Source organism: Capnocytophaga cynodegmi DSM 19736 (genome assembly GCF_000379185.1).
GTDB classification, from domain to species: Bacteria; Bacteroidota; Bacteroidia; order Flavobacteriales; family Flavobacteriaceae; genus Capnocytophaga; species Capnocytophaga cynodegmi.
The window spans coordinates 41,169-98,839 of sequence record NZ_KB900734.1; the positions used below are offsets into that span (position 1 = coordinate 41,169).

General features: G+C 34.5%; 47 protein-coding genes and 1 tRNA gene (1 of these 48 only partly in view). 27 read left to right on the forward strand and 21 right to left on the reverse strand.

The features are described from left to right. Window positions 1–159 precede the first annotated feature (159 nt). Together YW9_RS0108830 and YW9_RS0108835 are read right to left on the reverse strand one after the other, a co-directional pair. Entirely contained in the window at window positions 160–2,352 is a 2,193-nt protein-coding gene (locus YW9_RS0108830; RefSeq protein WP_018279807.1) for a PepSY domain-containing protein, read from the reverse strand. Window positions 2,353–2,481: 129 nt separating this feature from the next. Next, window positions 2,482–3,738, reverse strand: a complete 1,257-nt coding sequence (locus YW9_RS0108835) for a sigma-54 interaction domain-containing protein (RefSeq protein ID WP_018279808.1) — start codon at window positions 3,736–3,738, stop codon at window positions 2,482–2,484. Window positions 3,739–4,002: 264 nt separating this feature from the next. Here YW9_RS0108835 and YW9_RS13795 point away from each other — a divergent pair, with 264 nt between their 5' ends. Beyond that, window positions 4,003–4,134, forward strand: coding sequence for a hypothetical protein (locus tag YW9_RS13795; RefSeq protein WP_255317897.1), 132 nt, complete (start codon window positions 4,003–4,005; stop codon window positions 4,132–4,134). 40 nt (window positions 4,135–4,174) lie between these two features. Here the strand turns inward: YW9_RS13795 and radA are convergent, their stop codons facing one another. From radA to YW9_RS0108850, 3 genes are read right to left on the reverse strand one after another with little or no spacing between them, the layout of a single operon-like run. Beyond that, window positions 4,175–5,536, reverse strand: a complete 1,362-nt coding sequence (radA, locus tag YW9_RS0108840) for a DNA repair protein RadA (protein WP_026193928.1) — start codon at window positions 5,534–5,536, stop codon at window positions 4,175–4,177. A 26-nt stretch (window positions 5,537–5,562) separates the two neighbouring features. Then, window positions 5,563–6,687, reverse strand: a complete 1,125-nt coding sequence (locus YW9_RS12760; protein WP_040354059.1) for an alpha/beta hydrolase — start codon at window positions 6,685–6,687, stop codon at window positions 5,563–5,565. Between the two features lie 36 nt (window positions 6,688–6,723). Continuing rightward, window positions 6,724–8,031 (reverse strand): hydroxymethylglutaryl-CoA reductase, degradative, encoded by a 1,308-nt coding sequence (locus YW9_RS0108850; protein ID WP_018279811.1) that lies wholly within the window; start codon window positions 8,029–8,031, stop codon window positions 6,724–6,726. 192 nt (window positions 8,032–8,223) lie between these two features. Here YW9_RS0108850 and gldB point away from each other — a divergent pair, with 192 nt between their 5' ends. Together gldB and gldC are read left to right on the forward strand one after the other, a co-directional pair. Next, complete coding sequence (gene gldB, locus YW9_RS0108855; protein WP_018279812.1) at window positions 8,224–9,177, forward strand: gliding motility lipoprotein GldB; 954 nt, start codon at window positions 8,224–8,226, stop codon at window positions 9,175–9,177. After that, window positions 9,177–9,503 (forward strand): gliding motility protein GldC, encoded by a 327-nt coding sequence (gene gldC, locus YW9_RS0108860; RefSeq protein WP_018279813.1) that lies wholly within the window; start codon window positions 9,177–9,179, stop codon window positions 9,501–9,503. The genes gldB and gldC overlap by 1 nt, the downstream gene beginning before the upstream one ends. An 81-nt stretch (window positions 9,504–9,584) precedes the next feature. Here gldC and YW9_RS0108865 read toward each other — a convergent pair whose 3' ends face one another. Together YW9_RS0108865 and YW9_RS0108870 are read right to left on the reverse strand one after the other, a co-directional pair. Beyond that, window positions 9,585–11,027, reverse strand: a complete 1,443-nt coding sequence (locus tag YW9_RS0108865; protein ID WP_018279814.1) for a RagB/SusD family nutrient uptake outer membrane protein — start codon at window positions 11,025–11,027, stop codon at window positions 9,585–9,587. Window positions 11,028–11,055: 28 nt separating this feature from the next. Next, window positions 11,056–14,268, reverse strand: a complete 3,213-nt coding sequence (locus YW9_RS0108870) for a SusC/RagA family TonB-linked outer membrane protein (RefSeq protein ID WP_018279815.1) — start codon at window positions 14,266–14,268, stop codon at window positions 11,056–11,058. Window positions 14,269–15,018: 750 nt separating this feature from the next. Here YW9_RS0108870 and YW9_RS0108880 point away from each other — a divergent pair. Both YW9_RS0108880 and dinB read left to right on the forward strand, forming a co-directional pair. Further along, window positions 15,019–15,092, forward strand: a tRNA-Asp gene (locus YW9_RS0108880). A 331-nt stretch (window positions 15,093–15,423) separates the two neighbouring features. Further along, window positions 15,424–16,551 carry a DNA polymerase IV gene (dinB, locus tag YW9_RS0108885; RefSeq protein ID WP_018279817.1) on the forward strand — a complete coding sequence of 376 codons (1,128 nt, stop codon included), beginning with the start codon at window positions 15,424–15,426 and terminating at the stop codon, window positions 16,549–16,551. 81 nt (window positions 16,552–16,632) lie between these two features. Here dinB and hemL read toward each other — a convergent pair whose 3' ends face one another. Further along, window positions 16,633–17,928, reverse strand: coding sequence for a glutamate-1-semialdehyde 2,1-aminomutase (gene hemL / locus YW9_RS0108890; protein ID WP_018279818.1), 1,296 nt, complete (start codon window positions 17,926–17,928; stop codon window positions 16,633–16,635). A 464-nt stretch (window positions 17,929–18,392) separates the two neighbouring features. On the opposite strand from hemL, the gene hflX reads away from it, so the two are divergent. The 5 genes from hflX to YW9_RS0108920 all read left to right on the forward strand — a co-directional run bounded on the left by hflX (window position 18,393) and on the right by YW9_RS0108920 (window position 23,620). Further along, entirely contained in the window at window positions 18,393–19,616 is a 1,224-nt protein-coding gene (hflX, locus tag YW9_RS0108900) for a GTPase HflX (RefSeq protein ID WP_018279820.1), read from the forward strand. Between the two features lie 166 nt (window positions 19,617–19,782). Next, window positions 19,783–20,019 (forward strand): acyl carrier protein, encoded by a 237-nt coding sequence (locus tag YW9_RS0108905; protein ID WP_018279821.1) that lies wholly within the window; start codon window positions 19,783–19,785, stop codon window positions 20,017–20,019. A gap of 121 nt (window positions 20,020–20,140) precedes the next feature. Next, window positions 20,141–21,388 carry a beta-ketoacyl-ACP synthase II gene (gene fabF, locus YW9_RS0108910; RefSeq protein ID WP_018279822.1) on the forward strand — a complete coding sequence of 416 codons (1,248 nt, stop codon included), beginning with the start codon at window positions 20,141–20,143 and terminating at the stop codon, window positions 21,386–21,388. Window positions 21,389–21,400: 12 nt separating this feature from the next. Further along, complete coding sequence (gene rnc, locus YW9_RS0108915; RefSeq protein WP_018279823.1) at window positions 21,401–22,150, forward strand: ribonuclease III; 750 nt, start codon at window positions 21,401–21,403, stop codon at window positions 22,148–22,150. Between the two features lie 138 nt (window positions 22,151–22,288). After that, on the forward strand, window positions 22,289–23,620 hold the full coding sequence (locus tag YW9_RS0108920; RefSeq protein WP_018279824.1) for a sugar MFS transporter: 1,332 nt from the start codon (window positions 22,289–22,291) through the stop codon (window positions 23,618–23,620). Between the two features lie 218 nt (window positions 23,621–23,838). On the opposite strand, the gene YW9_RS0108930 is transcribed toward YW9_RS0108920, so the two are convergent. Continuing rightward, window positions 23,839–26,088: a GH92 family glycosyl hydrolase gene (locus YW9_RS0108930; RefSeq protein WP_018279825.1), complete on the reverse strand. Its 2,250-nt coding sequence runs from the start codon at window positions 26,086–26,088 to the stop codon at window positions 23,839–23,841. A gap of 450 nt (window positions 26,089–26,538) precedes the next feature. On the opposite strand from YW9_RS0108930, the gene YW9_RS12765 reads away from it, so the two are divergent. The 12 genes from YW9_RS12765 (at window position 26,539) to YW9_RS0108990 (ending at window position 37,809) form a co-directional block, all read left to right on the forward strand. Further along, a complete protein-coding gene (locus YW9_RS12765) occupies window positions 26,539–27,237 on the forward strand; it encodes a NigD1/NigD2 family lipoprotein (protein WP_018279826.1) in 699 nt (232 codons plus the stop codon). Window positions 27,238–27,528: 291 nt separating this feature from the next. Beyond that, entirely contained in the window at window positions 27,529–28,098 is a 570-nt protein-coding gene (locus YW9_RS0108940) for an RNA polymerase sigma factor (protein WP_018279827.1), read from the forward strand. Further along, window positions 28,095–29,363: an outer membrane beta-barrel protein gene (locus YW9_RS0108945; protein ID WP_018279828.1), complete on the forward strand. Its 1,269-nt coding sequence runs from the start codon at window positions 28,095–28,097 to the stop codon at window positions 29,361–29,363. The genes YW9_RS0108940 and YW9_RS0108945 overlap by 4 nt, the downstream gene beginning before the upstream one ends. Window positions 29,364–29,514: 151 nt before the next feature. Next, window positions 29,515–31,080 carry a thiol-activated cytolysin family protein gene (locus YW9_RS0108950; RefSeq protein ID WP_018279829.1) on the forward strand — a complete coding sequence of 522 codons (1,566 nt, stop codon included), beginning with the start codon at window positions 29,515–29,517 and terminating at the stop codon, window positions 31,078–31,080. 250 nt (window positions 31,081–31,330) lie between these two features. Further along, on the forward strand, window positions 31,331–31,909 hold the full coding sequence (locus YW9_RS0108955; RefSeq protein WP_018279830.1) for a Crp/Fnr family transcriptional regulator: 579 nt from the start codon (window positions 31,331–31,333) through the stop codon (window positions 31,907–31,909). 73 nt (window positions 31,910–31,982) lie between these two features. Next, complete coding sequence (locus tag YW9_RS0108960) at window positions 31,983–32,309, forward strand: nuclear transport factor 2 family protein (protein ID WP_018279831.1); 327 nt, start codon at window positions 31,983–31,985, stop codon at window positions 32,307–32,309. 36 nt (window positions 32,310–32,345) lie between these two features. After that, window positions 32,346–32,681, forward strand: coding sequence for a TfoX/Sxy family protein (locus tag YW9_RS0108965; protein ID WP_018279832.1), 336 nt, complete (start codon window positions 32,346–32,348; stop codon window positions 32,679–32,681). Between the two features lie 228 nt (window positions 32,682–32,909). After that, a complete protein-coding gene (locus tag YW9_RS0108970; RefSeq protein ID WP_018279833.1) occupies window positions 32,910–33,467 on the forward strand; it encodes a Crp/Fnr family transcriptional regulator in 558 nt (185 codons plus the stop codon). 72 nt (window positions 33,468–33,539) lie between these two features. Next, window positions 33,540–34,040 (forward strand): hypothetical protein, encoded by a 501-nt coding sequence (locus YW9_RS0108975; RefSeq protein WP_018279834.1) that lies wholly within the window; start codon window positions 33,540–33,542, stop codon window positions 34,038–34,040. Next, complete coding sequence (locus YW9_RS0108980; RefSeq protein WP_018279835.1) at window positions 34,041–34,469, forward strand: hypothetical protein; 429 nt, start codon at window positions 34,041–34,043, stop codon at window positions 34,467–34,469. 22 nt (window positions 34,470–34,491) lie between these two features. Further along, window positions 34,492–35,052 carry a hypothetical protein gene (locus YW9_RS0108985; protein ID WP_026193930.1) on the forward strand — a complete coding sequence of 187 codons (561 nt, stop codon included), beginning with the start codon at window positions 34,492–34,494 and terminating at the stop codon, window positions 35,050–35,052. A 300-nt stretch (window positions 35,053–35,352) separates the two neighbouring features. Beyond that, a complete protein-coding gene (locus YW9_RS0108990; protein WP_018279837.1) occupies window positions 35,353–37,809 on the forward strand; it encodes a M1 family metallopeptidase in 2,457 nt (818 codons plus the stop codon). On the opposite strand, the gene YW9_RS0108995 is transcribed toward YW9_RS0108990, so the two are convergent. From YW9_RS0108995 to YW9_RS0109005, 3 genes are all read right to left on the reverse strand, one after another. Next, window positions 37,783–38,052 carry a hypothetical protein gene (locus YW9_RS0108995; protein WP_018279838.1) on the reverse strand — a complete coding sequence of 90 codons (270 nt, stop codon included), beginning with the start codon at window positions 38,050–38,052 and terminating at the stop codon, window positions 37,783–37,785. The genes YW9_RS0108990 and YW9_RS0108995 overlap by 27 nt on opposite strands. Before the next feature lie 100 nt (window positions 38,053–38,152). Beyond that, the gene (locus YW9_RS0109000) at window positions 38,153–38,920 is read right to left on the reverse strand and encodes a HincII family type II restriction endonuclease (protein WP_018279839.1); all 768 of its coding nucleotides are present in this window, start codon (window positions 38,918–38,920) and stop codon (window positions 38,153–38,155) included. Continuing rightward, window positions 38,920–40,518 carry an Eco57I restriction-modification methylase domain-containing protein gene (locus tag YW9_RS0109005; RefSeq protein ID WP_026193931.1) on the reverse strand — a complete coding sequence of 533 codons (1,599 nt, stop codon included), beginning with the start codon at window positions 40,516–40,518 and terminating at the stop codon, window positions 38,920–38,922. The genes YW9_RS0109000 and YW9_RS0109005 overlap by 1 nt, the downstream gene beginning before the upstream one ends. 356 nt (window positions 40,519–40,874) lie before the next feature. Here YW9_RS0109005 and YW9_RS0109010 point away from each other — a divergent pair, with 356 nt between their 5' ends. Beyond that, window positions 40,875–42,938, forward strand: a complete 2,064-nt coding sequence (locus tag YW9_RS0109010) for a family 20 glycosylhydrolase (protein ID WP_018279841.1) — start codon at window positions 40,875–40,877, stop codon at window positions 42,936–42,938. A 1-nt stretch (window position 42,939) separates the two neighbouring features. Here YW9_RS0109010 and YW9_RS0109015 read toward each other — a convergent pair whose 3' ends face one another. The 9 genes from YW9_RS0109015 to YW9_RS0109055 form a co-directional block, all read right to left on the reverse strand. Further along, window positions 42,940–43,401: a hypothetical protein gene (locus tag YW9_RS0109015; protein ID WP_018279842.1), complete on the reverse strand. Its 462-nt coding sequence runs from the start codon at window positions 43,399–43,401 to the stop codon at window positions 42,940–42,942. A gap of 8 nt (window positions 43,402–43,409) precedes the next feature. Then, on the reverse strand, window positions 43,410–43,976 hold the full coding sequence (gene pth, locus YW9_RS0109020) for an aminoacyl-tRNA hydrolase (RefSeq protein WP_018279843.1): 567 nt from the start codon (window positions 43,974–43,976) through the stop codon (window positions 43,410–43,412). 61 nt (window positions 43,977–44,037) lie between these two features. Next, window positions 44,038–45,051 (reverse strand): LacI family DNA-binding transcriptional regulator, encoded by a 1,014-nt coding sequence (locus YW9_RS0109025; protein WP_018279844.1) that lies wholly within the window; start codon window positions 45,049–45,051, stop codon window positions 44,038–44,040. 110 nt (window positions 45,052–45,161) lie between these two features. Further along, the gene (locus tag YW9_RS0109030) at window positions 45,162–46,463 is read right to left on the reverse strand and encodes a hypothetical protein (protein WP_018279845.1); all 1,302 of its coding nucleotides are present in this window, start codon (window positions 46,461–46,463) and stop codon (window positions 45,162–45,164) included. A 21-nt stretch (window positions 46,464–46,484) separates the two neighbouring features. Then, window positions 46,485–46,955, reverse strand: coding sequence for a hypothetical protein (locus tag YW9_RS0109035; RefSeq protein ID WP_018279846.1), 471 nt, complete (start codon window positions 46,953–46,955; stop codon window positions 46,485–46,487). A 345-nt stretch (window positions 46,956–47,300) separates the two neighbouring features. Beyond that, window positions 47,301–47,807 (reverse strand): hypothetical protein, encoded by a 507-nt coding sequence (locus tag YW9_RS0109040; RefSeq protein WP_018279847.1) that lies wholly within the window; start codon window positions 47,805–47,807, stop codon window positions 47,301–47,303. A 44-nt stretch (window positions 47,808–47,851) separates the two neighbouring features. Beyond that, window positions 47,852–48,553: a DUF4198 domain-containing protein gene (locus tag YW9_RS0109045; RefSeq protein ID WP_018279848.1), complete on the reverse strand. Its 702-nt coding sequence runs from the start codon at window positions 48,551–48,553 to the stop codon at window positions 47,852–47,854. A gap of 30 nt (window positions 48,554–48,583) precedes the next feature. Further along, on the reverse strand, window positions 48,584–51,031 hold the full coding sequence (locus tag YW9_RS0109050; protein ID WP_155848761.1) for a TonB-dependent receptor: 2,448 nt from the start codon (window positions 51,029–51,031) through the stop codon (window positions 48,584–48,586). Between the two features lie 16 nt (window positions 51,032–51,047). Next, entirely contained in the window at window positions 51,048–51,953 is a 906-nt protein-coding gene (locus tag YW9_RS0109055) for a DUF6607 family protein (protein WP_026193933.1), read from the reverse strand. 288 nt (window positions 51,954–52,241) lie between these two features. On the opposite strand from YW9_RS0109055, the gene YW9_RS0109060 reads away from it, so the two are divergent. The 4 genes from YW9_RS0109060 to YW9_RS0109075 form a co-directional block, all read left to right on the forward strand. Further along, the gene (locus YW9_RS0109060) at window positions 52,242–52,916 is read left to right on the forward strand and encodes a YceI family protein (protein ID WP_018279851.1); all 675 of its coding nucleotides are present in this window, start codon (window positions 52,242–52,244) and stop codon (window positions 52,914–52,916) included. A gap of 118 nt (window positions 52,917–53,034) precedes the next feature. Continuing rightward, complete coding sequence (locus YW9_RS0109065; protein ID WP_018279852.1) at window positions 53,035–54,285, forward strand: hemolysin family protein; 1,251 nt, start codon at window positions 53,035–53,037, stop codon at window positions 54,283–54,285. A gap of 156 nt (window positions 54,286–54,441) precedes the next feature. Then, window positions 54,442–56,139 (forward strand): lysine--tRNA ligase, encoded by a 1,698-nt coding sequence (gene lysS, locus YW9_RS0109070; RefSeq protein ID WP_018279853.1) that lies wholly within the window; start codon window positions 54,442–54,444, stop codon window positions 56,137–56,139. Between the two features lie 44 nt (window positions 56,140–56,183). Further along, window positions 56,184–57,671, forward strand: partial view of an AAA family ATPase gene (locus YW9_RS0109075; RefSeq protein ID WP_018279854.1) — the 5' portion only. Its footprint extends 729 nt past the window's final position; only the first 1,488 of its 2,217 coding nucleotides appear in the window; it begins with the start codon at window positions 56,184–56,186; its stop codon lies beyond the right edge, outside the window.

Sequence of the window (57,671 nt, forward strand, 5' to 3'; positions counted from 1 at the left end):
ATAAGAAAAAATTTCTTTGTGTAATTTTTAAACATTATAATCTAAAGATATTGTTAATTATGAAATTTTTAAGATTTTGGAAACAAATTTTCGCAAAGTTTTCAACATTTATTGTTGATAACTTCAGCCAAAAATAAACACTTCTTTTAAGTGTTCTGTTTAGTAGCAATCCATTCGGATTTGTCCTCTATTTTGAAAGTAACTGAATGTCTTCCCTAAATATTCCTTACAGATTTTTTCAAGAATAGTAATTACTCCTCTTTGCATTGCCACAGAACCACAAATCATCACAACACCATTGTTATCAAGTAAATTAACAAAGAATAAAGCCTTTTCCCGTACAATATCTTGCACATAGTATTTATTTTCGGAACGAGAGAGAGCCAAATGCAAATCTGATATTTTTCCATCAAGCATATTTTTCGTAACAACCTCATTATAAATAGCAAACGAATCTCTGCTTTTTCCTCCCCAAATAAGCGTTGTAGCAACTTGTTTTTTATTGTTTTCAATCATTCCTAAAAAAGGAGCAATTCCCGTTCCTGTAGCAATGCAAACCACCTGATTTACGTTTTTAGGAAAATGAAATTTTTTATTTATCTCCAATCCTGCTTTGAATAAATCTCCTGATTTTAAATTATTTAATAGATTTGATACAATTCCTTTTTCGTGACGTTTTATACTTAATAGTATTTCATTTTTGATTGTTTTACCAATGGAATATAGCCGTTCACGACCATCAATATCGGACATTATGGCAAGTAAATCCCCCGATTCAAACTTTAGTTTCACAACAGGCTTTAAAACTATCAAAAACGTTTCATCATACTGAATATCTGTTTTTTGAATTACTTCAAAACTATATTGTTTTCGCTTCTTACTAACAATCACATTAGCAGATAATTGAAGCTCAATCGCTTGTTTTTCAGACCATATATTTGCCCAATGAGAAAATGACTCAAACGACTGATTATTAATTGTATGAATGTCAGTCAGAGGATTTCCCTTTGAGGATTTTCGTAACAATTCATCAACTTCATAAGCATATTTACAAAAATCTGGATAAGCTAACGACCCAAACCCTACAACAGAGTACCAGAAAGGCTTCTGAACTTCATTTTCCTGCCATAATTTTTTGAACTTTGTAGCATTAAAAGGCTCATTTCCTTGTCCATAGGTTGAAGTCATCACAATCAAATATTCCATTTTCTCATAAAAAGAAAAAGCATTCATCTCTGCCAGAAAACTTTTCTTCCCTAATCTAATCAATTCATTATGAAGCATATTGGCAAAATGAAAAGTACTTCCACCCTCTGAGCCTACAAGAATTATATGAGTACATTCTTCCTTCTTGAATGGATTTTTAACAATTGATTTTCTGCGTTTTAGCGTAATTTTAAATCCTGAATAAATAAAAAATAATATACCAACACAAGACAAAAACAGCACCAAAGCCCAAACTAAAGTACCACGCCCAGTATGTAAAATTAAGCTATAATGGGAAATAATTTTTGTTGGAAGAGAATCCGATTGAAAAAGCACTTCTCCCGTAAATTGATTGATTATCAAATTTCTGTCTACCATTTCTATTCGATAAAATTCCTCAACATCTCCAAAAAGAGGAAATTCTACTTTCCGTACTTTCGATAACGGAACTTCGAAAGCGACAAAATTTGAAAGTTCTTTTTTGGGACTTTCAGAGAGTGTATTGGCGTCTAATTCTCCTGAAAATTCTTTTGTAGGCAAAAGCGAAAATCCTTCCAGAAAGAGATATAATCCTGTGAAAGTTATAATAAAAATAGGGACTAAAACCCATCTACCAAAAATTGTATGATAATAAGGAAAAAAGTTCTCTTTCACAATATTATGAAAAAAATGTTTCCAATTCTTTTGCTTTCTGATAATCAAAAATATACCAGAAATGGCAATCAGCATAAGCAAAAAAGAAGCAACAGCCATAATAATACGTCCTGCTTTTCCCATAAAAAGTGAGCGATGTAGCGTCTGTGAAAAAGTAAAAATATCTGCTCTTTTAAACGTTTCTCCAACTTTTTCAGCCGTTTTGGGATTAATATAGAATACTGAGTTATTCCCATCATTATCAATCACTTCTGCCTGTACAAAATCATTTTCATCTATTTTTAAAGTGAGTATTTCAGGATATTTTTCTTTTAAAGAAATGATGGTTTCCTTTAAGGTAATCCCATCAAAATCAACACTTTTTAGAGACTTTGAGTAGTTTACAATAGGCTCAAAAGCTAAAATCATTCCTGTTACAGAAGCAATTAGGATAAAAACAGACCCCAATAAAGCTAAAGTTAAATGAGTATAACGCCAAACAGACAAGGTCATTTTTTCGATACTTTAAAAAATTATTTTTATTTGATTTAATTAGAAATTGTAAGTGAAGACATATAAAAATCAATATTCTCAACGATTTAATCATCAAAAATATTGATTATTAATCCTTAATTTTTATATTTACAAGTCCAAATTATATTGTTTAATCTTTCGATAGAGTGTTCTTTCTGAAATTCCCAACTCCTTTGCTGCTTCTTTTCGTTTCCCACCATTTCTCTCTAAAGCCTTGATTATCAACTCCAATTCTTTATCCTGTAAAGAAAGAGGTTCTTCAGCTATATCTTCTTCATAATCATACAGTTCCTCTTTATCCGAAGTATCCCTCAACGGTTGGACTCGTTCTACTGGAATGATTGAAACCACAGGCGTATCTTCTGCTGAATGCGAACCTTCTCCATATATTCTGTGTATCAATCCTTTATTATCCTCTTTAACTTTTTGTGAACTATCGTGTTGTAGTAACTCTAAAGTCAATTTTTTCAAATCATTTAGGTCATTTTTCATATCAAACAACACCTTGTATAGTATTTCACGTTCGTTGCTAAACTCACTTTCACTTCGGGGTGCATTTACTATGGTTGGCAGATTTGTACTCTCATTAGGCAAATATTCTCTCAAAATAGCAGCTGAAATTTCCCTTTTCCTTTCCAAAACTGAAACTCTCTCTACAATATTTAGTAATTCACGTATATTTCCGCTCCATCGATAGCTTAAAAGCAGGTTTACCGCATCATCAGTCAGCTTAATTGGAGGCATTTTATACTTTTCGGCAGCATCAGAAGCAAATTTTCGAAACAACAGATGAATATCCTCTTTTCGTTCACGAAGCGGAGGCAAATAAATCTCAACCGTACTCAAACGATAGTATAAATCTTCACGAAATTTTCCTTTTTTGATAGCTTCAAACAAATTCACATTGGTTGCTGCCACAATACGTACATTGGTTTTTTGCACAACCGATGAACCTACTTTGATAAATTCACCATTTTCGAGCACACGAAGCAACCTAACTTGCGTAGTTAGAGGAAGTTCTCCAACTTCATCTAAAAAAATAGTTCCTCCGTCGGCTTCTTCAAAATACCCACTACGAGTGGAAGTAGCTCCTGTAAAGGCTCCTTTTTCGTGACCAAACAACTCAGAATCAATCGTTCCCTCAGGTATAGCTCCACAATTCACAGCAATATATTTTCCGTGTTTTCGCAAAGACAGAGAATGTATTATCTTCGGGATAGCCTCCTTTCCTACACCGCTTTCTCCTGTAACCAATACCGAAATATCCGTCGGAGCAACCTGTATAGCTTTTTCAATAGCACGATTGAGTTTAGGAGTATTCCCAATAATGCTAAATCGTTGTTTTATAGTCTGTATATTTTCCATTATCGCTTTTTCAATGTTGCAAATGTAAGACTTATTTCTTAAAAATTTAAATGATTGTGCTTACAAGAAAATCCGATTTTTAGAAAGAAATCAACTCATTTTTTCAGAAATATTTTTTAAAACAATTCAATATAACAAAATAAAAATTTGATAAACAGATGATTAAACTACAAGAAATTATTTAACCATACAAATTATGATAAATATCATATTTCTGAGAGCTAAAAAACTATAAATTAGCCACTTCAAATTCACTATTTTAATATGATAACTCAGAACATTGCACTTTACGACCACACAGCAGGAAGTATCATCATCGGGTTTTTTGGACTTGTTTGTATTGGATTTATTGTGATGACCGTACTATTCTTCCGAAGTGGAAAGAAGAAAAAATAGATTGCCAAAAGCTCAAAATAACAAAATTTGAGCTTTTATTCTACCCAAATAACTCCTGAATAGCATCTTCTATTTTAGCAACTTTTACAATTTTGATTGCCGTATTTTTCAAGGCTATTTTGTTATATTTGGACACAAAAATAGTTTCAAATCCTAATTTTTCAGCCTCTGTGATGCGTTGTTCCACTCGTTGCACGGGTCGGATTTCTCCTCCTAATCCCACTTCACCTGCAAAACAAACATTTTTCTCAATCGCAATATCTTCATTAGAAGAAAGAATCGCCATTGCAACTCCCAAATCGGTTGCAGGGTCATCAATGGTAATTCCGCCAGTAATGTTCAAAAATACGTCCTTTGCCCCCAGTCGGAAACCAGCTCTTTTTTCCAATACTGCAAGTAACATATTGAGTCTCTTAGCATTAAAACCTGTTGCACTTCGCTGTGGCGTTCCATAAACAGCTGTACTTACAAGTGACTGAATTTCAATCATCAATGGACGCATTCCTTCCAAAGTAGCAGCGATGGCAGTTCCGCTAATATTTTCATCTGTTTTTGAAATTAGAATTTCAGAAGGATTATTAACTTCACGCAAACCACTACTCATCATTTCATAAATCCCTAATTCCGAGGTAGAACCAAATCTGTTTTTCAATGAACGTAAAATACGATATACGTGATTTCGGTCGCCCTCAAACTGAAGAACAGTGTCCACCATATGTTCCAAAATCTTCGGACCTGCAATCTGTCCATCTTTCGTAATATGCCCAATAAGAATAACTGGTGTGTTAGTGGTTTTTGCAAATTTTATGAGCTCAGATGTGCATTCTCTGATTTGCGAAATGCTCCCTGCAGAGGCTTCAATATAATCCGTTTGCAAAGTTTGAATAGAATCTATAATTACAACTTCGGGCTGTAATTCCTTGATTTGATGAAAGATATTTTGTGTTTTTGTTTCTGTAAGTATAAAGCAATTATCCAACTTATGCGGAATTCTGTCAGCTCTCATTTTTATTTGCTTTTCACTTTCTTCGCCCGACACATAAAGCGTTTTGTAAGGCAAATTAAGTGCAATTTGTAACAAAAGTGTACTTTTCCCAATACCTGGTTCCCCACCAAGTAATGTCACGGAACCTGAAACAATTCCTCCTCCCAGAACATTATTCAACTCGTGATTATTACTATTCAATCGAGTTTCTTGCTGTGTACTTATCTGAGAAACAGATATGTATTTAGTTGCTTTTTTTGTTTTAGAAGTTTCAACTTGCCAAACTTTTTTCTCTTCTTTCTGAACTACTTCTTCAACAATAGTATTCCATTCCTTACACGCATAGCACTGCCCTTGCCATTTGCTATATTGTATTCCACAATTTTGACAAAAGTATGTTGTTTTAACCTTCATAATATATTGTTAATCAGGATAAAATTCAATTATTTTCCTCTTAAGTTTGTTATCCGTTCGTTGATAAGGTCTGATTTGATAAAGTCGATACTAGGTTCTCCATAAGCTCTTTGATATGCTCTGGTTGCCTTTTTGTAATCCTCAATTTTTTCATAATATTCTCCTAAGAAGAAATTTGGCATCGCTGTATCACTATACCCGTTAGCTTTCACAAAATCAGATAAATCGGACAATGACAACCAATCTTCCCTCTTATGAATAGCGTCGTAAATGGCGAAAATATCATTAAGTGATGGCTTTTTTCTCACTCCCAATTCGTTATAAATTCTTGTGTATTTTTCTCCTAAATACTGAAAAATATTTTCTTGCAGAGGCTGTATTTTTTCCTTGAATTCTTTTGCTGTGATTGGCTTGTAAATATCAAAAAGCAAATCGAAACCTCTTGCAATTCCCATCAAATCAGCAGATTCTGGTGAAGTAGCAACAAACTTTTCGTAATTGTAATTTATATTTTTGTTGAAAGCTTTTTTGAGCCGAATATCCAAATCTTCAATCTCCTTCAGCGTTTCATCACTTTCCATATCAGTAGTTGCTATATAACAGAATTTGTGATGCCTTGCTTTAGTAAATTGCTCAGGAAGAGATTCTTTTATATATGATTGAACTTTAGGATTTAGGGCTATCAAAGCGTTGAACAAAGGCTTATCACTTAAAAGATAATGACTTGCAAAATAGGCCGCTTCTTCTGAGGCTATGATTCCCCTCAAGGTATTGATTGGATACTTTCCTTTTATGTAAGGTACTAATTCTGTTCCGATGAACTCAAAAAACTGAGCTGTTTCATTCATTGGATGACCAACCTCACTAGCAATAGAAATATCTGTATTTGTATTGAATACGCCGACAATTATGCTTTTGGGCATAGATTGGAGATACTCATAGTAACGTGCAGCGGCAATTGTAGGTTCCATTAGTGCAACTGCATCAAGTACAACAAAAAGCGGGTAAGCTTCCTTATCTGAATATCCTTCAGGAAGATAAATGGCTATCTTTCGTTTGTCATTGAGCCTACTTGAGCTAAATTCTTCTGAAATAATTTGTCCGAATGCACTTTGCAAACATACAAATGCGATGAGTAAAAATAGTCTTTTCATAGAACATTATTTTTAAGTTAATAATTATTTGGTTTATCAATTTAAGTGACGAATACTTTCAAAAACGTCTGACACTTCCCTGTGTGTTAATGTTTTATCTTTAAAATAGTTTGTAATGTATTCTTTTTGAGCTTCATTAGCTCCTAATTGGTTCAAAATATTCATCAGATGCATCTTCATATGTCCTTTTTGAATTCCAAGTGTAATTAGTGAACTTACTGCAGCAAAATTCTGAGCCAATCCCACCGTAGCAGCAATTTGCATCAATTCCTTAGCCGAAGGTTTTTCCAAAATTTGTAAAGCTGTTTTTACAAGTGGATGCAAGTTCGTCAGACCACCAACAGTTCCGAGAGCCAAAGGCACCTCTATTTCAAAATGAAAAATATCGTCTTTAACATAAGCCTTAGTCAAACTTTGATATTTTCCACTTCGCGAAGCATAGGCGTGGATACCTGCTTCCACTGCACGAAAATCATTTCCTGTGGCTAAAATTACAGAATCTATGCCATTCATAATGCCTTTATTATGAGTTGTTGCCCGACGCACCTCAGCATTTGCAATTGCAATAGCCCTGACAAATTTTTCTGCGAATTCCCTTCCTCCCAAATTTGCAATAGCCAAATGTTCTGTTGGACAAGAAACTGCAACCCGAACCAAACATTCTGGAACATAATTTGACAAAATTGACATTACAATTTCATATTTTTTATCAATTTCGGGGAAATTTACAGCTTCTGTACGAAAAGTCTGTGAAAAAGATTCCAAACACGAATTGATAAAATTCGCTCCCATTGCATCTAACGTCTCAAAAGTAACAAAAAGCTGATAGTAATTAGCAAGTTCAGAGGTTTTATCCACCAAACGTATGTCCGTTATGCCTCCACCTCGCTTTTGCATATTGGCTGTAATAACTTGTGCATCAGACAACATTTTAGGCTTAACTTTCGCGAAAAAGCTTTCTAAATCTGCTTTCTCTCCATAAAACATAAAATGTACTTGTCCGTTTTTTTCAGTAGAAATTACCTCTGCTTTAAATCCCCCGCGAGATTCCCAAAATTTAGCAGCTCGACTGGCAGCAGCCACTACAGAACTTTCTTCGATAACCATCGGGATAGTGTAGGTCTTTCCATTTATAACGAAATTAGGTGCTATTGCAAAGGGCAAATAGTAATTAGAAATCGCGTTTTCTATGAATTCATCGTGCAATTTCTGTAGATTTTCATCTGCATTCTGGTATTTTTGAAAGTATGAATGTGCCTGTTCATCACCAGAAAAATAGGTTTCACATAGCCAATCAATCTTTTGTTGTTTCGTTAATTTTGAAAATCCTTCTATTTTTTTCATTTCTGCAATATTCGCTGTTTTCTACATTTAAAAAAGTTAAAACTTTATCCCAAAATATCTTGCAAATATACAATAGAAAAACAAATAAATGTTTAATTATCACGAAAAAGATACCTCAAACTGAGTTTTTACACATTTCCTACTTTTTATTTTTTTCATATATTTGCCACCATAGTTTAGATTGAATTACCGATGAAAAAATCACTTCTGTTAATTGGTTTACTTATTCTTACAGCTTGTGGAGATAAAAAAGAAAAGGAAATTGCTCAAATACCTATGCAGGTTGAAATAGTGCGTTTTGATTCTCTTTTCTTTACAACGCCTTCAGAAAAAATTTCAGAACTAAGAAAAACGTATCCTTTCTTTTTTACTTCAAACATAAGTGATGTCGAATGGATTGAAATTCAAAAAGATAGCTTGAGACAAGCACTTTACAAGGAGGCCCAAAAAAATGTAGGTGATTTGTCAAAAGAAAAAAAAGAAATTAAAGGCTTATTTCAGCACTTAAAATATTATTTTCCTAATTTTCAAGCACCTAAAGTTATCACACTTACTTCCGAAGTGGACTATCAGTCTCGAGTAATTTATGCAGATAGTTTATTACTTATCGGGATTGACAATTATTTGGGTGAAAATCATCATTTTTACGAAAATATTCAGAAATATATCCGTTTTGAGCTTCAAAAAGAAAACATTGTTATTGATATAGCCGAATCGTTTGCGGATAAGTTAGTTCCTCGTCGTCAATACCTTACATTTTTAGATAACATAATTTATGAAGGAAAGAAATTATATCTCACAGAAATTCTTCTTCCTAAAAAATCGGAAGCAGAAATTTTAAAATACGACAAAACAAAATGGAAATGGACTGTAGAAAATGAATCACAAATATGGAGATATTTTATTGATAATGAACTTCTTTATCAAACAGATAAAAAGTTACTGAACAGATTCATATATCCTGCTCCTTTCTCAAAATTTTATTTGGAATTGGATAGCGAATCACCTGGAGGTGTAGGACGTTTTATCGGATTACAAATTGTGAAATCGTTTATGGAGAAGAATGAGCAAATATCTATTATTGAGATGCTTACAATGAAACCCGAAGAATTATTCAAACAATCTTTTTATAAACCTAAAAAATAATGCAAAAGACATCAAACATTCAATTAACTGTTGCGTTGGACGAAAATAAAGTTCCCGAAAAATTGTTTTGGAACGCTGAAGATGGAGGAATTAATAATGAAGAAACCAAAGCTATTTTTCTATCTGTTTGGGATTCAAAAAACAAAGAAGCCTTACGTATTGACCTGTGGACCAAAGAAATGCCTGTTGATGAAATGAAAATGTTTTTCTACCAAACGCTTTCGGCAATGGCTGATACCTTCCACAGAGCTACTAACGATGAAAAAATGCGTGACACAATGCGTGACTTCTGTGAGTATTTTGCTGAAAAAATGGAACTGAAATAACACATTTATAACTAAAAATGTATATATAAAAAACAGCCATAAAACTACAATTATGGCTGTTTTTTTGTTATCTCTATGATTTTATTCTGGATTATTTGGAGCCATTGTGGGCGTCGCATCCATTTCTGCTTCAGGTATTTGAATTATAAACTTAGGATCGCCAACAGGTATATTAAACTTACCAAATTGTCCATGATTTGAATTCGGATAATCCCTTTCAATAGCTCTGCCCAAACGTTTTAAGTCGAAGAAAGCATAACCCTCACCCCACATTTCAATCCGCTTTTGCAAAATAATCTCATTTATTAAATCAGCTCCTGTTTTAGTAGATTTTGAGTACCCAGCATCTCTTTCCGAAGTAATTTCAAATAAAACATCTCTTGCACCTGCTTCATTTCCACTTCTAGCTAGTCCTTCCGCTTCTATGTAGTACATTAAAGCCGAACGTAAGTAAATATAGTCTCCTTCTGTCCTGTTACCTGTCAAATCTCTAAACTTAAAACTCGTGTAAGCGGGATATTCTTTACCTTGAAAAGCTCCATCAGTTCCTGACATAAACATCGCTTTTCTGTAATCTGTATCAGGAATAGCCTCATAAAGTCTTTTATCAATAGCAATACTTCCTCCTTCTGCATATCCTGTATTGGTATTATCGAAGTGAGAGAAAAAACTTGCCACAAAGGTTGTTAACTCAGAATTAATATCTGCTCCCCACATCGTTTCTTTTTGATTTATATCATAGAAACCATTTTTCCATTCGTTCTCTGAAAGTAAAGAATAACCTTGTCTGGCTTTGTTTGCCATTTCAGCAGCCTTCACATATTCCCCTGTCTCTAAATAGACCTCTGCCAAAAAAGCTTGTGCTACACTTTGGTCAATAAGCTCTTTATTATCTCTCTTGTACCCCTGTAAATCTTCAATAGCTTCTTTTAGGTCAGAAATAATTTGGTCATAAACCTCTTTATTTGTATTTCTAACTTTTGACACCTCACCTGTATTGATTGGAATACAATGAGCTGTTTCATTTCCTACATATGTTGGAGCATAAAAACGAGCTAACATTAAGTGAAAATATCCACGTAAAGCTAAAGCTTGAGCCCTAATTTGCTTACTTTCTTCACTTGCCGTATTCTTATCCACATTATTGATAATGATATTTGTATTTTTAATTTGGATATAATACGTAAACCAAGGCATATGTGATCTTGTAGAAGTGGTTTTTCTTCCAGTAAAATTATAGTAAAAACCATTCCAGTTTAAGCTATTCATTACTACATCATTTCCCATAAGGTCAGCTATTGAGAGCATTGATTTATGTCCATAATCTTCATGTCCTCCATAGCCACTGATACCGTGAGAGCGTAATCCTGCCAAAACCCCACGTAACGAACCCATTGAGGCCACTGCGGAAGAGCCATGTTGTTTTTGAGAGATATATGATTCTGGCTCCTTATCCATAAAATCCTTAGAACAAGCTCCCAACAATAAAGTCGCTCCCAAACCTATATATATTATTCTTTTCATTGTAAGTGTTTTTAAAAATTAAGTGTTTTTAGAATTTAGCAGAAATTCCAAAAGAAATTGTTCTGTATAAGCTATAAACGTTTTGTGTTCCTCCATTGCTTAGTGAAGTCATCCGAGGATCCAAACCTTGTCGTTTAGACCAAACCCACAAATTACTACCTATCAACGACATTGTAACACTTTCTAATCCTATTTTTTGAAGCTGCTCGTTTTTCAAATCGTATGACAAGCTAACATCTTCCCAGCTAATATAATCAGCCTTAGTTAAAAATAAATCAGATCCTCCATATTGATTTGAATCAGCTGTTGTCATCCTTGGTAAAGATGCTTTTCTATTATTAAAATTCCAGGTTTTGTAAACATCTTTATGAAAATTATGTCCGCTACTGCCAAACCCTTCTTGTTCAACAAAAAGTCCTGCGTAAACACCATCATACACGTACCCTCCAAACTGATAGGCAAACCCTGTTGAGAAAGACCAGTTTTTATAATCAAATCTAAGTCCAAACCCTCCATAAACGTCAGGGTGAGCAGTCTTATCAGAAAGGAATTTTGTTGCTTCGCTGTATTTACCTATTAAAGTTGTTTTTTCTCCTTCAGCCTCACCATTACTATTAGTTTCTCCTTTGTACCACATACCTTGACCTGTAGCCTCATCTACACCCACAAACTCTCTGATATAAAATGTATAAGCACTTTTACCTTCTGCAAAACGATAATTACCATTGGTGAATGGTTCTGGTAATCTTGTAATTTTATTTTTATAATGTGTTGCATTTGCCCAAAGATTCAGATTTACATCATTTTTCTTGATTACGTCAACATCAAGGGTAACCTCAAAACCTTTGTTTTCCATATCACCAATATTTTTGGAAATAGTTGGATTTCCTGACGAAGGTTGTTGCGGAAAGTTGTACAACATATCAGAAACAGCTCTCTCAAAGTACTCAAATTCAAGATTCACTCTATTGAAAAATCTTGCTTCAAAACCTGCATTAAAATTCTTGGACACTTCCCATTTCAAATCTTTACTTCCTAAATACGCTTCACGAAGTGATGGATTTCCGTTGGCATCAGGTGTAATATCATATTGGGTTAAATATGGCTTATAATTTCTGCTAAACGAGAAATGATGCCTGTGATCAAAAGAAACATATCCTGGATAAAGAATATTGTCATTTCCTTGTTCTCCATAACTTGCTTTCAGTTTCAAATTATTAACAGCATTTATTTTTGGGAAGAATCCTTCATTGGTTACTATCCAAGCTCCTCCTATCCCATAAAAGTTACCCCAACGATGATCAGGATGAAAAACACTTGAGGCATCCCTTCTAAAACTTCCGTTTATATGATATTTATTATCGTAACTATATGTGAGTTTTGATAAGTAGCCTTCTGTTTGATAATCATCATTATATCCGTATAACGCTCCAAATTTAGTAGCATTTGATATAAAAACTTTTTCACTAACAACCACTTTCGTTTTATTCCCTGATAACATTTTCGACAACATTTGTGTACTTTCGTGCCCTACCATTAACTCGATATTATGGTTTCCTATAGTTTTTTTCCAAGAAAGCAACTGATTGTTTATCAAAGATGTTCTAAAACGAGTGGCATTTGTTATTGACCCACCATAAGGAGCTGAATCTCCACCAACTTCCCAACCATATCTCAAACGATTATCTGCTTGTAAATCATATCCCAGATTGTAAGTAAAATTAAAATCTTTTAAGAAATTAATTGATGCATAAGCTCTTGCTCCTAATGTATGACTTTCATTAGTTTGAGTGTTCTTCAGTGTTGTCGCATAAGGATTCATATTTTCGATATATGCTCTTTTTGTTTTAGAACCATCAAAGTTTTCTGTTTCTCCTCTACCAAAATCATAGATAATATCCCCTTTAGCATCGTACTTCAAATTCCCATAACGATCTCTGGCGTAGATAGGGAAAATAGGAGCTGCATTCCTCGTCCAAGAAAACAAATTTGAAAAGTTAGTAGAAACTTTTCCTGCTTGTGGCGATTTTTGGAATGTATATGCATAGTTTAAGTTTGTTCCTAATTTAATATTGTTGTTAAGTTTAAAGTCAAGATTCGTTCTTGCAGTTACTCTATCGAAACCTGAGTTTAACACATAACCATCTTCTTTCAAATACCCAAGTGAGAGGTAGCTATTAACTTTTTCTCCTCCTTGCATCAAACTTATGTAGTGTTCACGTTTTACTCCTGTTCTGAATAGTGCTTTATGCCAATCATCTTGATAAACAATATCTGCATTTGGGTTTACTAAACCTGTTGTCGGGTCTATCACTTGGTCATTAGGGACATCAAATATGTTATAACCAATACTTCCTACAAGTGAATTTGCAGCACTCAAAGATGCTTCAGCTTCTGTTAAAGTATTTTTTGCAACCCAAGCACCCAATTTTCTTCTTTGAAACTCTAACTGATAGTATTCACGTGGGTCAGTAATCACATCATAATCAGGAACTGCTCTTGTGTTTATCCCTAACTTTGTTTCATACGTTACTCTTAACTTACCTCCAGTTCCTTTTTTTGTAGTAACTACAACAACTCCATTGGCACCTCTACTTCCGTAAAGAGCATTTGCTGAGGCATCTTTTAAAAAGGTAATAGACTCTATATCTTGTGATGATATAGATGATATATCCCCATCAAAGGGAACTCCATCAACAACATAGAGAGGATTATTAGAAGCCGAAATAGAACCGACACCTCTAAAACGGACTTCAGAGCCTTCTCCTGGTTGCCCTGACGTATTTCTAACCTGAACACCTGCAGCCTTACCTGATAATGACTGTATAACATTCGCCGATTGAGCTTTCGCAATTTGGTCTGATTTAATCGTTTGAATAGAACCCGCTACAGATGCCTTATTCTGAGTTCCGTAGGCTGTTACCACTACTTCTTCAAGCTCTTCAGTTTCCAAGTGCATAACGACATCAAATTTGCTCGTTGAAGCAGAAACTAATCTATCCACTGATTTTAAACCTATTCCTATAAAATGAAGTATATCCCCCACCTTAGCCTTAATTTTATAGTTCCCGTCAAAATCTGTAGCAACACCTTTTGTAGTACCCTTAATTGTAACCGTGATACCTGGTAAAGGCTCTCCTTGTTCATCTTTCACTACCCCAGTTATCGTTTTTTCTTGTGCGAGGGCAATTTGTAGTGCCAAGAAAAAGAACGATACTGTCCAAATTAATTTTTCTTTCATCTTTTATCCCTTTTTGAATTAGTCTGGCAAATATTAGGATTATTTTTAGAAATTACAAACTTTACATCATATTATCTCATAAAAAAAACCAATATTTAAAAAAATCCATATTTTAACATTTTAATAAAACAAAAATTGTTTTTTTAATTAATTTATCGCCATAAAAATAATTTTGAGTTGCATCAAAAACAGAATTCACATTTAAAAACAATCTTTTTGATAAATAGAAATAAACACTTAAAATTTTATTTAATATCATAAACACATAAAAATCAACAATTAAAGCAAAGGGAAGACTAAAAACAGAAAAAAAATAAAAAAATCAACTTTTAACACCATTTAACTATTTAAATTTTGTTTTATGGACTAAAGACACACTTACAATAAGAACAGAACCACTCTCCCGAGTGGTTCAAATTTAGGGTATTCAGATAGTACACAACTAAAGTATTGGTGTTAAAAAACCTTAAATAGTTGTCTTATGAAATAAAGACAATAATTTCTTTCACCCAGACATAAAAATATTTATTATCTTCATTAAACACTTTCCATAGAAAAAAGAAAATGCATATAAAAGTAAATAATTATTTCAATCAAAATATTTTTTAAAACAAATAGCATTGATTTTCAAATCATTAATTTCAAACAAAGAAAAAAAAACATTTTTTTTCTCAAAAAATTTGCAGATTTACAAAAATGTATTACCTTTGCAACCGCAATGATGAAACGAAATGTTCTTAAGCAAATATTGGTCTGGTAGTTCAGTTGGTTAGAATACATGCCTGTCACGCATGGGGTCGCGGGTTCGAGTCCCGTCCAGACCGCAATAAGATTTAGTTGTGTTGTTTTGTGTAAATACTTTTACACGGGTTTATAGTAAACCAATGGAAGGCTTTCCTTTTAAGGAAGGCTTTTTTTTATATTTTCCCTTTTGTAAACTGATTATTTATTAAGAAACTTTCGAATACCCACCCCACATAATCTAAAAATCAACAGATTTAAAAGTTATCTTTTTCAACTGACACTATTATATATGTACATTTGTTGTACGAATTTTAATTGCCAATCATCTGAAATATAGCATATATCTCACTAATTAGATTGCATAGCATTTCCAAAAACTTTGTGTGATTTATAAAAAGGAAACTCGGTTGTATGAAATCCCCTGAAAAAATTGAATTGCGAAAAATTATCCATATAGATATGGACGCTTTTTATGCTTCAGTAGAACAACTGGATTTCCCAGAACTTCGAGGTAAACCGATTGCTGTGGGGGGCGAACGAGAACGAGGAGTTGTGGCAGCGGCGAGTTATGAGGCTCGGAAATTTGGGGTAAGAAGTGCTATCAGTGGTACACAGGCAAAGCAGTTATGCCCCGATTTGATTTTTGTTCACCCACGATTTGAACGATACAGAGAGATTTCAATGCAAATTCGCTCCATTTTCTATGAATATACTGATTTGGTGGAACCTTTGTCATTAGACGAGGCTTATCTGGACGTGACTCAAAATAAGAAAAATAATCCGTCTGCAACCTTAATTGCTCAAGGAATTCGTCAGCGTATTTTTGAAGTTACAGGACTTACCTCTTCTGCTGGAATTTCTATCAATAAATTTATTGCAAAAATAGCCAGTGATTTTAACAAACCCAACGGACAAAAAACAGTCACTTACAATGAGATACAAAACTTTCTTGATGCGCTTGATATCAAAAAATTTTACGGGATAGGAAAAGTTACTGCAGAAAAAATGTATCTCAAAGGTATTTTTACAGGCAAAGACTTGAGAGAGAAATCACTTGAATTCTTAGAAATGCATTTTGGGAACAACGGGCATTATTTCTATGAATTAGCTCGTGGTATCCATCGAAGTGAAGTAAAACCTTACCGAGTTCCAAAATCGTTAGGAACGGAACACACATATTCAAAAAACATCACCAGTGAAGTTTATGTAGAAGAAAAGTTAGTAGCGATTGCTGAAGAACTTAGCCAACGTATGCAACGAAAAAAATTGACAGGAAAAACAATCACTCTAAAGATAAAATATAGTGACTTTTCAGTGAATACTCGTAGCAAAACGCTTAATCAATATATTGACAACAAAGAAGATATATTAATCTGTGTAAAAGAACTACTCTACCAACAACCATTAGAAAATTCAATACGTTTGTTAGGTATTTCATTATCTAATTTTGATAATAAGAAGAAAAAAGAAATTAATAAAGATAAGCCTAAATTCATTCAACTGGAATTGCAATTCCCTGACAATTATCCTCTTGTTTAACTTTTTAAAGAAAACAGAATGAAATAAAATACATTAGACGCTTCTATCTCATTCTGTTTAGTTTTATTGCTCTTGTGAAAACTAATTCAGACGCCCATCAGCAATGATTTTTTCGAGAGCTTGAATTGTTGTGTCCAAATCCTCATACGTTAGAGCATCATTTAGGAAGTAACTTTCAAACGCACTTGGAGGCAAGTAAATACCTTCTGCCAACATTCCGTGAAAGTATTTTTTGAATCGATCCAAATTTCCTTTGGCAGAAGATTCAAAATCAACCACAGGATTTTCATTAAAATGCAATGAAATCATTGAACCAAAGCGATTTATCTGATAAGGAATATCTGTTTTGGAAAGCACTTTGTCAAATCCTTCGTGCAGATAAGCCGTTTTTTTAGCAAGACTTTCAAATACTTGTGGGTTGTTATTAAGTTCCGTAAGCATCGCTAACCCAGCACTCATTGCAAGAGGATTTCCACTCAACGTTCCTGCTTGATATACAGGACCTTCAGGAGCAAGAAAACGCATAATTTCATTACGAGCTGCAAAAGCCCCCACAGGAAGTCCGCCTCCTATTACTTTTCCAAAGGTCACAATATCTGCTTGGATATTAAGAACTTCTTGAGCTCCTCCTTTTGCTAATCTAAAACCAGTCATCACCTCGTCAAAAATCAGTAAAGTTCCGTTTTCTGTACAAAGTTTTCTTAAGGCTTCCAAAAATCCTTTCTTAGGAGGAACACACCCCATATTTCCTGCAATAGGCTCGATGATAACTCCTGCAATTTGGTTTTTATTGGCTTCAAAAAGAGCTTTAACTGAATCAATATCATTGTATTTTGCTAAAAGTGTATCCTTTGCAGTTCCTTGCGTTACACCTGGGCTATTTGGGCTTCCGAAAGTAATTGCACCACTTCCTGCTTCAATAAGGAATGAGTCGGAATGTCCGTGATAACAACCCGCAAATTTGATAATTTTATCTCGATTTGTATATCCTCTTGCTAAGCGAATGGCACTCATACAAGCTTCTGTTCCGCTGTTTACGAAACGTATTTTATCAATATTAGGTACCATTGCCACAGCCAGTTCCGCAATTTTGATTTCTATTTCAGTAGGAATTCCAAAAGAAGTTCCTTTTTTTGCACGTTCTGTAACCGCATCAATAACAGGTGGATATGCGTGACCTAAAATAAGTGGACCCCACGATGCAATGTAATCAATGAGCTTACGTCCGTCTTCATCAATTAGGTAAGCCCCTTGAGCTTCTCTGATGAAAATAGGTTCGCCTCCCACAGCGTTAAACGCCCGAACAGGCGAATTAACTCCTCCTGGTAATACTTTTTTAGCTTGAGCAAAAAGCTCACTACTTCTTCTGTATAACATAATTTTGTATCGTTTTTTCAACGTCACAAAGGTAATGTTTTTAACATCGATATAAAATTATTTTTGACATAAAATTTTTACTTGATGAAAACGAACACGGAAATCACAACAAGCATTCAAGCAACCAAATTCGTTGATACAACAGAGGTTTTCACTGATTTTACTAAAATCCTTAATAGATATAAACAAAGAATAGCATATTTCAGGCTATAAACTTAATCATCTTTTTTAATATATAAAATTTCTCTTTTAGTACCAACTTCTATTTCAAGAATGATTTTTTCTTCATCATTGCTAAGAATATTCACTTTTGAGAAATGGACTATACCTGTTTTCGAGTACGGATTGAAAAATATATCTGATTCTTTAACCAATATTTGTTGGCGATATATCCAATTTACCTATCACAACTCATAATAAAAAATTATTTTGTTATTTTTGCACACGAAACAATTAAGCATACTATGCTCGAACAGATAAATCTAAATTACGAAAAAGTGGTGTTGGTGGGAATCATCAACCAAATGCAAGACGAAGAAAAATCAAAAGAATACTTAGATGAATTAGAATTTCTTACCTATACAGCGGGTGGAGAAGTTTTACAACGATTTACTCAAAAGTTAGATGTTCCAAATCCGAAAACCTTTATAGGAACGGGAAAAATGGAAGAGGTTCAGCAATTCGTGGAAGAGAATGGAGTTGGGACTGTTATTTTTGATGACGAACTTTCCCCTGCACAGCAAAAAAATATTGAACGTATCTTGAAAGCCAAAATTTTAGACCGAACAGGGCTTATTTTGGATATATTCGCACAACGGGCTCAAACCAGCTATTCCCGAACCCAAGTGGAATTAGCTCAATATCAATATCTTTTACCCCGGTTAACGGGACTTTGGACACACCTTGAACGCCAACGCGGGGGGATTGGTATGCGTGGACCTGGGGAAACGGAAATTGAAACTGACCGTCGTATCGTACGTGACCGTATCGCACTTTTGAAGAAAAAATTAGCAACCATTGACCGCCAAATGGCTGTGCAACGAAGCAATCGTGGGGCGATGGTACGTGTGGCGCTTATCGGATACACCAACGTAGGAAAATCTACCATAATGAACGTAATTAGCAAAAGCGAAGTCTTTGCCGAAAATAAACTTTTCGCTACGCTTGACACCACAGTACGAAAGGTAGTTATCGGAAATCTTCCTTTTTTATTGTCTGATACTGTCGGTTTTATCCGAAAACTACCCACTCAGCTTATTGAATCATTTAAAAGTACGTTAGATGAAGTTCGTGAAGCGGATTTACTACTTCATATTGTAGATATTTCGCATCCAAATTTTGAGGAACACATTCACTCAGTAAATCAAATTCTTTCAGAAATAAAAAGTGCTGATAAACCTACAATTATGGTTTTCAACAAAATAGACACTTACAAACATCAAACTATCGCAGAAGATGACCTCATCACCGAACCTACCTCCAAACATTTCACATTGGAGCAGTGGAAACAAACGTGGATGAATAAAGTGGGCAATGATGTACTTTTCATTTCGGCATTAAATAAGGATAATCTGGAGGAATTTCGCGAAAAAGTGTATGCTAAAGTGCGGGAAATACACATCACACGTTTTCCGTACAACAACTTCTTGTATCCAGAATTTATCGAAGAGGACACAGAAACAAATTAGTGTATCTATATACTATTTTTTTATTTCATAAATTTTAAAGAATTATTTTTCAATAGGTTAAATAGTTTAACATTGAAAAAAAAGGTATATTTTTTAATAAAAGTGGTATTTTAGGAAAAAGTTTATTACTTTTGTCCCCAGTATTTATAATTAAAAAAAGAAAATTATGTCAGACATTGCATCAAGAGTTAAAGCTATTATTGTTGATAAGTTAGGTGTTGATGAAAATGAAGTAGTTGCAGACGCAAGCTTCACAAACGACTTAGGAGCTGATTCATTAGACACAGTGGAATTGATTATGGAGTTCGAAAAAGAATTTGATATTCAAATCCCTGATGACCAAGCAGAAAATATTTCAACTGTTGGTCAAGCAATTAAATATATTGAGGAGGCTAAACAATAATTTTTAAAATTGTAAGCTATGAACAGTGAGCTGTAAGCCTTGGACTGTAATTTTATTTAGAGTTATAGCTTATAGCTCACTATTTTTTTACTAAATTAATCTGATAAATTTGTTTAATTCTATGAAAACTAGACGTGTTGTAGTAACAGGCTTAGGTGCTTTAACCCCAATTGGGAACAATGTTGAGCAATATTGGGAAAATTTAATTGCAGGTATAAGTGGAGCAGCTGCCATAACACATTTTGATGCTTCAAAATTCAAAACAAAATTCGCTTGTGAGGTAAAAAACTTCAAAGTAGAAGATTTTTTGGATAGAAAAGAAGCCAGAAAATTAGACAAATTTGCACAATACGCTCTTGTCGCTTCTGATGAAGCCATTAAAGATGCTAAAATAAACCCCGAAACGATTGATAAAGACCGCGTTGGCGTTATTTGGGGTTCAGGAATTGGAGGACTAGAAACATTTCAAGAAGAAGTTATAAACTTCACAAAAGGAGATGGAACACCGCGTTTCAATCCTTTCTTCATTCCTAAGATGATTGCGGATATTGCATCGGGAATGATTTCTATTCGTTATGGGTATAGAGGTCCCAATTTCACTACAGTTTCTGCTTGTGCATCAGCAGCTAATGCAATGATTGATGCACTAAATTACATTCGTTTAGGACACGCAGACGTTATTATTTCAGGAGGATCAGAAGCAGCAGTTACTGTTGCAGGAATGGGAGGTTTTAACGCCCTTCACGCACTTTCTACACGCAATGATGATCCTGCAAAAGCTTCTCGCCCGTTCGATGCCAACAGAGATGGCTTTGTTTTGGGAGAAGGAGCTGCAGCGATAGTTCTGGAAGAATATGAACACGCAATTGCCCGTGGAGCTACTATCTATTGTGAATTTGCAGGGGGAGGACTTTCGGCAGATGCCCACCATATGACGGCTCCACACCCAGAAGGATTAGGAGCTAAAAATGTGATGCTCAATTGCTTACGAGATGCGGGTGTACAGGCAGAAGAAGTTGACACTATCAACCTACACGGAACGTCTACTCCTTTGGGTGACATTGCTGAATCAAAGGCTGTATTGGAAGTTTTTGGTCAACACGCATACAACATTAACTTAAACTCCACAAAATCAATGACAGGACATCTGTTAGGTGCTGCAGGAGCTGTTGAAGCAGTAGCTTCAATTCTTTCTGTGAAACACGGAATAATTCCTCCGACAATTAACTTTGAAACGCCTGACGAGCAAATTGACCCAAAACTGAATTTCACTTTTAATAAAGCTCAAAAACGAGATGTAAAAGTAGCTATGAGTAATACTTTTGGTTTTGGAGGACACAACGCTTGTTTACTATTCAAAAAAATATAAACCTTGATTTGTGTGTTTCGCTTAAAAGAAATATTCAATTTAACCCGTTTTAATAAGAAAAAAGACGGGATTTTTTATTCCAAAATGAAAGCTCTTTTAGGATACTCACCAAAGAACTTATCCATTTATAGTGAGGCTTTTACACACCCTTCTTTCCAATACAAGAAAAGTACACGCAAAAGTTATGAGCGTTTGGAATTTTTGGGAGATGCTATTTTAGGAGCTGTCATTGCAGATTATATTTTTAGAAGTGCTCCAGATGAAGATGAAGGATACCTTACAAAAATGCGTTCCAAAATTGTCGAAAGGCGTCACTTAAATCGGTTGGGAGAAGAGTTGGGTTTGTTGGATTTTCTTCGCACAAAATTAAGTCACAAGCAGTTAGGTAATAATATTACTGGAAATTTGTTTGAAACTTTGATAGGTGCAATCTATTTAGATAAAGGATACGGAGAATGTTCTAAATTCATTGAGAAAAAGTTAATAAATCCTTATATTAACCTAAAAAATTTAGAAGAAAAGGTCATCAGTCATAAGAGTCTTCTTATTGAATGGTGCCAAAAACACAAACGAAGCTTTTCATTTGAAACTGAAGAAGATACGGAAGACAGGTCAAACATTCGTTATTTCGTAGCAAAAGTTTACATTGAGGGATTTCCCGTCACAAAGGCTCGAGCAACCTCCAAAAAGAAAGCTGAAGAAAATGCTTCAAAACGTGCGTGTTACAAAATTCAAGGTAAAAATTATTCGCTAAAATCATAGTTGTATTATTTTAGTTTGTACTGATTTTTAACGCTTTATTATTCAGTTATAATTATAACAAAATAAAATGTTAAAAATTAACTAATGTATAGGATAATATTGCTAACTTTGCTTTTGCAATTTTAACACCTATACACGATGAATAGTACACAAAAAAGTTACAAAAAAGCATTCATATTTGTTACTGCTTTGTTTTTTCTTTGGGGATTTGTTACCGTATTGATAGATTCTCTTATTCCGCGTCTTAGAGATGTTTTTACGCTGAATTATTTTCAAGCAGGAATGATTCAGTTTGCTTTCTTCACTGCTTATTTTTTATTTTCTATCCCAGCAGGATTTATTCTAGCAAAGATTGGCTATCAAAGGGGGATTATCTTAGGATTGTTAACGATGGCAGCAGGTTGTTTTTTGTTTTACCCAGCAGCCTCTCAACGTATGATGGTGGTGTTTATGTTAGCAGTATTCGTATTAGCTAGTGGAATTACGTTCTTGCAAGTAGCTGCTAATCCGTATGTATCTGTATTGGGAGATGAATCAGGAGCTTCAAGTAGGTTGAATTTATCACAAGCATTCAATTCTTTAGGAACCACGATTGCCCCCATCGTTGGTGCAATTTTTATCCTAAGTGACAGAGTTAAGGGAAGTGACGAAATAAATGCGTTAAGTCAGGCAGAACAAGAGGCTTACTTTGCAACAGAAGCAGCGGCTGTACAAACCCCTTTCTTGAGTATTGCTGTATTTATAATCATAATGGCGGTAATTTTTGCCTTTGTAAAATTACCCAAAATTACTGGTGAAAATAGCACCACAGATTCTACAAAAGGGTATTTTTCTTTATTTAAAAGGCAAGGGCTGATGTTAGGAGCTGTTGCTATATTTCTGTATGTAGGGGCTGAAGTTGCCATTGGAAGTTATTTGGTTAACTATTTCGTGGAAATCAATATAGCTAAGGAAGTTCTTGAGAATCAAACAATGCGTTCCATCGTTGTTAGCTTAGGAAAAGTTTTTGGTGAACAAGACCTAACAAGCAATGACCCTAAAGCTGTGGTCGGTATCTTTGTTACATTCTATTGGGCAGGAGCAATGTTAGGACGTTTTGTTGGGGCATTTCTAACGAAAATTATCGCTCCCTCTAAGGTGCTTATTTTCTTTTCATTAATTGCGATATCTTTAATATTGGTATCAATAAACACAGATGGTTTACTATCAATGTGGAGCATCTTAGCAGTCGGATTGTTTAACTCCATTATGTTCCCGACTATTTTCACATTAGCTTCGGAAGGACTTGGAGAGTTGAGACCTCAAGCATCAGGTATTTTATGTACAATGATTGTAGGAGGGGCTATCATTCCACCAGTATTTGGATTTTTAGCAGACAACATAGGCTTTAAAATGGCTTTCTTGGCTCTTGTGGTTTGTTATAGTTTTATACTTTTCTTTGGATATTATAAAAGATTTATCAAAGTTTAAACACTTAAAATCGTTATAAAAATTAAAAATAATCCGTTGCATTAAATTGTAACGGATTATTTTTTGGACGCAAAATCTAATCTTGTTTTTATTTCTTGAGTTAAATAACTCTTTTAGAATTCTATCTTTTACAGCCTTATTTTGGCTATTTCAGAAAAAACAAAAACCTTCTCAAGAAATTTTTGAGAAGGTTTTTGTAAATTTTGCTCTCTATTATTTTATTTTTGACTTTTCAGCTCAAAACGTATTTTTTTAGCCTTTTTCAGCTGATCGTGTGTGATGAAATATGAGTCATAAGGCTTTTCATCAATATAAATTTGCTTGATGTAAATATTTTCAGGAGAAGCATTTGATTCGATAATTAGTTCGCCATTTGGATAGTATTTTTTATCTAAAGCAAGTGTTATTTTATTGAATTTGGGCGAAGTGAACGTATAAATAGGTTCCCCTGGGCTTACCGGATAGAATCCCATCATTCCGTAAATAAGCCAAGCCGACATAACGCCTGTATCTTCATTTCCGGGTAGTCCCGCAGGTTTATTTTGAAAATATTGTTCAATTAAATCGTGTACACGTTTTTGTGTTTTCCATTCGCTTCCTTTAATATAATTGTAAAGGTAAGGATAAGCAATATCAGGTTCGTTTGCCATATCATATTGACCTTTATCAAAGATGTAATCCAATTGTTTTTCAAATGATTTCGCCCCTCCCATCATTTGCATCATTCCTTTTACGTCGTGAGTGACCATATACACATACTGCCACGCATTTCCTTCGATATATCCCACATTTTTCTCAAAGTTAGCACCACTTTCAGGATTAAACGGAGCATACCACTTTCCGTTAGCGTGACGCGGACGTAACAACTTGGTTTGCTTATCAAACAACTTACGATATGAAAGAGATTGTTTATTAAATCGCTCAAAATCTTTCTTTTTACCAAGTTTTTTTGCTAATTGAGCTATTGCAAAATCGGCAATATTATACTCCTGTGTAGTGGATACAGGACCAGCAACTCCGCCATCTACACTCAAATAACCCAAATTCCAATATTCTTCCACACCCAAACGTATAGGATTATTTTTCAATGTATTAGCTCCTTTAAGCATCGCCTGATAAGCTTTCTCTACATCAAAATCGGTGAGTCCACGTAAATATGTGTCTGCCAAAACAATACTTGCAGGGTCACCTACCATCGTAAAAGTTTCAGTAGAATTGAGTTCCCACTTGGGCAGCCAACCACTTTCGTCATAAATATCCAACATCGTTCTGACCATACCAAGTTGTTGCTCAGGATAAAGTAGTGTCATTAACTGATGATAATTCCGATAAGTATCCCAAAGTGAAAAAACTGTATAACGCTCGTTCGATTTTCCAATTTTATTGGTGGAACTCTCTGGATATTCGCCATTTATATCGTTAAAAATGTGCGGGTGAATGAGAGTGTGATATAAACCTGTATAAAAAATTGTTTTTTGGTCGTCATTACCTCCCTCCAAAGCCACATTAAATTGCTTATTCCATTCGTTTTTAGTTTGTTGATATACTTCTGTAAATGATTTGTTACCAATTTCTTTCTCTAAGTTTTCTCGAGCGTTTTCGATACTCACATACGAAACACCTACTTTCATTTCCACAACCTCTTCTTTATCAAACTTATATCGGAAATAAGCCCCAATGCTATCGCCTACTACTTCTCTTGTGAAACCTTCTTTCAAGCGTACTTTTCCGTTATAAAGCATCCATTCGGCTTCTACTCCATCATATTTTTCTGGCTTATGCCAAATACCGTACGAATCTGCTGGTTTCGACAATTTCGCCACAAAGTACACAGGATAAGCCAATTCGGGACTATTATAACAAAATGAACCGACCATTCGTACGCCTTGTACTTCTGTTGGTGAAACAATTTTCAACATCGCTCCTTGTTCATTAGTAAGCCCTAAGCCCAAATTTATCAACACATTAGCATCTCCTTTTGGAAAATAATAACGACTTACTCCTGCCCTCATTGAGGCTGTCATTTCAGCTTTAACATTGTACTTGTCAATATGTGTACTGTAGTATCCTGCCGAAGCCTTTTCCTCTTTATAAGTTGAGCCATACTTCAGATGATTCGTTTCAAGTTCACCAGTTGTAGGCATAGCGATAATTACTCCCAACTCAGGACAACCTACCCCACTCATATTCACGTGTGTAAATCCTGTCAGAAATTTATTTTCATTAACGTATGGATTTGATAGCCAACGACTATCTTTTTCGAGCGGATTTTCAATTCCTTTTGTGTCAAAAGCGACATTAAAAGGGGAAACACTGAGCATTCCGCGTGGAGCAATTGCCCCAGGGTGTGTGGCTCCGAAATTTGACGTCCCGATGAATGGATTTACGTAATCTGCAGGTGTTTTTTGTGAAAAAGACAGCTGAAAAGCTAAAAGAAAAGCAAAAAAGCTAAATTTAGATAATTGCATAGTATATATATTTTTTTCTTATCAATTCAATAAAATATCCGCAAATATATAAAATTATTTTAAGAACTTGGAAGCTTTGAAGTATGTTGTTCCGTTCAGTTTTTGACTTTCAGCCGCCGCAACCATTTCATTTGTTAAATTTAGAATTATCTTTGCAAAAATGCATTCCTATTGGGGTTTTACAATATAGTTCCAAAATACTTTGATTGAAGAAATAAGCATTTATTTAAAAAGAGAGAAAACTATAACTCTAAAAATTAAAAATAATTTTCAAGAGTCGAATTCAAAGCATAAAAAACTATATTTCAAATAGTTAAAACACCATTTCAACTCATAAAACACAAAAATTCCACTCTCAGAAATGTAAAATTTAGTTAAAATTTAATTTTCGATGCAAGATTTCCGAATTATGGGGTTTACTATGGTGAATTAACATCAAAACAAATTACAATGAACACGTTTAGATTTTCAAAGTATGCCTTGGGGCTTTTGATAACTGCGTTTTCTTTGCAGTCTTGCCTCAAAGATGATAAGATTACTGACTTGCGACCTACCGCAGTAGTAACCGTGCGACCACAAGCTGATGACACCTTCTTTCTTCAGTTAGATGACGTCACTCGATTGAATCCTACCAATATGAAAAAATCTCCTTTCGGAAAAAAAGAAGTAAGAGCATTGGTAAAATACACAAAAGAAAGTAACGACACAAAAAGCAAAGCTCAGAATGTACGCATTCACTGGATAGATAGTATCCGAACCAAACAACCAGTACCTAATTTGGGAGCAGATAACAATACTAAGTACGGAAATGACCCAATAGAAATTGTGAGAGATTGGTTAACTGTAGCAGAAGATGGTTATTTAACACTTCGAGTTCGTACACAATGGAGCCGAGCCAACGTAAAACATAATATTAATTTGGTAACTGGCATCAATCCTCAAAATCCATACGAATTAGAGTTACGTCACGATGCCAAGGGTGATATTGGAGGACCAATGGGAGAAGCTATCATAGCCTTTAACTTAAACGACTTACCTCCGGGTACAGACCCATCGAAAAAAGTGAAACTAAAACTGAAGTGGAAGTCATTTAATGGTGAAAAATCTGCTGATTTCGACTTGCAACTGCGTCCTAAAGTTAAACCTTAGCGATTTCATATCCTTAAGAGAGAATTGGCTTTAAGTAAAACGATTAATCACTAATAAAAAGACAAAAAATCACCGCGTAGAATGGGTTTTTACCGAATTCAAACTAATTCTTACTGATAATAAATGATTTTTCATCACACCAAAATGGACTTTTAATGGTAAAAATCCATTTCTATGCGGTAACACTAAAGAAAAATATCTGAATATTCCCTTTTAAAGTAAATGGAGTGGACTTATATGGGTAGTTAAAGTCCACTTCATTATCTACCAGAAAAGGAATAATTGTAAAAAATGGCGTCGAACGATAACGATAATGAACAAAAGCTCCTGCTGGAATTACAAAAAGGTAGTGAGCAAGCAATGAGAGAGATATACCACCATTACGTAAGGTATCTTACTGCTGTTTGTTTTCGTTATTTGCAAGATGAAGAAGACGTGAAAGATGTGCTTCAAGAGGCTTTCTTGAAAATATTTGCATCTGTACATTCGTTTGAATATCGTGGCGTAGGCTCACTAAAAGGCTGGATGACAAAAATTGTAGTTAATGAAACACTAAAATTTATGAAACGAAACAGCCAAACGATGTTTGTTGAGCTTAAACAAGAAAAAATGGATAGCATCGACGAAGAGCCTGATACTTCAGGAATTCCATCGAATGTTATTCATCAAATGATACGAGAGTTACCCGATGGCTATCGCACCATCTTCAACCTTTATGTGATTGAAGAAAAAAGCCATAAGGAAATTGCAGCGTTGTTGAATATTAAAGAAAGCTCCTCTGCTTCTCAGTTTCACAGAGCCAAACTTTTGTTGGCTGACAAAATTAAACAGTACAGAACTCTTAATTCTGCTTCGTTATGAAAGAAAAATGGTTAAAAGACATACAGCAGCGAATGGCTGACTATCAAACCGATGAGCCCGAAGGTTTGTGGGAAAGCATACAAGCGAAAATGTCGCAAAAAAATAAAAAACGCTCACGAGCTGTTTTGTTCTTGTGGACAAAACGTTTTGCTGCCGCAGCTGCTATAATCGCTTTTGTGCTGACTTTAAATCATTATTTCAACAATGAAAAGGAATTATCCAACGTTACTGTAGCAGAAATTTCTGATGAAGAAATAAAAATTATTGACCATAAATCGCCAATTTTTCCAATCGAAGAGGAAAGTGAGATTTTAACCATTGAGAAAATCAAAAAATCAAACGGATTACAAAATATCACTTTTGTTAAGAATAGAAAAGTTTCAACTGAAGAGGTTGCTGATGAATTTTTCATCGCAATAAATGAGGATAAGACTGTCAATCAACCTGAAACAAAAACAAAAGAGAATGCTTGGGCTGTAGCACCTCAGCCTAAAAAAAATCAAGAGAAAATCGTATCCACTGAGGAACTTCCTTTGGAAGCAATTGCAGAAGTTGATAATAAATCTCGACGTAATCGTCTGTCTTTTGGGATTTTTACCTCTGGCGGAATGGGGTCTTCTCTAAGTAATAAAACTGAATCAACAAGTGATTTTGTGATTTTAGACACTGAAGATGAAGAAGCAACAATGTGGAAAGATAGCCCACTGCTCGGCACACTTGTTTTTAGCAGTGAAGAGCAAGTGGAAAACGAAGCCAAACATCGATTACCTATCCGAACAGGAATTTTATTCGCTTATCATTTTAGTAATCGTTTTGCTTTGGAAAGTGGGATAACTTACACTCGTTTGATTTCTGATTTACGAGAGGGAAGCAAAGCCAATTATTTCACCAGTGAGCAGAAATTGCACTATGTAGGGTTGCCTATCAACTTAAAGTATCAGCTATTTTCTTGGAGAGGTTTTGAATTGTACTCTTCTGCGGGTATACTTGTCGAGAAAAATGTGTCTGGAACATTACATAAAACACATTATTTTGATGGAAATATGATGAAAGGAGAACGAGAAAACATCAAAATCAATCCTTTACAATGGTCAGCTAATGCATCTTTTGGATTTCAGTATAACTTTTCATCATTGATTGGTATTTACGCTGAACCTAGTATAAGTTATTACTTTAGCAACAGCACACCTATAAAAACAATTTATCAAGACAGACCATTTAATTTTCATTTGAATTTCGGATTACGATTTTCTGTAGGAAAATAAACTCATTATTACTTTTACTAAATTACGCTGTGGTTTCGCATATAAACCTAAAAACGTTCACAACTTATATATACTAACATTCTAATAACTCACTTTACAACGATTACAAGTTGTAAAAAAACAAAGAAAATTAATAATTAAATTATATTATATGCAAACACAAATTTCAGTAAAAGCAGCTTTACTTGCTTTGTCATCAACAGTACTTTTCTCTTGTCAAAAGGAATCAGACAACGTAAACGATTCAAGCTCAAACCTTAATGCATTTGTTTCTGCATTACCTTCTGTAAAACAAATTGAGCCTTTTTCCGAGAGATTAGTTTCTTCAGAACAAGGTAAAAATTTATTTGGTAGATTGGCTTCATCAGACCCAATTTTAGTGAGTGGTAAGAAAAAAGAGTACGAACAGGCTCTACAAGTAGAAGAGCAACTACTTTTCTCTGAGGATCAGGAAATTTTTTACCCTGGTGCTTTACTAAAAGCTAAAACTGTGGTAGAAGGGTCTTACGCTCCGATTGTAACACCTCGTAAGCCTTTAACAATTTCTACTTCATTAATTGGCGATAAAACTTCTTTCACTGTAGAAAACCCAAAACTTTCAACCGTTCGTGATGGAGTTAGCTCTCTACTTACTCGAAACTTTGATACTCCTGCTGCTAACATCACTTATTCGTATGAAGAGGTTCATAGTGAATCGCATCTAAAAATAGCTTTAGGAGCCGGATATAATGGTACTTCTACAAGTGTTAAAGGAAACTTTTCTTTCAACAAAGAAGATAAATTAAACCGATTTGTGGTAAAAATTCAACAAGTTTTCTATACTCTAGATATTGATTTGCCTCAACAAGCTTCAGATTTTTTCCCTGAAAACTTCGATTATTCGCAATATCTTGCTAACGAAAAAGAGAAACCTTTGTTCATTTCATCTATCAAAATGGGTAGAGTTTTCCTTTTGGGAATTGAAACTAGCCTTTCTAAAACAGAAGCAGAGGCTAAAATTCAAGCTTCTTTCTTAGGAGGTAAAATAACTGCAGATGCAGAAGCTGCATTCAAATCATTAAGCCAAAACTCAACCATCAGAGGTCGTGTATTAGGAGGTAATTCAAAACTAGCTGGACAAGCAATTCGCGACATTGCTGAAGTAAAAAATTTCTTAGAAGAGGGTGCTACTTTCAGCAGACAAAATCCTGGTATTCCGATTTCTTACAAATTGAGAGAATTAGGTACAAACCTTCCTTTCAAAACAGTTATTTACTCTAAATACTTGAAAACTGATAGCTCTCCAAATGCGAATAAAAAACTTGATTTCAAAATATATTTAGGCAGAAAAGATTTGAAAACAAGTACAGGGAATGTAGTTGAGCGTTTAGGAAAAGGATTCATCGAACGTAAAAGTATGAAGAATTCAGCTTCTGCGGTAAGAGAAGAAATTAAGTTTTACGAAAAGGATGTACACATTATCAAGGCTATTCAAGCACTTGAAAAAGATGAAAAAATAACTTTCATTTTCAATCGTAATGATGCTGATGATGAATTTAAGGGAGAGTTTACGTTCGAATTACCTTCTTTCGATGACTTGGTTCTTGAAGCTGAGAAAGGCATAAGTGAAAACAGAAATATGTACGATAAAGACAACGGAGGAAAACCCCTTGTAATAAAAGACAAAACAGGTAAACTTATATTAACATTAGAATTAGAAGAGCAAAAAGTATATTAATTGTTTGCAGAAATGATTTAGGCTTTTTTATTACAAAAAAGCTTAAGTCATTTTGTCAAAATTATTTTTGCAATAAGTACCATAACTATATTTTAAGTTCTGAATTAGAAAAAATCACCTTTTGGGTGGTTTTTTCTTTATATAAAATTAATTATCAAAAATAACAGAAATGCTCCAATTATGGAGCGTTTTGTGAATAATTTTAATTGTATTTTGAAAAATATTGTACTTTTGTGGAAAAATACTGACAATGTCAAACACTCTTGATTTTTCTAAAATATATGCACATCCATTGATTTTTGGAAATGACCTTAAAAAGATTACACAGGCTCATTATAGGATTGAAATCAAAAAAGGAGAATATATCTTACGAGAAGGACAAACGGCTCGAGATTATATGATTTTGGAAAGTGGTATTGTTCAAAGTTTTGTATATGATTACAAAGGAAATAAAATTACGACAGATTTCTTTTGCAAAAATGAAATTATAGTGCAAGAACTATCGTTATTCAACCATCTACCAAGTGCTGAAAGTATTGTCGCTTTAACCGATTGTATAGCTTGGAAGATTGATTTTAAGGAGTTTCAGAAATTGTATCATTCTCTTCCGGGCTATGCTGAGTGGGGGCGACTCTTTATGACCCAAAAGTTATTTCAAATAAAAAAACGCTCGCTTGAAATGATTACACTTCCTGCAAAAGAGCGTTATCTACAATTTCTAAAAGATAAACCGCAAGTGATTCAGAATGTACCTTTAAGGCAAATTGCTAGTTACTTAGGAATTACACATACTTCCTTAAGTCGGATTAGAAAGGAAGTTTCACTATAAGTTGAAAATGTTGCCTTATGGCAACATTTTTTTATTTTAAAGACACTACTTTTGCCCCAAAAATCAGAATAAAATGAAAGAACTTTTAGCAACTTATTACAAGGGGTTTGCACAGAAAGCAAACTGGGAACAAACTTTAGACGAAGATTTTGTTTTTATAATGAACGACGGAGAGCCTCTTTTGGGAAAACAGGCTTATATAGAAATGTACAGAAATTTTTGTAAAAGCTACCAAACAATGCGAGTAATCCAAACGATAATAGAAGGAGATAATGCCTTTGTGTTGGCAAATTACGATTGGATTTTGCCCAACGGAACTATACAAAATGGTAATGTTGCCGAGATATGGAAAGCAGAAAACGGACTTTTGAAAGAGCTGAAAATCTATTTTCATAAGTAGAAAACAGGCTTTAATGATAATCGATATAGTATAAAAATGGCTTACAATGAAGCTTTAGCCAATCGGGTGCGTGAATTTTTAGCAAAAATTCCTGAAATTGAGGTTGAAGAGAAGAAAATGTTTGGGGGGTTAGCATTTTTGGTAAACGAAAAGATGTGTATTAATGTTAGTGATGACCGTTTGATGTGTCGTTTCGACCCCCAATATACCGAAGGGCTTACCGAAAGGCAGGGTTATTTACCTTGCATAATGAAAAATAAGGATTTGAAAGGCTACTGCTATGTGGAAGAAATAGGCTACAAATCAGCAAAAGATTTTGCTTTTTGGCTTAATCTCTGCTTGGATTTCAACAAAAAAACCAAGAAAAAGTAATTATTTGAAATCATAAAAAAATGGCACAATCAAAGAACAACATCGTAACCCACGGATTGGGTGGGAAGATTGGCAAAATCATCTTATCCAAAGTCTTCATATTTTGATATCTTTTTACCCCACCATATTATAGTGTTGCGAATATTACGTTTCTTTTTATACCCTATATTTTGCTGTAAAATGAGCTTTGCAAATTATTTTATACCTTTGTAAAAAAAACAGGACAAAGTGGAAGCACTTCTCAACGCCATACAGAATTACGTTCCTCTTTCTTTCAAAGAGAGAGAATTGATAAAAGGATTGTTTTCGGAAATTTCGGTTTCCAAAAACACTCATCTTTTAGAAGCTGGTAATATATGTAAATATCTCTATTTCATAAAAGAAGGATTGTTTCGTCATTTTATCGACGACCAAACAGTACACTTTAGTAGCGAAAATTCATTTATGTGTGACCTGACAAGTTTTTCCACACAAACTCCTTCTATAAAATCGTTTGAAGCCTTGGAAAACAGCATTTTATTTAGGATTTCTTATAATGATTTACACGAATTCTGTAATAAAGTGCAACACGGCGAACGATTTAATCGCTTGGTCGTAGAAGAAGCTTTCAATAAAACTGTTTTGTATATCTATGCTCTTCAAAAACAAACTCCCACAAAACGATACGAGACTTTTCTACAGCAATTTAAAGGATTAAGCCAACGAATACCACAATACTACATTGCTTCCTACATCGGTGTAACTCCACAATCGCTAAGTCGTATCCGCAGAAAAATGGTTTCCTGAAAAGCATTTATTACCCAAAGGTAATTGCCGTCGTTTTTAGTTATCATAATTTTGCCTCTAAAAAGGAAAAATATGGAAACTAAAGACAAAATTTTTATTACCATTGCTCTATTTATGACAATCATAGGTTTTTCATTAAGCTTAGGAAGCATATTCTCTTTTATAGCAATGAATGTAGTAGCCCCTCAACCACTTTTGCCCGATGATTTTGTTATTTGGCAGCGATACTTTATTACTTCCATTATGAATTATGTAACAGTTCCGGCTATGGTTTTGTTCTTATTAGGAAACGGATTATTCGTTTTTCTGAAAGGCACCAAAAAGAAGACAATTACATTATTCCTTTTATCGGTAATAATATGTATCAATGGACTATTTTTTATTGTCCCTACTGCCTATAAAGCAAATACTTATACTATCCATAAAAATTATTTGGAACAACATTGGAATGCCTATTTGATAGAGAAAAGTCTGGAGGATACTTTGGGAGGAATCAATATGTTACTTCTGCTTGTTTATCTTTTCATTGTTATATATTTCGCAATTAATAACAATTTAAAAAATATGAAATAAATGGTACGAAATTACTTTTATCTAATCGTTGGTTTTATATGTTTGCTATCAGCTTTTACACATACAATAGGTGGTTTAAGTTCTGTATTTCCCAATTTAACAACATCAATAATCGAACCTAATACAAAGGTTATTTTTACTTACATTTGGCACATCATTGCTGGTGAAAATATTGTATTTGGGATTGTCTTACTTATTTTAGCTCTAAACAAAAATGTAGTAAATGATAAATTAACAGTTTGGCTCATAATGGCTGTGTTAATAGTACGCTGGGTAATTATAATTATTACTTATTTTATACTCTCAAACAATATCAGTGATATAACAATACTAATTCCTGAAAGTATTGTAATGTGGGGATTAATTATCTTATTATGGTTTGGACTAAAAAAGAAAAGCAAAATTATAAGCAATAAAAATGTTTTATAACCAATATAAAAACCACATCATTATGGCACAATCAAACAACAACATCGTAACCCACGGATTAAGTGGAAAAGTGGGAGATATTTTAGTCTTCTCGCAACGAAACGGGAAAACCATTGTTTCCAAAGCTCCCAAACGCAAAGCAGAATTTTCAGACAAACAAAAAGAGCATCATCAAAAATTCCAAAAAGCGGTCATTTACGCCAAAGGAGCATTGCAAAACCCTACCACCAAACAAATGTATGATGAGGCAGCCGCCAAAAAAGAAGGCTTAAATAGCTACAACATCGCCGTTGCCGACCTGATGAACGCCCCAAAAATTGAACAAATTGACCTTTCAGCATATACAGGGCAGGTGGGCGACCTTATCAAAATCAAGGCTTATGATGATTTTGCAGTAAAAGCAGTAACCGTTGAAATTCAAAATTCCGAAGGAACATTAGTAGAAAAAGGAAACGCTATTGACAATGGTTTGGAATGGATTTACACCACAACAGTCAACAATCCCAATCTTTCAGGCGATAAAATTATCGTCCGTGCTACTGATAACCCTGACAACCTAACTGAAAAAGAAGTCCAGCTATAAATTTTTCAAACTACAAAAGAGATAGAGAAACGATAGAGACAGGATAGAGCCATAACCAAAAGATACACCAAAAAACGCCCTTACCAAGGAGCGTTTTTCTTTTTTAAACAATTCACACAAAATCAAATATTTTTAGGATTTAGTATAATTATAATAGGTACAAACACTTCTTCCCTGCTCAACAAGAAAAATTTCGTGTCAGTCTCAGCGAAGTTGAAGACTTTTATCTCAGTAATTTTAAATCCAAAAATCGTATCTCACTTCAAAAAACCTTGTATTTTTGCACCAAAAAAGGATAATATGAAATACATACTTCTTGCCATTGCTTTATGGGGTGGAACTTGCCTCTACGCCCAAACCGATACTTCGGGGAGAACCCTTCACCGAGCGACTCCCGAAATGAAAACCAAACTCCAACATACCAAACTCAAAGTAGGCTTTAACTTTGAGAATCAAACCCTAAATGGTGAGGAATGGCTCACGGCTTCGCCTTATTTTTATGCCACCGATAGCCTGATTTTAGATGCCAAGTCGATGCTCATCCACGAGGTAAAACTCAATGACCAACCGCTGAAATATGCCTATGAAAACGATTTTCTGAAAATAAAATTGGATAAAATCTATCAGAAAAACGAAAACTACACCGTGTACATTCGCTATACGGCACAGCCTGAAAAAGTCATTGAAAAAGAGGGGGCAAGAAGTGATGCAAAAGGCTTGTATTTCATCAATCCGAAAGGAGAAATTCCTGATGTGCCTACCCAAATTTGGACGCAGGGCGAAACCGAATCTTCATCGTGCTGGTTTCCTACCATCGACAAGCCCAACCAAAAAACCACACAGGAAATTTATATGACCGTTCCCGATAAATTCGTGACCCTATCCAACGGGATTTTAAAATCTTCCGTAAAAGAAGCCAATGACCTACGCACAGACCATTGGGTGATGGATAAACCTCACGCTCCGTACCTCTTCTTTATGGGCGTGGGCGATTTCGCCGTAGTAAAAGACACCCCGTGGCGAGGCACTATTCCCGTGGATTATTATGTGGAAAAAGAATACGAATCGGTGGCAAAAAAAATCTTTGGTCACACGGCGGAAATGATGGAGTTTTACTCTAAAAAATTCGGATATGATTTCCCTTGGCAAAAATACGCACAAATGGTAGTTCGCGATTTTGTGGCAGGAGCAATGGAAAATACCACAGCGGTAAGTCACGCCGAGTCTGCTCATCAGCCGAGCGAAGTTTTGGCAGACGAAAACTATTGGGAAGCCATTATCGCTCACGAAATGGGGCATCATTGGTTTGGCGATTTGGTAACCACCGAAAGTTGGGCAAACCTCACCATCAATGAATCTTTTGCCAATTATTCCGAATATCTTTGGTACGAATACAAATACGGAAAAGATGCCGCCGACTATCACCTCAACAATAAAGTGGGACAATACCGCCACCGCTCAACAGATTTTCTGAAAAATTTGGTGCGTTTTGGCTACAACGACAAGGAAGATATGTTTGATTTGGTTTCGTACAACAAAGGCGGTGCGGTTCTGCATATGCTTCGCGATTATTTGGGCGATGAGGCTTTTTTTCAAGGGATTACAGACTTCCTAAAAACTTATGAATTCGGCACAGGAGAAGCCCATCAGCTAAGACTTTCCTTTGAAAAAGTTAGTGGAAAAGACCTCAATTGGTTTTTCAATCAGTGGTTTTTCTCTCACGGGCATCCTTTCGTGGCTGTCGAAAAAAATTACGATGCAAAAACGCAAAAAGTTCATTTGAAAATCATTCAAAATCAGGAAGAAGACATCTTTTTTGAGTTTCCTTTGGAAGTGGATATCTATGAAAACGGGAATTACCACCGACACCAAGTTTGGGTAAAAGCTCAAAAGGAAAACGAATTTTATTTCTCGACGAAGAAAAATCCTAATTTGGTGAATGTCAATCCGAGAGGTGTTCTTATTTGGGTGGAAGCATCGTACAAAACCCCTGCTGAATACGCCTTTCAGTACCAACACGCCAAAGATTTCAAAAGCAGATGGCAAGCAGTAGAATTTGCGGAAGAAAATCAAGATAATCCATTGCTAATGAAGGTGATAAAAGACCCTTTCTATCAAGTTCGAATTAAAGCCTTGAATGCTTTGGCAGGTCAGAAATTGAGCAAAAAAGAATTTGCAGAGATAGAAAAAATTGCCAAAACCGACCCTAAAAATTTGGTAAAATCGGCAGCAATGTGGACTTTGGCAGCGACCCAAAACCGAAAATATTTACCCGTTTTCGAAAACGCTTTGGGCGTACATTCGGCAGCCATACAAAATGCAGCACTCAACGGCATCGGCAAAATAGACCCTACACGAGCTAAAAACTTCCTACTAAAATCCGCTCCCGAAAATTTCACTTCAGACCAATTGGTTTGGGTATTTTCCGTAATCGTGGACAACAAAATGGAGAAATATTTACCGAAAGTGCTTCCGTACATCATTTATTATCCGTTCATAGAAAAGGACAACCCGAAACAAGCTGAAATTTTCCGCAAGGGCTACCTATGGGCAATGAGTTTAGACGATAAGGCTTTGGTAGAAATCATCGCCAAATCTTTCAGAGCAGCGGCTCCGTATTCCGACAAAGGTTCAGAAGCCAACAAAGCCACCATCAGAGTTCTAGACGAGGGCATCGCCGCCAAACGAAAACTCCCCCCAACCGCCTCCCTGCAACAACAAATACAGTTATTAGAAGAAGTAAAAGCCTTGTTTTAATCGGGGAAATTCTTTGTATTGAGGGGATTTATTTCGTTTGTCTAAATCGTTGTTTATAAAAGGTTTCACCTGTTTGTAATTATCCGAAAATTGTTTTTCAAAAATATTTGTACACCTCTCAAAATCTGATTTTTCAAGCCAATTTTTTGCGTTGATATGCTCCAAAGCTCCGTGTTTTATCCACTCAAAAACTACCAAAAGCGAAAAATCATACCCCTGATAATAGGTGCTTTTATTTTCCATAAATTCATTTTAAAATTATGGAGCAAAAGTAAAAGGTCTTGGAAACAAAAAAGTTGCGGAATGGCAATTAATTAGTTAAAGATCAGTTTTTTGGTTAAATTTACACTGTATACTTTTCAAATGGCTTCGCATATTTCTCAATCATATACTTTGAACGTTTATAAACTTGATTTACAAAATGTTTAAGATATTTTTTAGTCCATTCTTCAAGTGTTCCTTCAAAACTTTGGTCTAAATTACATATATAAAACTGAATTTGCATAGCAGCCGCCCAGTTAATGTATAAATTTTCTGGAACAGACTTAAATAAATTGATAAAATGGGCATCCTTGCATACCAATTTGTCTCCTTCTAAAAGCCAATCTACCTCAAAATAATTAATAGATAATTTATCAAATTCTTTATTATCAATCATTATAGCACAAAGCTGTGCCAATTTGAAAGCTGAAATAATATTAGGAGGTTGAGCAGTTTTTGATAGATTTCTTGTCTTTATATCAATTATTTCATAAAAATCGTCTTTTACTACAAGTATATCAGCTGTGTCATCTTGCTTTTCATCAAAAGGATTTTCCAACGACCACCTTTTTGTTGCTTCTTTCCCTCTACTCAATAAAAATAAAATACTCGGTGAATTAAATAATGCCATTCTTGCCTCAACCCCAATAGTTTCTGCATTTTTACTGTATAAGTCATTCAAATATTCATATTGCCTAAAAGTGTTATTAGGCAATTGTTTCTTTATTTCGTTGTAAACGTGTTTATCGAAAGGCTCTCCTGCTGAATGTCCTGACAATGTACCTGAAAGAGGTTTAGGAACATATGTTCCCTTAATATTTTTTATCAATTCTAAATAACTAACATTCATTATTTTACAAACAATAGATTATTAAATGATTCATTGATTAAATTAAGTAACAACTCATTTGGTTTTTTTAGGTAGTTTCTAACATTTTCCGAAATAAAATTATGTATTTCAACCTCTTTTTCATTTGACCAATCAATTGCCTTAAACGGAATACTTGATATTGGTTTTTCAGAAAACTCTACAATATTACCTTTAATTATTCCGTTAGATTTCAACCAATCGAAAACAATTGGAGTATTTAAGTATGCCAAAATATATTCAATACTCTCATTTATATTTGGTTTCCTAAAAATAGCTGTTACATCTTGTGTGGGAAAAATATCTTTGTCCACCAAAGCAAATCGAAAATAATTCTTATTGGAAATACGTTCTTTGCAAGGAACAAAAATTCGTTCTTCTTGTTTTTTAAATAGGTTGAAGTTTCGTAAAAACACCCATTCCCAATAATTTATTTTTCTATTGTATTGGTATCTTTTTTCTAATTGGGATTTATATTTTTGAAAGTGAAGATAGAAGTTAGGGTATTTTTTTATAAATTCTGATTCCTCTAATTCCTCCTCTATGTATATATATATTGTAATATCATTTGCAACATAAGGATTTATGTTTTTAGCTTTTACTACATTGATTGTAGCTTGGGTTTCTTCTTTCGTTAAAGGACAACCACTAACCTGAAAGGCTTTGTCTAAACCACTAACCAGACCATTGCCAATATCACAAAAATCTCCAATGGTGTGAAACTCTTGCTTATTCTCATCAAACAAACTCAGAAGTGTACTTTGATTCTTTTTTAAACAATTATTTTCTAAAAGTTCTAATTTTCTTTTGAGTTTTTCGGGTTGTAAAATCCATCTTTCATTAAATTTGAATTGATGAACATCAAAGTAATATACATCTTCGAATTTTTTTTTATTTTTTAAATTTTCTAATATCTCGCTACTTAACTTCTTGTTGGAATGATATTTAGATACTTGTATTTTTTCTTTTTTAATACAGCTTTTTACATACTTAAATATTACAGTAGACACAGTGGCTTTGTCAAAAATTGGAGTTTCATTAAAATGATAAATTTCCTCAAAATACCCATTTTGAACCATATAATTTCGTAATGAAACTGAATGAGTCGTATTCATCCAATATTCGGGACAAATAAAAATTAGTTGCCCTTTTTCATTCAATAACTCTATGGATTTAAGAATAAAAATATAAAGATAATCACAAAGTGAATTAAAATACTTATTCCAAGTTTCATTTTTTAGAAGCTCTTGTTTTAATTCTTCTTCAAGGTTTTTCCAACGAATGTAAGGAGGATTACCAATTATTAAATCAAATTTTTCATCTATTTTTGCAGAAATAAAACTTTCATATCTTACAAAATCAAAATCTTTTGACAGTTCTTTATCTATTTCAAATGCTGATAGATTATGATATCCTTTTTCTTTTAGTAAGTTTAGAAAAACACCTTCTCCACAAGAAGGTTCTAAAATTTTTGATTCTTTAGGAATATTCGCTAAATCAATCATAAAATTAGCTACCACTTCTGGTGTGAAGTACTGCCCAAATTTATTTTTTGTACTCTGTTTAGCGGGAATATTCATTTTTAGATCATTCAATGATTTTAGTGTCTTATAGTTTCTTCTTGCAAAACTACGAAAAAATTCATTCACTTATCACTTCGCCATTTATTTCTCACCCTACTCATCGAGTATTTACTCATACCAAGCATCGAGGCAGTTCGCAACTAAGGCTTGTATATAATCGATAAATTTTTCCATTTTTATAATCTATGAAATTGAGGTTTCAGCAAAAGTAAAGTGTTTTTGTTACATACTGAAATATTTAATTTCTTGATTCCTAAAAGAAAACACTTGAACAACAAATCTAATTGATTCTTGCTTCTGTAGTAACAATTTATTAACTTTGTGGCTCATCAACCGAAACCGAAAAATGTCTTATGAAACTACAAAAAATATTATTGATTTTTAGCTTGTTAGTAGCCATAAGTTTAAAGGCTCAAACCAATTCGGCTCCGCAAGTAATCCCTTCAATTCAGCAATGGGAAGGAAAAACAGGGTATTTTACTTTTTCTGAAAATACACCACTTGTAGTAGATAAAAATTTCCCACAATTAGAAAGTTATATTTCTGTATTTTCCAACGACTTACAAAGCCTCTACAATTTTAAAGCAGCAGTAACACTTGCCCAAGCAAAATCCCAATCCGTTTTCTTTACGTTGAGTAGCGAAACAGCAATCCCTGAAGAAGGTTACCGCATCAATATCGATGAAAATATTATTATAACTGCTTCAAGCACAAAAGGTATCTTCTGGGCAACTCGAACACTTTTGCAGATGCTCGAAAATGGCGGAAATCGCATTCCAAAAGGGATAATTAATGATTTTCCGATGTATTCTCATCGCGGATTTATGCTCGATGTTGGGCGTAAATTTTTCACTATTGATTATCTGAGAGATTACATCAAAATTCTGTCGTACTACAAAATCAACGAATTCCAAATTCACCTGAATGACAATGGCTTCAAGGTTTTTTATAATGATGATTGGGACAAAACTTATTCGGCTTTTCGTCTGCAAAGTGATGTTTTCCCAGGACTTGCTGCCAAAGACGGACATTATACCAAAGATGAATTTCGCGATTTGCAAAAAATGGGAATGCTTTACGGCGTTAATGTAATTCCTGAAATCGACGTACCTGCTCATTCACTGGCTTTTACGCATTACAAACCTGAAATAGGAAGTGACAAATACGGAAAAGACCATTTGGATTTGTATCATCCTGAAACCTACAAGTTTGTCGATGCTCTTTATGCTGAATATTTGAGTGGAGAAAATCCTGTTTTTGTGGGTGCAGATGTTCATATCGGGACGGACGAATACGACAAAGGCGAATCGGAAAAATATCGTGAATTTACCGACAGATACCTCAAATACATTCAAAAATTAGGCAAAAACGTGCGTATGTGGGGCGGATTGCGTTGGCTTAAAGGTGAAACACCCGTACATTCGGAAAACGTAGTAGTAAATGCTTGGTCGTACGACTGGGTTGACCCCGAACTTTCGCTCAAAGAGGGCTACAAACTCATTTCCACCTGCGATACGTGGCTTTATATTGTACCTGCAGCGGGATATTATCGTGATTTTCTTGATGAAAAATGGCTTTATGAAGAATGGACTCCCGAAAAAGTTAATCGGAAAGAAACGCTTCCAGAAGGAACAAAAGGGCTTCTTGGCGGAATGTTTGCCGTATGGAATGACCACTGCGGTAATGGCATCAGTCAGCAAGATGTGCATATTCGCACCCTTCCTGCGGTAAAAGTATTGTCAGAGAAAATGTGGAAACGAAACACTTCAGCCAATTTCGATACTTTCAAAAAACTTTCCGACCGAATGGGAGAAGCTCCACAGGTTAATTTAAGCGGAAAAGTGACTTCCAAAACTAATTTGGTGATGCATTATGCCCTCAACAGCAAGAAAGAAAAAGATTTGTCCGAAAACGGATATAACGAACTACAACGAAATAAAATCGGCATAAGCAAGAAAGATAACTCTTTAGTTTTCAAATCAGAAGAAAGTTTTATCAAGACACCTATTTTAGAAATTGGATACGATTATCGTGTAGATTTTAATCTATTTTTGAACCCAGAAACAATTGATGATGCAATTCTTTTTGAAGGAAGAGACAGCAAAGTTATTATAAAAAAAGAAGACAATCAGTTCCAAATAGGTTTCAGTCGCGACGGATATACTTACTATTTTGCAGAAAAATTCGATTTTGAAAAATGGTATGAACTCGGAATTTCAGGCGATTACAAAGGAACATCACTTTACGTCAATGGCAAACAATCCGAACGATTAGAGGGCAAAACACATAGCACTAACAATGGGAAAAATAAAATTTACATTCAGCAAACGCTTGTTTTTCCATTGCAATACATCGGAAGTTCAAACCAAAAAAGCTTTCAAGGAAAAATTAAAAACCTGAAAGTTATCAAGTTATAACTTACAGATTAATTCCTCCATAGCGGACAAAACTTCCTAAAATAACCATTATCATTCCCAAAGTAGTTACGGAGATGATATGAAATGCCATTTCAGGTAATTTTTTGATATTACCTTTACGCAATTGTGGTAATACACGAGTTTGAGCACTTATGGCAAAGCAGATTGATATTAGCAAACAGGTGATTTTTAGTGATACGACTGTTTCTATGGAAGACGAAAATGAAAACCAAGTTCCAATCCCCGAACCGAAATTGTAAGCCATTAAAATTCCTGTAATAACCAATAACAAAAGAGAAGGCATACCAATAGGTTCGTATGTTTTTTCAAATTTTTGGATATAGCTGAAATCATTGTTTTTCAAAGCTTTGGGTAAAAATCCAATAACAAGTATCAAATGCCCTCCTACCCAAATAGTTGCCGCAAGAAGATGAATTATAAGATAAATATGATGTAAAGCCATGGTATAGATTACTTGTTATTAAAACTATTCATCGTGATGTTAATTCCTGCCAAGCCAAAGGAAAGTACTGCTTCAGCACTTTTTTCCAAACGTTCAGTAAGTAGTTTTTCCTCATCTTCAGTCCATTGCCCTAATACATAATCAACCTGTTTCCCTTTGGCAAAATCATTACTTATTCCAAAACGAAAACGCGCGTATGTTGTAGTTCCAAGCTGTAACTGAATGTCTTTAAGCCCATTATGTCCGCCATCACTTCCTTTAGATTTGATACGAATTGTTCCAAAAGCTAAATTCAAATCGTCAGTGACAACCAACAAATTTTCAACAGGAATTTTTTCTTTTTCCAACCAATAACGAACCGCCTTCCCGCTGAGGTTCATATATGTAGAAGGTTTTAATAATATGAATGTACGTCCTTTATGTTTTAACTCAGCTACGTCGCCCAACTTTTGTGTAGTAAATGTAACATTGTGTTTTTCTGCCAAATGGTCAACTACTTTAAAACCAATATTATGACGTGTATTTCTGTATTCTAACCCAATATTTCCTAATCCTGCTATTAGATATTTCTTCATTTGCTATAAACTCCAAAAAATAAATGATTCTGAAAGTATACTCAGAATATTTATACGCTTATTATTTTGTTGATTCTCTGACTACTAATGAGGTTTTTATAATTTCTGTCCGATAATTACGCTCCTTATCCTTACTCTCAGTTCTTTCTATGAGAAGCTCTGCAGCTTTTTTGCCAATCTCTATTCCGTGTTGGTCAATTGCTGTAAGTTTGGGATATGAATTTTTTGCTAAAAATCCATCTGCAAAGGTAACAATTCCCAGCTCTTCAGGTATTTTAATTTTTCTATCGTGAGCTTGTCGTAAAGCTTTTACGGCTAAAAATTCATTGCTACACAACAGAGCATCAAACTGATGTGCATCAAAAAAATTAGAAATTACTTCATCGGAATGAATATCCTCAATGGCTAAAATGAGGTTCTCATCAACTTGTATGTTTGCATCTTGTAGTGCATTTTTATATCCTTGTGTACGCAAATTCCCGACGCTAATGTAATCGGGAACGGTTAATATTCCTATACGATGATATCCGCTATTTATCAAGTGATTAACAGCCTTATACGATGCCATTGCGTCATCTACAATTACTTTGTCACAATAAATATCCTGAGCCACACGGTCAATCAAAACCAACGAAATTTCCTGATTGAGAACTTCACGCAAATGTCGGTAGTCTTTCTTCTGTTGTGTTTCTTTGGAGAGAGCCACAATAAATCCATCTACACCTGTCTGTACCAAAGTTTCAATATTTTTTACTTCTTGTTCGAGCAATTCGTTTGAAAAACAAGCTACAATTTTGTATCCCTTCTCATTTGTTACGCTTTCAATACCTTTTACCACCATCGAAAAAAAATCGTGTGCAATTTCGGGAATAACAATGGCAATTGTTTTGGATTTTTTACTTTTCAGACTTAATGCAATACTATTGGGTCTGTAATCGTGCAACTCCACCAATGCCCTAACACGTTGTTTGGTTTCTTCACTAATTTCACTGCTATTGTTAATCGCCTTAGAAACAGTCGATACACTCACATCCAACTCTTTTGCAATATCCTTTATGGTGATTTTCCTTTTCATAAGGGGAACTTAATCTTTCTTGAGAATTATTCCGTAAAACTATAACTTTTTTTTGAAAAAGCAAAAAGACCACCGAAAAGAGTGGTCTTTTTTAATATACAATCAATATTTTAGAAAACTCCTAAATAAAAAGCATCTCCAGCAATTTTAAGAGTTGCCCCTTTGGTAAATGCTGTTGGTGAGGTACTCTTCGGGTCGAAAATATAGATATTACCATCTTTATTTAGAGGTGCAAGTGTCATATAAAACTTACCATCTTTGCCTAATTTTGCACTCTGATTTGGAGCAAGCCATAAATCTTCCAATCCTAAATCCATTTTTATGGCTGTTTTTGCTTTCAAATCCACACGGGCTACTCCCCAATACTTATTGTTTTTACCCCAGCTTGTTCCTTTGGTAGCATCATAAAAGTTTATGTATGCAATACCATCACCTGCATAGAACATACCCGATGCCCCCACTTTGTCCATTCCTAAGGCTTTTGCCAAATCGAAGTTGTAAGTATCATCATACTTGCCATCAGTTATTTTTAAGATTTTAGTTTCATTGGTGCTATTGTGATACACACTTCCATCATAAGTGAAATAGCAAGGGGTACGATAGCCATACGCCTCTCCGTTTGCTATCCCTGAATAAATGAATTTAGGATTTTCCAATGACGGATAATCCAATACCAGCGTTGAGGTTTTATAGGTTTGTTCTTCAATATTTTGAGCCCCATCATACCCCATTTTAGCTACCCCAATATATACTTTGTTACCAAGCACTACTGGAGAATCTACTCGCCAAACGTGTAAATTAGGTAATGAGGTATCCTCATCATCAGAAAAGGTAATTACAGGAGCTTTTTTAATTACATAATCTGGTAGTGTAACACTTGCAATATGTAACTTTACACTTGTATTGTTGTAAGTACCATCTGCATTATTAATGGGCTTGACTTCTACTGTGTAAGCTAACGCCAATTGGTCACTTACTTTCCTCCAACGAGCATTTTCAGAACCTAAAATACCTTTTAAGTCTTTCATTTGATTGGTATGCTCCTGATAATAGGGATGTTTTTGTCCGATATAAGAAAATTTCTTAATCGTTCCTGCTTGATATTGCAAACTGTAAAGGTCTTTACCATCAGTGGAGGTATAAACTCGGTCAGTACGTGATTCCGAAATCTTAAATCCTTCTGAGAACTCAATCGTTCCTTTGCTTAAATCCGTGAAAGGAAGCATCACGGCACTTGAAGTTGAACCCACACCTCCTGAACCTACACCATAAACCACGTGGAACACCTCTTCCACATTGTTAGTGGGTGGTTGCGGATGTTCATTACTATCCTTTTTGCAACTTGTTGCCAACAATCCTGCCCCAACAACTGCTAAGGCTATCATTTTTGATGTTAAATTTCTGTTTTTCATTATTTGATTATTTAGTTATTTTTATTCTTCTATAGCTATTTTCTGTTTAGAAACCAATCGGTTTACGGATAAAAAACCTTGTCTACTAAGTCGAAAATCGGTGAAATTTAATATATCTGAAAGCAAATAGATTCCTTTTTTATGAAATACAAGTGCTAATTTATCTGACAAAATGTAACGGTCTTTGTCTTTATTATATATAAAAGTTATTCTTCCTAAAGATTCTAACTTGTTTCCATTCAAAACAATATGGACTATAGAAGAATCTTCTTTCCATCTATACGGAAATTCAACCATTATCTTTTCAGGTATATTTTTTGCAACTTCCTGAATATGTACTTTCTTATCATTTTCATCCAATAGTGTAGAGGAGAAAGATAAAGATATTTCTATCATCTCTTCCACTTTATAAATGTTTTTCTGTGGGGTATAAATAACTTCATTTCCAGTTGTTAAATAACCTACTGGGCGTGGTGGTATTACTGATTCCAACTCTTCACACGAAACGAGTAAAACACTTAGTATTAGCAAAATTCTTTTCATAATTAATATCCATAAGCATTAAATAATTTCTTTTATATTTTTGATTCTTGGAGGTATATACCTTTTTCATCATAAATCTATTTTTTGAAATTATACAATATTGCCCAATCATTTACAGCCTCTTTTAAAAATCGTATTACCCATTAGACAAGGATTTGTGGGTCATCGTTTATCATCTGCAAGTGCTTACCGATGTATCCTCACACTTCATTTTTAATTACCTATGGGTGGTAAGGCATCACCTAAAAGCCTTTTCAAAGTACCTTTGGGTAGTTACCTAAATCCTATTGTTCATTATGGAGTATCAGTAGGAGCTTCAGGAGCATTTTTAGGTGCTGCATTGGTTGCCTGACGAGATTGATAGTGTGTTTTCAGGTCACTATAGATAGCCGTCATTCCAGGAGCATTTTGCATCGACAGATATTTCACATAACGATAGTAGGATACCGAAGCATTGAAATTATCAAAATCAAGCAATGTTTTCATATCCGAAAATATGGTTTGTAAAACAGCAATACGCTTCATAATTGGGTCAATCTGAGTACGTGCCTGATAATCTTTATCAAACTCTGCTTTATCCAACGTAGGTGGCAAGGTTTGCGGATTAAGTTCCATATATGCTTTGCACTTATCCACTAACAGCTTGTTGCGGTCAGCAATACGCCCATACTGCTGACGCTCATCGGGTGTAAGGTTTACGCTCTTGTCTTTCATCACTTGCTCAATAGCTGTGAGTGCATCGTTAATTTTCTTCAACTCTTCGGAAGAAAATTCTACTGAGATTACATTGTCTAAAGCCATATTTTCCTGTTTTAATAGTTTATATTTTTATAGATTTCCTTTCTTTATCGTACCTTAATCAAATAATTGATGGTTTGATAATTCACTTTGTACGATTTTCCGTTGTGGTCGCCCTCTTCTTTGTTTGACCACGAAAACTCAAGCAGATAATTTCCTTTCCAAAGCGGATTGAATTTAATTCTTCCGTTGCTATCGGTACGATATGCCATTGCCCAACCATTTTCGGAAGTGATACTAACACGCTCTTTCCCAGCAACATTACCTTCTTTGAGCATTTTAAAAATCTTTGTTCCGTTTGTTTTTACTGCCGAAGTATCAAAAGAAAGCTGCAAGGGCAATTCTCCCAAGGTAAGTTCTGAGCTTTCTTTCGTGCCGACACTTACAAACGCCACCGACTGATAGGTAATTTTCATTTCCTTAAATACATCTTTTACCAAGTGCTTTACCGAAAGCGTGTAGATGCCTTTTTCAGAAGGAATGAACGATGCTAAATAATGACTTTCTTTTTGAGTTTTGCTCAAAATTTCTTTTTTCCCTGAAGGATATACGAGCAATAGCTCCAAATCTTTAATATCTGAAAACCATTTTTCAGTAAAGGTAGGACTATCAGGCTCTCCGAAGAAAACTTTTACTTGATGGGGTTTGTTCAATTTTCCGTTAGCATCGGTTTCTATCCATACGGTGTGAGCGTATGTCGTTAAGCAACCTATTAAAAATAGTAGTATGTTTAAAAGCTGTTTTTTCATTATTATTTTAGTTTTTGGTGATTCACTTTTTTAGAATACAGAAAATGTTAGTTTCCCAAAGATAGAACGCCCTGGTTTTTGTAGTGCGTAATTATCAAATACTTGGGTGTCAAAAATATTTTTGGCGTTAAATGCTAATGTCCATTTTTGGTTTGGAAAGGTGTATGTAATCCCTACATCGTGCAAAGGTTGTGCTGGAATGATAATTTTATTTGCCGAACCCAATCCTTCCCAATCACGGAAAAATTCGTGTGTGTAATTAAAATTATAATTCATTGCCAAACGTGCTTTTTTCTGGATTAAATTGGTAAAAACATATTCAGCATTGAAATTTCCTGTGAAATATGGGGCATTACGCAAACGGCTTTTGTAATAAAAATATTCAATACCATACTCGTCATACTGCAAATTGAAACGTGCATCGAAATATGAAGCAACTACATTAACGAAAAATTTTTTGTTCCAATTATATCGTAATTCTGCATCAACACCTTTGCTTAACACTTTACCTAAATTTTCAAATTGATAAAAATCAGATGTATTTCGAGGAACACCACGCTGAATCAAGTCGCGAATATCACGTACAAAAAAGTTTGCTTCACCACCTAATTCATTCTTTCCGAAAATAAAATTTCCTATGTTGAAGCCTAAGTTAAAATTTCGGCTATTTTCAGGACGAAGAGATGTATTGGGATCGATATTTTCACTCGTATTACCCAATATTTCTGTAATACTAGGAAGTCGAATGGCTCGTTCTGCTGAAGCTGAAATCATTATTTTAGGAGTTACAGCATAGGAGACAGTTGCCCCATAACCATCATCTTCCATCTTACGGTCGTGTTTTGTGGTTTTTACCTCGTATCCCATAGGTACGCGCTTAATGGTATATTCCGTTAGGCGAACATTTTGTTGATATTTCTTATAAAAAAGACTAACTTTCAACTTTTTATCAAAGAAGTTTCCGTCATAGTTAAATGAGGCTATCTGTTTGTTATAACGTCGTTTATCCATTGCATCACGAGCTTCTTTGGATTCTAATGAGTCGTCAATTTCACGTGTAAAATGGTTCAAGAAATAACTTACTCCCACATTGTGCTGTTCGTTAATATGATAATGAATGTTAGAGCGATTTGCTATATTTTGCTCATTGTTATTAGCAAGGGTAGCTCTACCAGCTTCCCCTCCTCCTTTTGACCATTTTGCGTTATCAATTCCGTTAAAAGCCTTAGCTATTTGTCCTGTCCAATTGTACATATCAGCAATTGTATCAATTACTTGCCGATTGGTTTTTGAATATGTGGTAAAAGCACTTACATCTAACCCTTTTAGGAATAAATCATTCTTTTTGTATTGCAAACTTCCCATACCACTATTGTACTTCGTTGTTCGGTTTCCATAAACAACTTCCATCGTGGCACCTGTCTGTATGTCTTTGTCTGTTTCCGAAAACATAAACCCAAGCAGGAATTCGTCTGCCCATTTTTTGCGTGTAAAACCAAAGTTCGATTTGATACCTGATGAATAATATCTATCGTGAAAACGTTTGGCTTTAATGTAAGAAATACTTCCTGTGGTATTATCTGTAATATACACATTATCACCCCATACTTTGTAATTGTTATCGGTATAATTATAAAAGGAAGACAAATTTGCTGTAAATCCTGACTTTTTATCACGATAGGTAGCATTTAAGTCCCATTGATGCGTATTGAACGACCCGTACGAATACGATGTGGTAAGTGAATTATTCATTTCTTTTTTCAAGACGACATTAATTCCTCCGCCCAAAGCATCTTCGGAGAGTTCAGATGGCAAAACCCCTTTATAAACCTCAATACGTTCAATCATTGAGGGAGGAATACTGCTAAGTGAAAACGAACGTCCGTAATTACGAATCGGAATGCCATCAATGAAAATACGAACTGAATTTCCTGATAACCCATTCAAATTGAAGGAAATATCCGAACCCATTCCTGCCGACTGACGGATTTTAATCCCCGCCGAACGCCCCAAAAGCTCTGTAGTTTGAATATTTTGCAACAATGCTTCTTTAGTATCAATAACGTTCATTGCATAACCTTGCTCTTTGGCTCGTTTGCCCTTGCTACTTCCTGAAACTGCTACTTCGCTAAGTGAAATACCCTCGTTATTTTTTAATCTTATAGTAATTTGCTGATGTTTTTTTGTAAAGTGGACTTTGGTTTTAACACTTTCATTACCAAAAGTTTTTACTTCAATTTCATAATTTTTTCCTATGGATAAATCCTCTATTTTAAAAATTCCTTGCTCATTGGTATAGGTATGCTTATTAATACTTTTAATAAAAATAGTAACCATATCCGCAGGTGTTCCATCGGTATAAGTTACTCTACCAGAGAGCGTTCCCTTACGTGGTGCTTGTTGAGCATATAGTCCTGCAAAAGAAAACATTAAATAAGAAAATAAAAGAATTAAAAAACGTAATTGAATATTTTTCATAGCGAATGTATAACAACTATTTATTGATACTTATGTAAGCATCCATTATGGCATCGATTTGTTCTTGGGTTTTATATTTTTCTTCATTTAAAAGGTGTTCGTACAGAGTTTTTCCCTCTATTTTTTCCTGTACTTTGAGATTTCCTTTTTGCTCAAAAGCCTTCTCCCAACGATTGCGAACTAAAGCCCATTTTTCTTTATTTTCTTGCCAGAATTCTTGAGCCGCCTTACATTTTTCATCAGCTACTTTTTTGTAAGTATTGTAGCCTCGTTCTTGTGCAATGACCAAATCGTCTTTATCATCTCGACGTAAAACTTTATCGTTATCTTGCTGGTGCAACCAACCGTAATTGGTGATTTCGTGTCGGTTACGTCTTAAAAGCACGTTATAATCGTTTCGGATTTCTTGTTCGCGTCGTGGCATTGGGGCATCTGCTTCACTTTCCCAAAAACTTTTGCCGTCCACGTGAACCCAAGTAGCGGTTTGTTCGTAACGTGGGCTGTCATCTACTTGATAGACTTTTTGTGTCCATTGTCCTTTCACTGCCGATTTGGGTAAGGAATAACTACTCCACTCATTGTCTTTTATATATTTTAGAAGGTCAGTGTTTTGATAAATCCAATCTTGTCGCCAATGCTTGATAACGTGCTGTTTATCTCTTTTTCCCACTACAAGCAAATGTTGCAAAACGAGTTTCTTTTTGTTGTCCTCTATAAGTTCTACCCATTCCAAAGCTTTGGAACGACTTGATTTTGAGGGTACATACGTAGAATCAGCACCATACTGAAAGGTTTCTGCATACCGAAAGGTTACCTCGTAGCAACCACACATACTTTTTATGGCTTTAATATCTTTCTTGTTTTGGGCTTTGGCTTCTCCTAAAAAGGAAATCATACATAAAACAACAAATAATCTTTTCATATCTTCCGAATATTAAGTATTTTAGACTAAACTCGGGGCAAATATAGTGCTTTATTTTTATTTAGAATACATATAAATAATAATTTTAGAAAAAGTATTATTTGTAAACTACGAAATCTATACACAAAACATATAATAAATTGTAAATAAGCCTCATAGGCTACTTTAAAAGAACAAAAGACAAACGTAAGTAATAATTCAATCTCTTTATTTAACATTTATTTAACTCATTGTTTTGAATTAATACTATAGTTTTGCGAATTATTAATTAATAAACTCTGTTTACTTATGAAGAAAATTGTATTAAGTGCAGTAGTAATCGCTGCTATTACATTAACAAGTTGCAAAAACACTAATAACCAACAAAATTCTGCAAATGAGAATGTTGCAACAGAACAAATGACTTCTACTGAAATGAAAGAAGAAGCTGGAAAGTTCGACTACACAGTTGCACCTTCTTCTGTTGTTGAGTGGGTTGGTTCAAAACCAGTAGGAAAACACAATGGTACTGTAAATGTTACTGGAGGTGGTGTTAGCGTTAAAGATCAATCAATTACTAAAGGAGAATTTGTAATTGATATGAATACAATCGCTGTTTTGGATTTGGCATCTGGTGATGGAAAAGAAGATTTGGAAAATCACTTGAAAGGAACTGGAAAAGAAGATGCTGAAGACCACTTCTTTAACGTGAAAAAATTCCCTACAGCTACATTTGTATTCAAATCATTTGATGGTACAAATATGGTAGGAGATTTGACTATCAAAGGGGTAACAAAAGAAGTTTCTTTCCCAGCTACAGTTACAGTTACAGATGCTGAAGTAAATATCGTATCAAACTCTTTCAAAATCAATCGTGTAGATTTCGGAGTTAACTACGCTTCAAAATCAGTTTTTGATGATTTGAAAGACAAATTCATTAACGACGAAATGGAACTTGTTGTTAAAGTGAAAGCTACAAAATAATCAATATTGATAATTTTAAATCTAAGGAGTGAGAAGCTATTTTTTCACTCCTTAGTTTTTTTATATATTTGCGTCAACTTTTCTGAACAATTAAAAACTGATTGTTCCGTTTGCTATTATGGACACATTTTCTATTGCTATTATAATCATAACTCTCATTTTGTCTGCTTTTTTTTCAGGATTTGAAATTGCATACGTATCTTCCAATAAAGTGCATATTGAAATCCAGAAGAAACAAGGTGGATTTATGGCTAACATTTTAACCAAAATTACACGAAAGCCTTCAAAACTTATTGCTACAGTTCTGGTAGGTAATAACATAGCTTTAGTTATATATGGTTTTGAAATGGGAAAAATAATGACAAATGTGCTACCTCCCTTTTTCCAAAACGTTGTATGGCATACCATAATCTCCACACTAATCATTCTTATAACTGCAGAGTTTATGCCAAAGGTATTTTTCCAAATCTATGCAAATCAACTATTGAAAATATTGGCAGTTCCTGCATATTTTTTCTATTGGCTATTCTCTCCTATTTCCAATTTTATCATTTGGATTTCTGATTTTATCCTTAAAATATTTTTCAAAACCAAAGGAGATAACGTTCCGCTATCATTCACAAAGGTAGAATTAGGCGACTATATTTCCGAACAAATGGAAAACGCATCAAAAAAAGAAGATGTTGATGCTGAAATACAAATTTTTCAGAATGCTTTGGAGTTTTCGAGTGTGAAAGCACGTGATATTATGGTTCCTCGAACTGAAATTATCGCTGTGGAAATCAACGAGAAACCGGAGGAATTAATCCACTCTTTCGTTTCTTCTGGATTTTCTAAAATACTGGTTTACAACGAAAATATTGACGACATTGTAGGATATGTACACACTTTTGATATGTTCAAAAAACCAAAAGATATCAAAAGTATTTTAATCCCGATTCCTTATATTCCTGAAACTATGCTCATTCACGAGGTGTTAAATATGCTCACTCGCAAACGAAAAAGTATGGCTGTGGTACTTGATGAATACGGCGGAACATCGGGAATGCTAACTTTGGAAGACATTGTAGAAGAACTTTTTGGGGAAATCGAAGACGAGCACGATAAAGATGATTTCGTGGAGGAAAAAATTTCAGATACAGAATACGTTTTTTCAGCTCGGTTAGAAGTAGATTATATCAATGAGACCTATAATTTGAATCTGCCCGAAAGTGAGGAATACGAAACTCTCGGCGGATTGATAGTTTCTTCCAACGAAGGAATCCCTTCACAAGGAGAAATTGTATCAATTCCTTCTTTCAACTTTTTTATTGAAGAATGTTCTGAAACAAAAATCGAAAGGGTAAAATTATTTGTAATCAATAGTTAATATTTTTAATTCATTCCTTCCATAAAGTAGAAAAAATTCATACTTCTGAGTTCAAATTTCAAACGATTTTTTAATCGTACATATTTAATCCGTTTTAAATCAAATCTATTTTCTAAAAAATCCTTATTTTTGCAGTTTAAAAAATAGGTTAATTATATGCAACTATCAGAACAAGAGATAATTCGTAGAGAAAAACTTGATAAATTAAAAGAATTGGGTATCAATCCATATCCGGCGGAATTGTATCCTGTTGATACAACTTCTGCCGATGTAAAATCGAATTTTCAAGAGGGAAAGAAGGTAACTTTGGCAGGGCGACTAATGTCTGTCCGTATTCAAGGGAAAGCCTCTTTTGCTTCATTACAAGACAGCCAAGGACGCGTACAGCTCTATATCAATCGTGATGAAATTTGTCCTGACGAAGATAAAACTCTTTACAATGAAGTGTTCAAAAAATTGCTCGATTTGGGCGATTTCATTGGTGTGGAGGGAGAACTTTTCCTTACACAAGTGGGCGAAAAATCAGTTCGGGTAAAAAACTTCAAACTACTAAGCAAAGTACTCCGTCCGTTGCCGCTTCCTAAAACCGATGCCGATGGAAATACCTTTGACGCCTTTACCGACCCCGAGCTTCGCTATCGTATGCGTTACGTGGACTTGGTGGTAAATCCACAGGTGAAGGAAGTTTTCATCAAGCGTACCAAACTTTTCAATGCGATGCGTCAGTTTTTCAATGAACGTGGTTATATGGAAGTGGAAACACCTGTTTTACAATCCATTCCAGGGGGAGCGGCGGCTCGTCCGTTCATCACACATCATAATTCTTTGGACATTCCTTTGTATATGCGAATTGCCAACGAATTGTATCTGAAAAGACTTATCGTGGGCGGATTTGACGGCGTGTACGAGTTCTCGAAAAACTTCCGAAACGAAGGAATGGACAGAACTCATAACCCTGAATTTACCGCAATGGAAATTTATGTGGCTTACAAGGACTACCATTGGATGATGGAATTTACCGAACAATTGTTGGAGCATTGTGCTGTTGCTGTAAATGGCTCAACCAAAGCCACTTTCGGAAAGCACGAGATTGATTTTAAAGCTCCGTATCCGCGAGTTACGATGACCGAAGCCATTCAAAAATTCACAGGATTTGACATCACAGGAAAAACTGAAAAAGAATTGTTCGATTTTGCTAAATCTATCGGGATTGAGGTTGATGACACAATGGGCAAAGGCAAACTAATAGACGAGATTTTCGGTGAGAAATGCGAAGGAAATTTCATTCAACCTACATTTATCACGGATTATCCGAAAGAAATGTCGCCACTAACCAAAGAACATCGCAACGACCCCAATCTGACCGAGCGTTTCGAGCTGATGGTCTGCGGAAAAGAAATCGCCAATGCGTATTCCGAGTTGAATGACCCCATCGACCAACGCGAACGTTTCGAGGCACAAATGGCACTATCGGAGCGAGGCGATGACGAGGCGATGTTCATCGACCAAGACTTTTTACGAGCGTTGGAATTTGGTATGCCACCAACATCAGGCTTGGGAATCGGAATGGACAGACTCATAATGTTCCTGACCAACAACGAAAGTATACAAGAAGTACTTTTCTTCCCACAAATGAAACCTGAGACGAAAGCCACGCAGTCGGTAGAGTTAAACGAAGATGAAAAAATGGTGTTTGAAATCCTCCAAAAAGCGGAAACACTTCCGTTGGAAGAGTTAAAAGCCCAATCAGGATTGTCTAACAAAAAATGGGATAAAACCATCAAAGGACTGACCAGCAAAAAGGTAGCTTCCGTTGAGAAACAAGGCGATAGTTTATTGGTAAAATTAGTATAACATAAGGGCGAAAGATTTTTCGCCTTTTTTTAATTAACATAGATATGATAACATCTATAGATATAAAAAATGTCGCAACCTATGATAGTACTGGTATTCAAATCAATGATTTGAAGAAGGTTAATTTTATCTATGGAGCCAATGGAACTGGAAAAACGACTTTATCAAATTTCCTTTCTAATCCAAATAGTGAGGATGAAAAATTTAAAGATTGTTTAGTAGAATGGAGAAATAATGCTCCTTTAACAACTTTGGTTTACAATAAGAAGTTTAAAGAACTTAATTTTGGTCAAGGCGGAAAAATAAAAGGAATTTTTACACTTGGACAAGCAACAAAAGAGCAAATTGAAGAAATCAATAATAAAAAAGAACAATTAGATGAAATTAAAAAAAATATTGATGGGATTGAAATAAGGCGAAAAACAGAACAAGATAAATTACAAGAAATAAAAGATAATTTTAAAGAAAGTTGTTGGATAGACATTTACAAAGATTATGAAGACGATTTTAAAGAGGCTTTTTTAGGGGCATTGAGTAAAGAACGATTTAAAGACAGATTACTGAATGAGTTCCAAAATAACTCTACTTCTCTTTTAACTTATGAACAATTAAAAGACAAGGCCCAAACCATCTTTGGAGAGTCTCCACAAACTATGTCTGTGGTTAATACTATTTCTTACGAGGAAGTTTTACAAATACAGAATAACTCTATATGGAAAACTAAAATAATAGGAAAATCCGATGTGGATATTGCATCTTTAATACAAAGATTGGGTATAAATGATTGGGTAAATGAAGGAAGAAAATACTTACAAGAAGATAGTGAAACTTGCCCATTTTGTCAGCAACAGACCATTACAGATGGTTTTAAAGATAAATTAAATCAGTTTTTTGATGAAACTTATACAAAAAACATCACAGAGTTAAAAAAGTTACAACAGCAATACAGCTTATTGATGGATAATATTATCAATGAGTTAAACTCTATAGAAAGCTATCAAAAAACTTTTCCAAACACCAAATTAGATGTGGATAAATTTTCAGTTTATTTAAAAACATTGACAAGCCAAAACAATGAAAATAAGATAAAAATAGAGAATAAAGTAAAAGAACCCAGCAGAGAAATTGAGTTGGTTTCCTTACAAGAGCAGTTGAATTTACTATCTGAACTTATCAATTTAGCGAATGTAGAAATACAAGAACACAATGCTATTGTTGCTAATTTTCAAACAGAAAAAAATAATTTAATAAAAGCCGTTTGGAAATTTCTTACAGAAGAATTTAAAGATAAAATAGAAAGTTTTAACAGAGAAAAAAATAATTCAGAAAGAGCCATACAAGGGATAAACAATCAACTACAAAGTAAAAAAGATCAATGGCAAAATCTTGATACTGAAATAAAAATGCTCAGTAAAAATATTACCAGTATTCAGCCGACCGTAGATGAAATAAATAGGCTTTTAAATTCGTTTGGTTTTCACAATTTTAAAATTGTATCTTCGTCAGAAAATGGATTTTATGAAATTCAAAGA

Coding starts and splice junctions, on each gene's coding strand:
- YW9_RS0108830 (WP_018279807.1), bottom strand. CDS start 2,352: ATGACCTTGTCTGTTTGGCGTTATACTCATTTAACTTTAGCTTTATTG.
- YW9_RS0108835 (WP_018279808.1), bottom strand. CDS start 3,738: ATGGAAAATATACAGACTATAAAACAACGATTTAGCATTATTGGGAAT.
- YW9_RS13795 (WP_255317897.1), top strand. CDS start 4,003: ATGATAACTCAGAACATTGCACTTTACGACCACACAGCAGGAAGTATC.
- YW9_RS12760 (WP_040354059.1), bottom strand. CDS start 6,687: ATGAAAAGACTATTTTTACTCATCGCATTTGTATGTTTGCAAAGTGCA.
- YW9_RS0108850 (WP_018279811.1), bottom strand. CDS start 8,031: ATGAAAAAAATAGAAGGATTTTCAAAATTAACGAAACAACAAAAGATT.
- gldB (WP_018279812.1), top strand. CDS start 8,224: ATGAAAAAATCACTTCTGTTAATTGGTTTACTTATTCTTACAGCTTGT.
- gldC (WP_018279813.1), top strand. CDS start 9,177: ATGCAAAAGACATCAAACATTCAATTAACTGTTGCGTTGGACGAAAAT.
- YW9_RS0108865 (WP_018279814.1), bottom strand. CDS start 11,027: ATGAAAAGAATAATATATATAGGTTTGGGAGCGACTTTATTGTTGGGA.
- YW9_RS0108870 (WP_018279815.1), bottom strand. CDS start 14,268: ATGAAAGAAAAATTAATTTGGACAGTATCGTTCTTTTTCTTGGCACTA.
- dinB (WP_018279817.1), top strand. CDS start 15,424: ATGAAATCCCCTGAAAAAATTGAATTGCGAAAAATTATCCATATAGAT.
- hemL (WP_018279818.1), bottom strand. CDS start 17,928: ATGTTATACAGAAGAAGTAGTGAGCTTTTTGCTCAAGCTAAAAAAGTA.
- hflX (WP_018279820.1), top strand. CDS start 18,393: ATGCTCGAACAGATAAATCTAAATTACGAAAAAGTGGTGTTGGTGGGA.
- YW9_RS0108905 (WP_018279821.1), top strand. CDS start 19,783: ATGTCAGACATTGCATCAAGAGTTAAAGCTATTATTGTTGATAAGTTA.
- fabF (WP_018279822.1), top strand. CDS start 20,141: ATGAAAACTAGACGTGTTGTAGTAACAGGCTTAGGTGCTTTAACCCCA.
- YW9_RS0108920 (WP_018279824.1), top strand. CDS start 22,289: ATGAATAGTACACAAAAAAGTTACAAAAAAGCATTCATATTTGTTACT.
- YW9_RS0108930 (WP_018279825.1), bottom strand. CDS start 26,088: ATGCAATTATCTAAATTTAGCTTTTTTGCTTTTCTTTTAGCTTTTCAG.
- YW9_RS12765 (WP_018279826.1), top strand. CDS start 26,539: ATGAACACGTTTAGATTTTCAAAGTATGCCTTGGGGCTTTTGATAACT.
- YW9_RS0108940 (WP_018279827.1), top strand. CDS start 27,529: ATGGCGTCGAACGATAACGATAATGAACAAAAGCTCCTGCTGGAATTA.
- YW9_RS0108945 (WP_018279828.1), top strand. CDS start 28,095: ATGAAAGAAAAATGGTTAAAAGACATACAGCAGCGAATGGCTGACTAT.
- YW9_RS0108950 (WP_018279829.1), top strand. CDS start 29,515: ATGCAAACACAAATTTCAGTAAAAGCAGCTTTACTTGCTTTGTCATCA.
- YW9_RS0108955 (WP_018279830.1), top strand. CDS start 31,331: ATGTCAAACACTCTTGATTTTTCTAAAATATATGCACATCCATTGATT.
- YW9_RS0108960 (WP_018279831.1), top strand. CDS start 31,983: ATGAAAGAACTTTTAGCAACTTATTACAAGGGGTTTGCACAGAAAGCA.
- YW9_RS0108965 (WP_018279832.1), top strand. CDS start 32,346: ATGGCTTACAATGAAGCTTTAGCCAATCGGGTGCGTGAATTTTTAGCA.
- YW9_RS0108975 (WP_018279834.1), top strand. CDS start 33,540: ATGGAAACTAAAGACAAAATTTTTATTACCATTGCTCTATTTATGACA.
- YW9_RS0108980 (WP_018279835.1), top strand. CDS start 34,041: ATGGTACGAAATTACTTTTATCTAATCGTTGGTTTTATATGTTTGCTA.
- YW9_RS0108985 (WP_026193930.1), top strand. CDS start 34,492: ATGGCACAATCAAACAACAACATCGTAACCCACGGATTAAGTGGAAAA.
- YW9_RS0108990 (WP_018279837.1), top strand. CDS start 35,353: ATGAAATACATACTTCTTGCCATTGCTTTATGGGGTGGAACTTGCCTC.
- YW9_RS0108995 (WP_018279838.1), bottom strand. CDS start 38,052: ATGGAAAATAAAAGCACCTATTATCAGGGGTATGATTTTTCGCTTTTG.
- YW9_RS0109000 (WP_018279839.1), bottom strand. CDS start 38,920: ATGAATGTTAGTTATTTAGAATTGATAAAAAATATTAAGGGAACATAT.
- YW9_RS0109005 (WP_026193931.1), bottom strand. CDS start 40,518: ATGAATATTCCCGCTAAACAGAGTACAAAAAATAAATTTGGGCAGTAC.
- YW9_RS0109010 (WP_018279841.1), top strand. CDS start 40,875: ATGAAACTACAAAAAATATTATTGATTTTTAGCTTGTTAGTAGCCATA.
- YW9_RS0109015 (WP_018279842.1), bottom strand. CDS start 43,401: ATGGCTTTACATCATATTTATCTTATAATTCATCTTCTTGCGGCAACT.
- pth (WP_018279843.1), bottom strand. CDS start 43,976: ATGAAGAAATATCTAATAGCAGGATTAGGAAATATTGGGTTAGAATAC.
- YW9_RS0109025 (WP_018279844.1), bottom strand. CDS start 45,051: ATGAAAAGGAAAATCACCATAAAGGATATTGCAAAAGAGTTGGATGTG.
- YW9_RS0109030 (WP_018279845.1), bottom strand. CDS start 46,463: ATGAAAAACAGAAATTTAACATCAAAAATGATAGCCTTAGCAGTTGTT.
- YW9_RS0109040 (WP_018279847.1), bottom strand. CDS start 47,807: ATGGCTTTAGACAATGTAATCTCAGTAGAATTTTCTTCCGAAGAGTTG.
- YW9_RS0109045 (WP_018279848.1), bottom strand. CDS start 48,553: ATGAAAAAACAGCTTTTAAACATACTACTATTTTTAATAGGTTGCTTA.
- YW9_RS0109050 (WP_155848761.1), bottom strand. CDS start 51,031: ATGAAAAATATTCAATTACGTTTTTTAATTCTTTTATTTTCTTATTTA.
- YW9_RS0109055 (WP_026193933.1), bottom strand. CDS start 51,953: ATGAAAAGATTATTTGTTGTTTTATGTATGATTTCCTTTTTAGGAGAA.
- YW9_RS0109060 (WP_018279851.1), top strand. CDS start 52,242: ATGAAGAAAATTGTATTAAGTGCAGTAGTAATCGCTGCTATTACATTA.
- YW9_RS0109065 (WP_018279852.1), top strand. CDS start 53,035: ATGGACACATTTTCTATTGCTATTATAATCATAACTCTCATTTTGTCT.
- lysS (WP_018279853.1), top strand. CDS start 54,442: ATGCAACTATCAGAACAAGAGATAATTCGTAGAGAAAAACTTGATAAA.